A 57671-nucleotide genomic window follows, 5' to 3' on the forward strand; every position below is an offset into this window, starting at 1 on the left:
CTCGACCGCGCTGGGGTTGACGGTGTTGACGCGGATGCCGTGCGGCCCGAGCTCGGTGGCCAGGGTGCGCATGAGGCCCACGACACCGCTCTTGGACGCGTTGTAGTGGCCGATGTTCGCCGAGCCCAGGAATGCCTGCACCGAGCTGGTCATGATGATCGATCCGCCCCGGCCCCCGCGGATCATGTCCGGAACGACGGCGCGGATGGTGTGGAACACGCCGGTGAGGTTCACGTCGAGCATGTCCTGCCACTCGACGTCGCTGAGCTCCCAGGTGGGCCGGAATCCGACGATGCCGGCGTTCGCGCAGACGATGTCGATGTGGCCGAAGGCTTCCAGTGCGTCCGCGACCACCGCGTCCAGCTGCGACTGGTTCCGCACGTCGGCCACGCGGGACAGGACCCGCCGCCCGGTGGCGGCGACGAGCGCCTCGGTCTCCTTCAGGTCCGTCTCCGACGCGAGCGGGTAGGGCACGGAATCGATCTCCGTGCACGCGTCGACGATCACGATGTCCGCGCCTTCCTCGGCCAGCCGGACCGCGTGTGCGCGTCCCTGGCCCCGGGCGGCGCCGGTGACGAACGCGACCTTTCCTTCAACTCTTCCCATGGGGATGTCTCCTTAGTTGCGTGACGGGCTGCGGGTGTCCGGTGCTCACTGGTTGAACAGGCTCGCGAACCGGGCCTTGAGCTCCTCGAGCGACCCGGCGGTCATCGCCGCGGTGTCCTGGGGTGCCACCTTGTCGACGGTGGTGACGGCCGACGCGACCCCGGGCAGGACGGCGGCGTTGCGGAAGGACAGAGCTTCCTGACCGGAGGGGGTGATCATGTAGTTCGCCAGCACTTGAGCCGCGTTGGGATGGACGGCGTCGGCGAGGACGGCGGTGTACATCGGTGCCCCCCACACGAGGTCGCCGAACGCCGATGCCACGGGTGCGCCGTTCTTCTGTTCGGCGGTCTGGTCCTGGACGAACGCCGCCGCCGCGATCTCCCCGGAGGCGAGCGCTTGGGCGAGCGGCAGGGCGCCGGGGTAGATGCGGGGGCGCTGCGCGGCGAGGTCGTCGAGGAAGCCCTCTCCGGCGACCTGGTCGAGGTAGTTGCCGTAGAAGTCGACGTGCGCGGTCGAGGTGGGGACGACGATGCCGATCTTGCCGTCGGCCAGGGCCGGGTCGAGCAGGTCGGTGTAGCTGTCGAGGCCGTCGGGGTGGCGCTGGGTGTTCCATCCGAAGGTGAGCACCGAGGCGCCGCTGACGAAGTAGCCGCTCTCGTTCGCGAGTGAGGTGTCGTACTGCGTGTCCGGCGCCGTGAACGACGGTCCGACGGGTGCAGCGATGCCGCCGCGCGCCCCGAGGTCGGCGGCCCACGGTGCGGTCGCCTGGGTGACGACATCGGCGACGCGGTTCCCGGTGTCTCCTTCGGCTCCGATCTTCTGGTGCAGGTTGGCGTCGACGTCGCGGACGACGTTGAGCTTGATCCCGTAGTCGGCTTCGAAGCGCCGGCCGAGTTCGGCGATCGCGTCGGAGGCATTGGACGAGTAGAGGGTCACCTCCCCCTCTGCCTTGGCCGCGTCGACGATCTGCTGCCACGAGTCGTCGCCGGCCGGACCGGTGGCGCCGATCGAGTCGGAGGTGATGCGGTCGTCGCCCGTGGAGCCGCCGCAGGCGGCGAGGAGAACGGCGAGGGCTCCGGCGGTCAGCGTCGCGGTGATGCGGCGTGTGGCCGGGGACGCGGTGCGACGCGACGGCCGCAGTGCGCGAGTGAGGTTCATGGATGCTCCTGTTCGGAGGAGTGGACCGGGGGACGGGTCAGGGGGTGGCGGTGCGTCCACCGTCGACGGGGATGACGGCGCCGGTGGTGTAGGTGGAGGCGGGGCCGGCGAGATACAGTGCGGCGCCGACGATCTCATCGGGGTTGCCCGCCCGTTGCAGCGGCATTCCCCGAAAGAGCTCGTCGGCGGAGTCCATGTCCCATGCCTTGCTGATGTCGGTGAGGAAGGCGCCGGCCATGATCGTGTTGACCCGGACGCGCGGCCCGTAGGCCTGGGCGAATCCCTTGGTGAGGGTGTTGAGTCCGGCCTTGGCGGCCGCGTAGGGCAGGTCGGTGGTCATCGGCCGCACGGAGGCGATGGAGCTGACGTTGATGATCGATCCCCCGGAGCCGGACGCCATCCGGGGGCCGACGAGACTGGTGAGCCGGAACGCGCCCTTGAGGTTGACGCCGATCACCTTGTCGAACAGCTCTTCGGTGATCTGGTCCAGGCTCGGGTACAGCGGCGCCATCCCGGCGTTGTTGACCAAAACGTCGAGGTGCCCGAATTCGTCGTAGACGCGCTCGACGAGCGGCGCGTGCGCGTCCCAGTCGCCGACGTGGAAGGCCAGCGGAAGGGCCTTGCGCCCGGTTGTTTCGGCGACCTCCGCGGCCAGCTTCTCGCAGCTGTCGATCTTGCGGCTGACGATGACGGTGTCGGCGCCGGCGTTCGCGAACGCGAGGACCATCTCGCGGCCCAGGCCGCGGCTACCGCCGGTGACGAGCGCCACCTTTCCTTCGAGAGGCAGTGGATTGGGGGTCATGACGGCTCCTGTGGTTCGGGGCGGCGCGGGCGGGCGCGCCGGGGGCGGGGGGTACGGCGGGGTTCCGGCAGCGCCGCGGCGTTGCCGGGGTCGGCCGGGACAGGTCAGGTGGTGGGGACCAGTCAGGTGGTGGGCACCAGGGGCACGAGGGCCTTGCCGGTGGCTGCGCCGTCGAGCATTCCGACGAAGGCGTCCCAGGCTCCGGCGACGCCTCCCGGGAATTCGGTGTGCACCGGCCTGATCCGTTCGGTTCGGACCAGGTCGGCCATTTCGTCCTCGAACTGGTCCTGTGCGTCGAGGTGGTCGGCAAGAAGAAAGCCTTCCATCCGTGCTCGGCGCCAGATGAGTTTGATGAGATTGTTCGGGCCCGGAACGGGTTCGGCGGAGTTGTAGATGCTGATCATCCCGCACAGCGCGATACGGGCGTGGTCCGCCAGAACGCGGACAGCCGCCTCGAGCTGTTCGCCTCCGACGTTGTCGAAGTAGACGTCCAGGGCGGTGACCCCGAGGTCCGACATGGCGGTGCGCAGCAGATCCTTCGCCGGGCCGTCGTGGTGGTCGAACGCGGCGTCGGCTCCGAGGGCCTCCGTCAGCGCGACCTTCTCCGGGGATCCGGCGCTGGCGATCACGACGGCGCCACGCTGTTTCGCCAGCTGGACGGCGGTGGACCCCACCGCGCCGGCGGCGGAGGACACGAAGACGACGTCGCCGCTGCGGACCTGCGCGATCCGCTCGACACCGACCCAGGCCGTCATTCCCGGGATGCCCAGCACGCTCAGGTGCACGGCGGCGGGCAGGTCGTCGTGCCGCAGCCGGCGGCAGTCGGATGCATCGACGAGAGCTTCTATCCGCCAGCCGAAGTCGTGGAGCACGAGAGATCCGGGGGGAAGTGCGGCGTGGTCGGACTCGATCACGACTCCGACCGTGGGGGCGAGCATGGGCTCGCCGAGACCGTAGGGCTCGGCGTACGTGGCCTCACCGCCCATCCGTCCCCGCATGTAGGGCTCGACGGACATGACGAGGTTGCGCACCCGAACCTGCCCGGCGCCGGGCCGGCCGAGGGTCGACTCGACCAGTTCGACGTCGGTGGCCCGGGGGCGCCCACTCGGGCGCGATCGGAGCACCCACTCGAGTTGGGCTGTGCCGGAGGTGACGATGTCGGTCACGGAAAGCTGTCCTCTCTGCTGCCGGAGGTCGATGGGGGCGCGGTCATCCCGCCGTGAGGTCGGCCGTGATCCGCTCGACGAGGTCCCGGCGAACGAGCTTGCCGGTCGGGGTCCGGGGCAGTTCGTCCACGAACACGACGTCGTCCGGAGTCCGCGAGCCGCGCAGACGCTCCCGGCACCAGTTCCGGATGGACTCGGCGTCGTCGTGGTCCTTGGACGCCGGAACGATCACTGCACAGATCCGCTCGCCCCATTCGTCGTCGGGTGTACCGATCACGGCAACCTCGCGCACGTGGTGGTGATGCACCATCACGTCTTCGATCTCGGCGGGCGCGATGTTCTCGCCGCCGCGGATGATGGTGTCGTCCGCGCGCCCCCCGATGTAGAGGTATCCGTCCTCGATGCGGGCGCGGTCGCGGGTCGGGAACCAGCCGTCGGCGTCGAGAACCGACCCGTTCCCCATGTACTCGCCGCTCACCTGTGCGCCCCGCACCCACAACAGGCCGGTCTCCCCCTCGGGGAGCACCCGTCCGCCGTCTTCCGATCGGATCTGCGCGTCGACGCCGGGCACGATCTTTCCGGTCGACGCCAGCCGTCCGCGCAGCGCCGGATTCGCGAATGCCTCACGATGATCGTCGGGGCCGAAAACGGCTATCGTCGAACTGGTTTCGGTGAGCCCGTAGGCGTTGACGAAGCCGGTGTCGCCGAATGCTCCCAGCGCGCGTTCGAGGACCGGTCGCGGCATGCGGGCACCCCCATAGGCGAGCGACTCGAGGGTCGGGACGTCGGCGGGGGCGCCGCCGAGATGATCGACGATGCGGGCGAGCATGGTGGGCACGACCATCGCGCTGGTCACCCCTTCCGCGCGGACGGTGTCCAGCCATCGCTGCGGCGCGAAATCCGGCAGGTGAACCATGCGGCGGGTGGAATAGATGTTGCTCAGGACGGCACCCAAGCCCGCGATGTGGTAAGGCGGCGTGCTGAGCAGCGCGGCCTGTTCCGCACCGGCGGAACCGAATTCGACGGTGTTGATCAGGTACGACAGCAGGTGGCGGTGACGCAGCAGCACACCCTTCGGCGCCGAGGTCGTTCCGGAGGTGAACAGGACGATCGCGGTTCCGCCGTCCTCCGAGGCGTCCACCTCGACCGGGGCGGTGGTGCTCGCGAGGCGCAGGAACTCCGCGGTCGACAGGATGCGGTGCCGGCATCCGGCCAGCTTGGCGATGTACTCGTCGTCGGCCACGATCACGGGTTCGTCGAGCCGGTCGATCAATTCGAGCACCTGCGCGGCCGGGAGCCGGTAGTTCAGTGGCGCGAGCGGGATTCCGGCGCGTGCCGCGGAGAACATCAGGGTGGGAAGCACCGGGCCGTTGACACCCACGAACACCGCGTGACGAGCGTGCAGTTCGGCGAGCAGACCTGCACCGCGCGAAGCGAGTTCGTCGAGCTGCCGGTAAGTCGTGCCGCCCGCGCGCGGACCCAGCGCGATCCGATCGGGGGCGGCAGCCGACGCCATGTCGAGGACCATTGCGATGCCCATGTGACCACCTGTCTGTAGAAGCGGATGCCGTACGAACCGAGAGGTGAGCCGGTCGACGCTCGTGGCCGCGTCGAACACGGATGCACGTGCGCACCCGGCTCGAATCACCCTGTGATGCACACCATAGCAATTATGCCAATATTTGTGAAGGTATCGGTGGATCATTTTCGCCAACCGGCCTCACCTGCGGAAATACCCCGGGGGATGGCCCCCGAGCCGGGGTGACATACTTGACCACACAACTGAATAGCCACCCGAACCGCGGCGGGAGAGTCCCGCACAGCAGCGGGCGCCGAAGGAGCAACCTCCCCGGGAATCTCTCAGGCCCCCAGACCGCCGCGGCGAGGCTCCTCTGGAAAGCAACCCGTCCGGGTTCACCGAAGGTGTAAGCGGATCACGTCCGCGAAAGCTCTCAGGTCCCAATGACAGAGCGGGGAACGACATCACCCGCTGGTGCCGCACGGCGCCCTGGCCTGAGGAACATGTGTGACCGTTTCCCTCGGCGCGCCGCCGCGCGCCTCGCTTCCCGCTGCTCCGCCCCCTCCCGCGCCGCGGCCCGCACCCGCCCCCGACCGGCGCCTCGGCATCGTCGCCATCGTCCTGTCCGCCACGGCGATGGGCGCGGCGGGACTGTTCGGACGCATGGCCACGCCGGACGGCGCGGTGCTGGGCGAGGCGTTGACGCTCGGACGCATGGCGGTCGGCGCGGCGGGCATGCTCGTGCTGCTCACCCTCACCCGGCGCCTCGGGCAGCTGCGGCGGGTCCGCCTGTCGGGGTCGGTCGTCGCGGGCGGGGTCTTCCTCGGGCTGTCGCTCGCCACCTACCTGTCGGCGACCGTCCTGACCGACCTGTCCCGGGCCGTGGTGCTGCACTATCTCGGACCGGTCGTCGCGACCGTGCTCGCCCGCGTGGTCCTGAAGGAATCGATCACTCGCCTCGACGCGCTGTCGCTCGGGACCGCATTCGTCGGCATGCTGTTCGCGGCCGGTCTGGTCGGCGGTAGCTCCGCCGGCGGTGACCAGGAGACACTGGGAACCGTCCTCGGGGTCACGTCGGGTGTCTTCTACGGCGCCGCCCTGCTGTGCTATCGATACCGCAGCGACATGCCGTCCGATGTGCGGTGCTTCTGGAACTTCGCGTTCGGCGCGATTGCCACCGGGGCGATGGTCGTGGTGACACAGCCCGACCTGTCGGGGATGACCCCGGGCAATTGGACGTGGGCGGCGGGCTTCTTCGTCGTCTGCGGCCTCTTCGCCCTGGGTCTGCTGGTGGTCGCCGGGAAGCACCTGCGTGCCGCCGAACTCTCGGGCCTGTCGTATCTCGAAGTGGTGGTCGCCCTGATGATCGGCGCGCTCGCATTCGGCGAGTCCGCGTCCACGCCGGCCGTGTTCGGTTCGGGCCTGATCCTGGTGGCGATGGCGCTGCCGATGCTCGCCGGCCGGCGGCGCTGACCCCGTGCGTGGTTTCGGTAGCTGCAGCTACCGAAACCACGCACGGGCGGACGTCACTCCTGACGGTGCCGCGGTTCGTCGGAGGCGGGCGGCGCGAGATCCGGTGCGGTGGGCGGCACCCACCCCGTCGCGAGCGGCTCCGACGCCGGCAACGCACCGGGCTTGTCGAACTCCGGTCCCCCGGCCCGCTCCCCGCTCATGCGCACCGCCGGGTCGACGGGCTTGCGCGCGACGGCCTCGGCCTCGGCGACCGCTTGCGCGACCTGCGGGTCGCGGACGGTGGTGAACCAGTCGGCGACCTCGGCGGTGTCGTCCTCCGGCCGGGGAAGCTCCTCCTCGACGGGGGACGCCTCGAAGCGGAACACCCCGTCGTCTCCCGGTGCGCCCAGGGTCTTCGCGAATCCCTTGAGGGCCTCACCGAAGTCGCTGGGCACCAGCCACACCTTGTTCGCGTCACCCTGCGCCATCTGCGGCAGCGTCTGCAGGTACTGGTAAGCGAGCAGCTCGGGGGTCGGCTTGCCGGACTTGATCGCCGCGAACACCTTCTCGATGGCCTTCGCCTGCCCCTGCGACTCGAGGTACTTCGCGGCCCGATCGCCCTGCGCCCGCAGGATCCGGGACTGGCGTTCGGCCTCGGCCTCGAGGATCGCCGCCTGCTTGGAACCCTCGGCCGAGAGGATCCGCGACTGCTTGTCACCCTCGGCGGTCTTGATCGCGGCTTCGCGGTGGCCTTCGGCGGTGAGGATCATCGCGCGCTTCTCGCGATCTGCCTTCATCTGCTTCTCCATCGACTCCTGGATCGACGGCGGCGGGTCGATGCTCTTCAGTTCGACACGGGCGACCCGCAGCCCCCAACGCCCCGTCGCTTCGTCGAGCACTCCGCGCAGCTGCCCGTTGATGGAGTCGCGCGAGGTCAGGGTCTCTTCGAGGGTCATCCCGCCGACGACGTTGCGCAGCGTCGTCACCGTCAACTGCTCGACGGCGGCAATGTAGTTGCTGATCTCGTAGACCGCAGCCTGCGGGTTGGTGACCTGGAAGTACACGACGGTGTCGATGCTCAACGTGAGGTTGTCCTGGGTGATCACCGGCTGCGGCGGGAACGACACGACCCGCTCGCGCAGATCCACCTTCGCGCGGATCCGGTCGACGAACGGCACCAGGAACGTGAGCTGCCCCGACGCGGTCCGGTAGTAGCGACCCAACCGTTCGATCACCGCGGCCTCCGCCTGCGGCACCAGCGCCACCGACTTGACCACGACGAGCACCACCAGTGCCACCAGAACGGCGAGCACGATCAACGCTTCCATCGTCAGACACCCCTCCACACGACGGCCGTTGCGCCGTCGATCTGCATCACCGTCACGGTCGTTCCCGGTTCGTACACCGCGGTGTCGTCGAGCGGCCGCGCCGTCCAGATCTCACCGTTGATCTTGACCTGCCCGGAATGCTCGGCGACCTGCTCGAGCACCAGCGCATGTTTGCCCGGCAGGGCGTCAACGCCGGTGGTCAGCGCGGGCGGAGCCGCATAACGTCGCCGCAGCGCAGGTCGCACCCCGAGCAGCAACACCAGCGAGGACACCGCGAACACGACGGCATCGGCCCACACCGGCAGGTCGGTCGCGGCCGAGACACCAGCGGTCACGAGGGCGGCGCCGCCGAGCATGAGCAACACGAAGTCACCGGTGAGCGCTTCCGCGGCTGCCAGTGCCACACCCGCGATCAGCCAGATCAATGCCGTCACGTCACCATCGAACCACAAATCGGACACCGAGGCAGATGCCCTGGCAGAGCGTCCGAGGAGCGCGGAGGACACCCCCGGCCCGGCGACCGCGCGACTGCTCGCCGCCGAGGTGGCGGGCACCGACGGCGACACCTTCGTCGTGCAGGTGTTCGTCGACATGCTCTCGAAGAGCAAGCAGACCCCGGACGGCGTGGCCGCCACCGCGACCTATCGGGTCACCATGCATCGGGCGTCGGACTGGACCATCACCGACGTCGGCGGCGTGGGGGCCGGGCTGCCCGGGACGGGCGGGTCCGAGGCCGCGCCGGGCAGCGGCGGCCGCTGACCTCTTCAGCCGCAGCAGGGTTCGGGTCAGGCCTCGTCGGGTTCGGTGACGAAGTCGACGAGGCGCTCGACCGCCCCGATCAGGTGCGATTCGAGGTCCCGGAACGAGTTCACGGCGGTGTAGACGCGGCGCCAGCCGTCCTGAGGTGTGCCCCAGCCCAGTTCGCGGCACACCCCGGTCTTCCAGTCCTGACCGCGCGGGATCATCGGCCACGCGTCGATCCCGACGGCCCGCGGCTTCACGGCCTCCCAGACGTCGATGTAGGGGTGGCCGGTGACCATGACGTGGGGACCGAGGTTCGCGGTGAGTCGTTCTTCCTTGGATCCGGTCACCAGGTGATCGGCCAGGACACCGACGCGCCGCCCCGGTCCGGGGCAGAACTCGGCGAGGCGGGCGCCGAGGTTGTCGAGACCCTCGAGCTGCTCGACGACCACCCCTTCGACGCGCAGGTCGTGTCCCCATACCCGTTCGACGAGCGCGGCATCGTGCACCCCCTCGACCCAGATGCGGCTGCCGCGCGCGACGCGGGCCTTCAGTCCCTCGACCCGGGTCGAGCCGGACGCGGATCGTGTCGAAGCCTGCACGGCCGGGCGGGCCTTCGGCCGAACCAGCGTGACGGGTTTACCGTCGACGAGAAACGCGGCGGGACGCATCGCGAACAGGCGGGTGCGGCGCTGCCCGTCCTCGAGGCGCACGAAGTCGCCGTCGTAGGTGCGCTCGAAACCCACCACCGCGCCGCACCAACCGGAGGCAGCGTCCTCGACGACGAGTTCCCTCTCGGCCTCGACTTCGGGGATCACCGGCTTGCGGGTGCGGTTGTGGCCGGCGTAGATGTCGCCGCCGTACATGTCGCGTGGGCTCACGCCCGTCGACGTTAGGACACGGCGCCGCGCCGTCGCGGCTGCCACGCCGGGTGCCGTTGTGACGGATCGCCGTATGCTGTGCCGATGAGTTCCCCGAGCCTGACGCTGGCCGCCTGGGCAGGGTCGTGGCTGTCCGGTCACGCCTCCCCCGACGACGTGATCGACGCACTGCACGAGTGGGCGCCGATGCATCTGGTGAGTGCCCACGACGCGGCGGCCGCATCCGCGACCGGGCTCCCCGACCGCGGTGCCGCCGACGGCGCCGCGCTGCTGCTCACGCTGGTACGCCGCATCGACACCGCGGCCGGCGCGGGCGTGCATCTGGTTCTGCCCGCTCCGGGAGACGTGCGTGCGCTGCCGGCGGGTACCGCGTTCGCATCGGCAGCACTCGCGGCAGGCGAAGGTGTCGTCGTGGGGGCGCCCGGCACCCCGGGCGTCGGTCTGGTGCCCACCGTCGAGGGGCCGGACGTCCTGCGGTGGACCGTATTCGCAGTACCGTCGGTCCCCGAACCGGCCGTCGACGGTGGTCTCGGCGCAGCCGAGTTCGCGATCCGGGAGGCGGTGCGGGACGCAGCCTCCGCGCTGAGCGGCATCCCGACGGTCGGGACGGACGGGCGCCGGACCGATCCGCGGGCACTGATCGCCGAGGAGGTCGCCGAGCTTGCTCGGCACCGCTATCCCGCTTCGCTTCCCCCGCGTGCCGTCCGCGTCCTCGACACCGCGGACCAGGTCGCGGCGATTCTCGCCGTGGCGGGCCGCGGGGGCGGCATGCGCGCCGGCTCCGCGTCCGGCGCCGCGAGTCGTGAAGGAGCACTGCAGCCGCTGTGGACAGCTGTGCGGGAGGCCCGCGTCGGAGCGGTGGCGGCCGCACTGCGGGCCGAGTATCACCGCTGACGCGCCGACGAAATCCGGCGACCGGTCGGTGAACTGCACCTGCACCCGCGGATGACACCGAGGTGAACGGTGTGCACCCGCATCCGCATCCGCGTTCTGTGTCACTAACCTGACGATCCTGAGCTCGCCGGAGTCCGCCGGCGGAGGGACGAACAGGACCACACTCCACATGTCGCACGCATCCGACCGATCCTGGCGTTCGAACGCCACCCTCGCCCGTCTGCGCTCCGGACTTGCGACGCTCGGACCGGGAGAGCAGCGTGTCGTACGCGCCGTGCTGACCGAACCGGGGGCAGTGGTGGAATTGTCGACCGCCGAGCTCGCGGCGGCGTCGGGCACCTCTCCGGCGACCGTCGTGCGAGCGTGCCAGCGTCTGGGCTTCCGGGGTTTTCAGCATCTTCGTCTCGAACTGGCCAGGGCCGCACCGGATTCCGACCGCGTGTCCGCGACCCCGCTGGATTCGGCGTTCGCGGCCACGACGGAGGCACTCACCGCGACCCGCGCGACCGTCGACGAAACCGGGTTCGCGCAGGTGGTGGACCTGATCGTTCGGGCTCGCCGGATCCTGCTGGTGGGCAACGGTTTCTCGTCTCCGCCGATCCAGGACGCCGCGTTGCGGTTCACCACGGTCGGCCGCAGCGCCGAGGCCCCACTCGACATTCTCGGTCAGCAGTTCTCGGCGCGACTACTGACCGGAGAGGATCTGTGCCTCGCGGTGAGCTACTCGGGCGCGAACACCCACACCCTGCGTGCATGCAGGGCCGCACGTGAGCGCGGCGCGACGATCGTGTCGGTGACGAGCTACACGAGCACACCGTTGACGCGTCTGTCCGATCACGTGCTGTTGACCGGTGCGGGTGCGCACGAGAACGAAGCGGATTCGTTCGCGGCACGCGTGTCCCAGAGCACGATCCTGTATGCGCTCCAACGGGCCGTGCTCGAGCATCCCGAGCACGGGGGCACCGACACCGGAGCCCACGACGTGGTGGCAGACGCTCTGACCGACGCACTCCCCGACTGTTAACCGGCGCGACGTCGCCCGTTTCGGACAAAGGGGTCAAACGTTCGATCCGTGCATCCACGATATGGCTCGCCGGAACAGTGTTCCGGATCCAGTGGAACGGTGAACGAGAGGCGATTCGTGGAGTCCATCGAGGTCGACGGGGTGTTCAATGTGCGCTCGGTAGCCGGGCCGGGTCTCGCTCCCGGTCGTCTGTTCCGATCCGGCACCCTCGACCACCTGACCCCCCGGGGCCGGAACATGCTGGAGAAACTCGGGATCCGCACGGTTCTCGATCTGCGGGATGGCACCGAGCGCCCGGAGAGCACGGCACCGGCGTTCTGGGACGTCCTGCATCATCCGCTCTACGACCCGCTCACGGGCCCGCCCCGGACCGGCGAGATCACCGCGATCTACCGGGCATTGCTCAACGAGCGCGGCCCCGCTCTCACCGATGCCGTGCGGGCCCTCGCGGCCTCCCCCGCGCCGGTGCTCGTGCACTGCACCGCCGGAAAGGACCGCACCGGACTGGTTGTCGCCCTGGCATTGTCCGCGGTCGGAGTGCCCGACCCGGTGATCGTCGACGACTACGCATGGTCCGGACCCCGGGTGCGGCCGCACCGCGAGGAGGCGGTGCGGAATCTGCTCGCCGACCTGGCCCTCGACCCGGCCGAGCACACGCGGTCCGTCGAACTGCACCTGGATTCCCCGCCGTCGGCCCTGCAATCGGCGCTCGGTCACGTCCGGCGGCGGTACGGGTCGGTGACGGGCTATCTCGAGGCTCACGGTTTCACCGCGGACGATCTCGTCGCCCTGCGGACGCGTCTGCTCGGCGAACCGGAACTGACGGTGCTGCACCTGAGCGACGTCCATGCGAGCGATCGCCAGGATCCGTTCGTCGGGGTCGACGGCGCCGGACGGGTCCGCGCGGCCGTCGACCGGGCGTCGGCGTCGCGTCTGCGGCCCGACATCGTCGTCGTCACAGGCGATCTCGCGCATCACCGGGCGACGGCCACCTACCCGGGGCTGGTCGAGATCTTCGACGAGATCCGCAACCGCCTGGGGTGCCCGGTGCTGGCGGTGCCGGGCAACCACGACGATCCGGTGGCCTTCGCGTCGGCGTTCGGGACGCACCCGGTGGAGTACGTGCGGGGTTTCCGAGTCCTCGGTGTCGACACGAGCTCGGGAGCGCTTCCCCGGGACGAGCTCGCCCGATTGTCGCACGAGCTCGCGACCCCGGCCCCGAACGGCACCGTGCTCGTCATGCACCACCCGCCCGTGCCGTCGCCCGCCGCCACCCTGGCGGGCCGGGAGCTCGTGCGCTCCGACGAGCTCGCCGCGGTGCTGCACGGTTCCGATGTCTCGGCGATCCTCGCGGGCCATTTCCACCATCCCATGAGCGGTGTCTTCACCGGGATTCCCGTCTGGGTCGGCAGCTCCCTCGCCTACCTGCAGGACGTCGGAACACCGGGTGATTCCGTCGTCGCGTTCGACGACCCCGCCTACTCGCTCGTGCGGTGTTCCCGCGCAGGGGTCCGCGCCCTGCCGATCGCGCTGCGCACTCCCGAGGTGCTGTTCCGGTCGAGTCCCACGCTCACCGCCACCACCTCCTGACCGCCCTCCCTCCCCGCTGTCCCACCTCAGGAGAAAATGTGAAATCCCTCCCCCGTCTCGTGTCGGTCGCCGCGTTCGGCACGCTCGCCGCGTTCGGCCTCGCTGCATGCTCGGAGCCGGCCGCGTCCGACACCGACGCCTCCGCGTCGCCGTCCGCATCCGGTGGCGCGCAGACCATCACGGTCTACACCTCCGAACCGCAGGCCAAGATCGACGAGATCGCCGCAGCATTCACCGAAGAGACCGGCATCGGCGTCGAGGTCTTCCGCGCCGGCACCGGTGATCTGACCGCCCGGATCGAGGCCGAGCGCACCACCGGTGAGATCGGCGCGGACGTGCTGCTCGCCGCCGATGCACCGACGTTCGAGGGCTACAAGTCCGAAGGGCTCCTGCAGCGGTACACACCCGCAGAGTCGGATGCGCTGAATCCCGACGTCGTCGATCCGGACGGATACTACGTGGGCACCCGGATCATCCCGACCGTCATCGCCTACAACACGACGGCAGTCGATGCGCCGCCGACCTCGTGGAAGGATCTCATCGATCCGGCCTATCTCGGTCGCGTCACTCTGCCGAACCCGAACGTCTCGGGTGCCGCGGCCTTCAACACCGCAGTCTGGCTCAACACCCCGGAACTCGGTGAGCAGTGGCTCGCGGGGCTGGCCGCGAACGAACCCGTGGTCGCCGAGAGCAACGGCCCGGTCGGGCAGGCGGTCGCGGCCGGCACACAGCCGGTCGGCATCGTCGTCGACTATCTCGTCCGGGAACTCGCGGCGAAGGGTTCGCCGATCGCGTTGTCCTACCCGACCGACGGCGTCCCCTACGTCACGCAGCCGGCCGGCATCTTCACCGACTCCGACAATGCCGAGGCCGCACAGCAATTCGTCGATTTCCTCGTGAGCAAGAAGGGCCAGGAGATCGCCGTCGCCCAGCGGTACCTGCCGGTGCGCGGTGACGTGGGCACACCGGAGGGCGCTCCCGCGCTGTCCGAGCTCACGTTGCTGACACCCGACCTGCAGAAGATCACGGAAACCCAGGACGAGGCAGTCCGGAAGTTCGATGACCTCATCGGTTGATCTCGACCCTCGACCCGCCGCCCGGATGCCGTCCGGCCGGCGGGTCGACCCTGTCGTCGGTGTCCGGGTCGCGTTGTGGGTGTTCGTCGTCGCCGTGATCGTCGCGCCGCTCGCGACCGTCGTGTCGCTCGGCGCGAGCGGACGACACATCGGGCAACTCGTCGACGACGACATCGCCGGAGCCGCGGTGAACAGCATCGTCTCCGCGGGATCCTCCGCGCTGTGTGCCGTCGCTCTGGCGACCGCGATGGCACTGCTGCTCGACCGCACCGATCTCCCCGGTCGCGGCTCGCTTCGTCTGATCCTGTTGTCGCCCTTGCTCATTCCTCCGTTCGTCGGCGCGATCGCCTGGACGGGCCTGCTCGGCCCCAGCGGAATGGTCAACCGCTGGTGGACCGACCGCTTCGGGGACCCCCTGTGGAACATCTACGGCGGCGACGGCGTGGTGTTCCTGTTGACGGTGCATTCGTACCCCATGGCCTACCTCATCGTCTCGACCGCGCTGCGGAAGATCCCCGGCGATCTCGAACAGGTCGCGCGCATCGGCGGTGCGTCACCGTGGCAGGCGATGCGGACCGTGACGATCCCGCTGCTGCGACCGGCCCTGCTGGCCGCGTTCACCCTCACCGCAGTGGGGAATCTCGCCGACTTCGGAATTCCCGCACTGATCGGCCTGCCCGAGCGATACACGACCCTGTCGACGATGGTCTACCGCTACATCCAGTCGGGGACGGTCGACCGCCCGCTCGAGGTGGTGTCCACCATCGGTGTCGCCCTGCTGGTACTGGCGGTGCTCGCGGTGGTCGCCGATCGCCGGTTGTCACGGCGACGACGGCAACTCGACGGTCCCGTCACCGCACCCCAGCCGCTCTGCCTCGGGCGCGCCCGTGTGCCGGCGGGGATCGCCGCCTGGGGCGTCGGCCTCGCCCTGACCGTGCTGCCGATCCTCGCGCTCGCGACCCAAGCCCTGCTCCCCGCCCCGGGTGTGCCGTTGACCTGGGAGAACCTGACACTGGACAGCATCGTCGCAGCCGTGACCGCACCGGGAACCGTGGTCGGCGTCCAGAATTCGCTGATGCTGGCCGTGGGCGCCGGGGTGGTGTGCGCGGTGGTCGGACTGGCGGTCGGGGTGCTCACCACCCGCACCCGATCCCGCGACAACGCGGGTCTCGATCTGGCGGTGATGCTCCCCCAGGCGGTGCCCGGCCTCGTCATCGCGGTCGGATGGCTCATCCTCGGCCGGTACACCGGACTGTTCGACACGCGGTGGGTGATCCTGTGCGCCTATGTCACGGCCTTCCTCGCGATCGTCGTCCAGGCCGTGCGAGCCCCCCTGTCCACCGCGTCCGAGTCGCTCGAGGAAGCGGCGCGCACATCCGGCGCATCGCGTCTGCGGGCACTGCGGGACGTGCCGTGGGCGATGACCGTGCCGGCGGCGGTGACCGGAGGCGTGCTCGTCGCCGTGACCGCGGTGCGCGAACTGACGATGTCGGTGCTGCTGGTCGCGCCGGGCACCCAGACGCTCGGTGTGTCGATCTTCAACCTGCAGCAGGCCGGGGACTACAACGCCGCATCGGCGCTGTCCCTGCTCGTCGCCCTCGTCGGAATCGCCGGCCTCGGTGTCGCCTCAGGTTCCCGGGCGAGTCGCTGAACAACTCACAGATCGGAAAATCATCATGTCCGCGATCACCTTGACCGGTGTCGACCTGCGTTTCCCCGATGGCACCGCAGGATTGTCCGGGATCGACCTCGATGTACGAGACGGCGAGTTCGTAGCCCTCGTCGGTCCGTCCGGCTCGGGGAAAACCACCCTGTTGCGCACCGTGGCGGGCTTCCTCGATCCCACCGCCGGGACGGTCCGGCTCGGCGACGATGTCGTCGCCGACGGCACTCGCAGCGTCCCCCCGGAGAAACGCCGCCTGGGGATGGTCTTCCAGAACCACGCCATCTGGCCGCATCGGAACGTGGGCCGGAACGTCGCATATCCGCTGGAGATCGCGAAGATCCCCCGTGCACGCCGCGCATCGCGGGTCGCCGAGGTCCTCGAGTTGGTGGGGCTCCCGGGCATGGAGCAGCGCGACCCGGCGACGCTGTCCGGTGGGCAGCGGCAACGGGTCGCGCTCGCAAGAGCGCTGGCGGGCCGGCCCCGCGCGTTGCTGCTCGACGAGGCGTTGTCCGCACTCGACGAGCCGCTCCGCGACCGGTTGCGTCTCGAACTGCGCACCCTCACTCGCTCCCAGCAGCTCACCGTCGTCCACGTGACACACGATCGCGCCGAGGCGCTCGCGCTCGCCGACCGCGTCGTCGTGCTCGATCACGGCCGGATCCGGCAGGCCGGTGCGCCCGAGGACCTCGTGCTCCGCCCCCGGTCGGCCTTCGTGGCCTCGTTCCTGTCGGACGCGAACCTGCTGACCGGGCGCGTGTCGGCAGACGGTTTCGTCAGCGACGACAACACGGTCGAGGTAGGACAGGATGCCCTGCCGGACAGTGCATTCGGACCGGGCACCCTCGCGGTGCTGCCGGGCGATGTGGGATTGACGTCCCCGCAGAACGCGCTGATGCAGGGCATCGTGATGTCGTCGTTGTTCGGACGCGATGCGAGCGACGTGGTGGTCTCGTGCCGCGGAGTCGAATTCCGTTGCGCCGTGCGAGGTGTCCGCCCTGCGGTCGGCGACCGCGTGGGGGTTTCCGTCCATCGGACGCTGTTCTACCCCGCCTCCGCCGAGGTAGGAACCCGCGAAGGGGCGGACGCGCTGTCCGGGACGCGGCGATGAGCATCACCCGGCTGGCTCTGGTGCGGCACGGGCGCACCGACTGGAATCGGCGCGGCCTGTTACAGGGCAGCACGGATGTCCCGCTCGACGAGGTCGGGCGCGGACAGGCGCGCGCCGTCGCGCGTGTGCTCGAAACCGCGGTGTGGGACACCGTCGTGACCTCACCACTGTCGCGCGCCCACGACACGGGCCGCATCGTGGCAGCGCATCTGGGTATCGCAGTGGCGGGGACGATACCGGACCTGATCGAACGCACCTACGGTGCAGCCGAGGGCCTGACCCGCGCGGACGCCGAACAGCGTTGGCCCGGAGGGGATTTTCCCGGACTGGAACCGCTCGCCGCGGTGGCCGTGCGGGGCCTGCACACACTCGGCGAGATCGTCGCGGCGCACCAGGGCTGCCGGGTCGTGGTGATCGCGCACGGCGCACTGATCCGTGCCGTGCTCGACCGCCTGTCGCCGACGCCCGCGCCGCGCATCGTCAACGGTGCGGTCAGCGAGCTCGAATGGTCGGGCCGGTGGACGGTGCGGTCCGTCAACCGCACCGCCCCTCCGGCCTGACGGCGGCTTCGCCGCCGGTGATGCCTTTGTGGCGCCTCCGACGGCTGCCGCGCGGTCAACCGGCGCGCCGCGCGGTGAGCAGCAGGTATTCCCAGTCCATCGCTCCTCCGCCCAGATCGTAGCTGCGGCCCAGCTCCGCCAGCTCGCGGTCGAGGGCGGCGACGCGGTCGGGTTCTCCGGCAATCGCCCGGTAGACCGCGATCGTCGGCCCGTAGGCGGCCTTGAAGAAGTCCCGGAACTCTTCGCCGGTGGCGAATCGCTCCACCCGCAGGTTCGCCGTGCGGGCCTGGACGTCGGTGACCCGCTCACCGAGCAGCGACCGCACGTGACTCTCGTCTCCCCACAACGGTGGCGGCTGAGCTCCCGGAGGAGGCGGCGGCGCATACGGCTTCATGATCGCGAACATGCGGCCGATGAATCCGGCCGGGGTCCAGCTCAGCAGCCCGATGCGGCCGCCGGGCCGGGTGACGCGTACCAGTTCGTCCGCCGACGGCTGGTGGTGCGGCGCGAACATGATGCCGACGCACGAGAACGCCACGTCGAAGCTCGCATCGTCGAACGGTAATGCCTCGGCGTCGGCCTCCTGCCAGGTCAGGGTCGTGCCTGCGGCGTCGGCGTCGCGGCGCCCCGCGTCGAACAGTTCGGGTGTCAGATCCGACGCGACCACTGTGGCTCCGGTGAGCGCGGCGGGGATCGCAGCGTTGCCCGACCCGGCTCCGACGTCGAGGACCCGGTCCCCCGGGCCGACCTCGCACGCGGACACCAGAATCGGGCCGAGCTCCGGAATCACCTCGGTGGCGACAGCCGGGTAGTCGCCGAGGGCCCACATCGCCCGATGCTTGACCTTGAGGGCGTGGTCGCCGGTCGGTGCTGTCGTTGATTCGCTCATCGTGTGGTCCGGCGCGAGTGCTCCGACGATCACGCGGGAGCGCGGATGCGCCGGCCTCCTTTCTCCTACTCGGGGGATGCGTCCCGATTCGTGATCCGAGGAGGTGATCGGGCCGTACGTCGACTGTAGGAACCGGCGCCGCGGCGCTTCCAGTACAGGATCTGTACCGCGAGCCGCTGTGCCGCCGCGCGTCGCGTTCACCACGTGTCACCGGGCGCGGCGGCCTAGCATTCGACCATGGGCTCGTCCTATCACCAATTCTGTCCCGTCGCGAAGGCGATGGAACTGTTCGACGAACGGTGGACGATGCTCCTTGTCCGCGAACTGGTGCTGGGCAGCGAACGATTCAACGACCTGCGGCGGGGACTCCCGCGGATGTCGCCGTCGCTGCTGTCCACCCGGTTGCATCAGCTGACGACCGCGGGCATCGTCCGCCGGGTCACCGACGGTCGCGACGTCCGTTACGTGCTCACGCCCGCCGGACGGGACCTCGAATCGGTGGTGGACGCGCTCGGTGACTGGGGGTCGCGATGGACCGGCCGGCTGGGCGACGAGGACCTGGATCCGAAGCTGCTGATGTGGGACATGCACCGCCATGTCGACCGCTCCGCGATCCCGCAGGAACGGGTGGTCGTGCACTTCGCGTTCACCGATGCACCGCTCGGGTCGCGCCGGTGGTGGCTGGTCGTCACCGCGGACGACGTCGACGTGTGCGACGTGGACCCCGGATTCGAGGTGTCGGTGGCGGTCACCGCGGAACTGCGGGCGCTCACCGAGATCTGGCGAGGCGAGCGGTGCTGGTCGGACGTGTTGCGTTCGGGTGCCGCGGTGATCGATGGTCCGGTCACGCTGCGCCGGACCCTGCCGGACTGGTTCGTCTCCCCGCTCGTCGCGAAGAGCGGCAGGTGACCCGGGCTCAGCGGGCGGTGGGTCCCGACGGCCGGGTGGCCGGCCGGCAACACCCGGCCGCACACAACACGCCGTTGCGACCGGCGCCGAAGAGCGGTTCCGAACCGAGACGCTCCGGCTCCCGACCGGCGGCGACTTCCTCGACGAGGACGCGCACGAGCTGCGGGAAGCGGGCGTCGGCACCGGCGGTCGCGGCCCGCACGAACGCCATGCCGAGATCGGCGGCCTTCTGCTGCGCTTCGGTGTCGAGGTCCCACACGACCTCGAGGTGGTCGGACACGAAGCCGACCGGAACCACGATCACGGCGGTCACGCCGCGCGCGTGCAGGGCGTCGAGGTGATCGACGATGTCCGGTTCCAGCCACGGCACCTGCGGCGGCCCGGACCGGGACTGCCACACCAGATCGTGGTCGTCGACGCCGACGGCGTCGGCGACGAGCCGGGCCGCCTCGGCGACCTGCCGACTGTAGAGGTGACCGTCACCGTCGGCGGGCCCGCCGGTGCGGTCCGCGGACAGCGGAATCGAGTGTGCGGTGAACACCACCCGCGCATCCGCGCGCACATCGGCAGGCAGTTCGGCGCGCGCGGCCCGGACGGCATCGGCGACCGCCCCGACGACCAGCGGATGATCGTAGAACTGGCGCAGCTTCGTCAGCGCCGGAGCGTCCGGGACGGCGGCGCGGGCCCGCGCGATGTCCTCGTGGTATTGGCGGCAACCGGAGTACCCGCCCCACGCCGAGGTCGGGAACACCAGGGCATTGCGGACGCCGGCGTCGCGCATCGCGGCGACGGTGTCCTCGATCATCGGATGCCAGTTGCGGTTGCCGAAATACACCGGCAACGTGATCCCGGCCGCGGCGAACTCCGCTTCGACGCGAGTGATCAGGTCCCGGTTCAGGGCGTTGATCGGCGACACTCCCCCGAAGTGCAGATAGTGCTGCACGACCTCCTCGAGCCGTTCCGGCGGCACGCCGCGTCCTCGGGTGACGTTCTCGAGGAACGGGCGCACGTCCTCGGGACGTTCGGGACCACCGAACGACAGCAGCAGCAGCGCGTCGTACGGTGCGGGGGTGTCGGCCATGATCGCTACCTCGATCTCAGGCGCCGAAGGCGACCTGGGAGTGGAAACCGCCGTCGACGTACACGATGGAGCCGGTGGTGCCCGGCAGCCAGTCCGACAGCACGGTGCACACGGTCTTGGCGACGGGCGTCGGGTCGTCGACATCCCAGCCGATCGGCGAGGCCGCCGACCAGCCCTCGTTGAGCCGGTTCATCTCGGCACCCGGCCCGGTGGCGTCACCGGCGATGGCCTTGGCGGCGAGCGTCTTGATGGGTCCCGCAGAGACCAGGTTGGAGCGGATACCGCGGCTTCCGACTTCCTTGGCGACGTATCGGTTGACCGCCTCGAGGGTCGCCTTGGACACGCCCATCCAGTTGTAGAACGGCACGGCCCGCGCCGGGTCGAAGTCCATCCCCACGATCGACGCGTTGTCCTTGAGCACCGGCAGCACGGCCTTGGCGAGCGCCGCGTACGAGTACGCCGACACCTCGACGGCCACGGCGACGTCGGACCACGGCGCGTCCAGGAAGGGGTTGCCCAGGCACGAGCGCGGCGCGAATCCGATGGAGTGCACGACACCGTCGATGCCGTCCGGCGCGAGTTCACGCACCTTGCCGGCGAGCCCGGCGAGGTGTTCGGGATCCTGCACGTTCAGCTCGATCGCCGGCGGCACCGGCTGCGGGAGCCGCTGCGCGATCCGGTCGATCAGCCGTAACCGGTCGAAGCCGGTGATGATCACCTTCGCGCCCTGTTCCTGCGCGACCTTCGCGGTGTGGAACGCGATCGACGAGTCGGTGATGATCCCGGTGACGAGAATGGTCTTGCCCTCGAGCAGTCCGCCCATGAGTGTGTCGGTCCTCCAGTGAGTGTCGGATAGGGTCGCGGCGTCGGTGCCGGTGACATCGCGGCGCTCGGCGCCGGTGACATCGCGGCGCTCGGCGCCGGTGACATCGCGGCGCTCGGCGCCGAGCGGTGACTCGGTCAGGTCAGTGCCCCATGCCCATGCCGCCGTCGACGGGGATGACCGCGCCGGAAACGTAGGCGGAGTCCTCGGATGCGAGGAAGCTGACGACGGCCGCGACGTCCTCCGGGCTGCCCAGGCGCTGCAGCGGGATGAACTTCTTCGCGGTGTCGCGCAGATCGTCGGACAGCTCGGCGGTCATGTCGGTTTCGATGAAGCCGGGTGCGACGACGTTCGCGGTGATCGAACGCGAACCGAGTTCCCGGGTCACCGACCGGGCCAGGCCGATGACGCCGGCCTTGGACGCGGCGTAGTTGATCTGGCCGGCCTGCCCGCCCATGCCGACGACGGAACCGAGGAAGATCATCCGACCCCAGCGACCGCGCAGCATCGCCCGGTTGGCGCGCTTGGCGCAGCGGAACGCGCCGGTGAGGTTGGCGTCGAGAACCTTCGTGAACTGGTCCTCGCTCATGCGCATGAGCAGCGTGTCGTCCGTGATGCCTGCGTTGGCGACGAGCACCTCGACCGGCCCCTGATGCTCTTCGACCTGCGTGAACGCGGCATCGACGGAATCGCTGTCGGTGACATCGCAGACGACTCCGAACAACCCGTCCGGCGCACCCGAGCCGCGGTGGGTCACGGCGACCTTGTGGCCGTCGGCCTGCAGGCGCCGGGCGACGGCCAGGCCGATGCCGCGGTTGCCTCCGGTGACGAGAACCGAACGTGGGGTCTCGGCGGGGCGGGACGGGCCGGCGGGAGCGGAAACGTCTGTCGGTGCGTCGGTCATGGTGTCGAACCCTATCTGGTGGTCGATCGAGATCCACCGGGACCTCGAGGGGAAGGGGAACTGTCAGGGCAGCCGCTGACGCAGCAGCAACGACGCACCGAGACCCACCGCGGCGGCGAGCACACCGAGCACCAGCCAGGGCCGGCTGGCGTCGCCGCGGGTGGTTTCGAACCCGATCTGCTCCTCGAGCGTGTCGTAGGCGTCCTCGAGTTCCTCGAGGCTGGACGCGGTGAAGAAGGCGCCGCCGGACAGGTTCGCGATTTCCTTGAGCGACGGGTCGTCGACGGGCACCGGGATCCGTTCGTCCTCGATGGTCACGGTGCCGTATTCGGTGCCGAAGGAGATCGTCGACACGGGGACGCCCTTGTCGGCTGCCTGCCGCGCCGCGGTGAAGCCGCCGCGCGGATCGTCGGGACTCTCGGGCACGGTCTGTTTGCCGTCGGAGAGCAGCACGATCCGCGCCGGAGGCGCCTGATCCCCGCCGCCGAGGACCGCGGCGAGCGTGTCGATGGACTGCATCGCCGTGAAGATCGCCTCGCCGGTCGCGGTGCGTTCACTGAGGGTGAGCTGATCGATCGCCGACTTGGTGGCCTCGCGGTTCGTCGTCGGCGACACCAGCACCGACGCGGTGCCGGAGAACGCGACCAGACCGAGATTGATACCGGGGGTCAGGTCGTCCGCGAACTGCTTGGCCGCTTGCTGCGCGGCGGCGAGCCGGTTCGGCGCGACGTCGGTGGCCTCCATCGACAGCGACACGTCGATGACCAGCACCACCGTCGCCCGGTTGCGCGGGACGCGTTGTTCGGCGGTCGGGCCGGCCAACGCCACGGTGAGCAGCGCCAGCGCGCTCAGCAGCGCGATGATCGGGATGTGCCGGGCCGGGCCGGGCCGGTTCGGCGCGACCTTCTCGAGCATCTCGAGATTGCTGAAGCGCAGCGCGTGCTTCTGTTTGCGTCGCTGCAGCACGACATAGCCGACGGCCAGCGCCGCGACGACGACGAGGAACAGCAGCCACCACGGGGACGCGAAGTCGGAGAAGCTCATCGCCCCCCCTTGGCCGGCGCACCGAAGCTGTGCCGGCGGGCGGCGACGAACCGGACGACGTCTTCGATCCAGTCCCGGTCGGTGCGCAATGTCATCTGCGGGGCGCCGCACCGGCGCAGGGCCTGCTGCACCGAGGCGCGATGCTCGGCGGCGGCCGCAGCGTAGTCGGCGCGCAGCCGTTCGGTGGTGGTGAACTCGCGGGTGCGTCCGGTTTCCGGGTCGTGCAGCACCACATCTCCCAGGTCCGGCAGTTCGAGGTCGCGGGGGTCGAGCACCTCGACGGCCAGCAGGTCGTGCCGGCCGGACAGCGCCCGCAGAGACCGTTCCCAGTCGACCGGGCCGAGGAAGTCGCTGATGACGACGACGAGGCCGCGCCGCCTCTGCGGCCGGCGCAGTGCCTCGATCGCCCCGCGCAGGTCGCCCCGGGTGCCGTCGGGGGCGTGCGGGGTGGTCGCGACCGCCCTCAGCATCGCCTGAGCGTGCAACCGGCCCCCGCGCGCCGGGAAGCGCGTGGTCTCGTGGCCGGTGCTCACGACCGCGCCGATCCGGTTGCCGCCCCCACTGGTCAGGTGCGCGACGGCAGCGGCCGCCGCGACCGCCAGGTCGCGCTTCTCGCAGACGCCGGTGCCGAAATCGAGGCTGGCCGACAGGTCGACGGCCAGCCAGGTCTCGAGCTCGCGATCGGCGACGGACTGTCGCACGTGCGGATGCGTGGTCCGGGCGGTCACCGACCAGTCCATCTGCCGCACGTCGTCGCCGGGCTGGTATTCGCGGGCGTCACCCGGCTCGGAACCGGGCCCCGGGATCAGCCCGAGGTGGTCACCGTGCAGCACGCCGTCGAGCCGCCGCCGCACGGTGAGCTCGAGGGTGCGCAACGCAGCGGTCAGTGCGGGATCTCGCAGTTCGCCGGACCGGAAGGTCGGCGGCGACCCGTGGGCGCGTGGGCTCACCGCTGCCCCGCACCTGCCTCGGGTCCGGCCGGGACACCCGCGGCCGGTGCCGCCGGCGCGGGAGCCGGCGGAATGGGCGCGTTGACCTGCGGGGCGACATGCGGCAGTCCGACGGTCTGCAGGATGCGGTTGATGATCTGGTCGGCGGTGACCTCGTCGGCGAGGGCGTCGTAGGAGAGCACCAGGCGGTGACGCAGCACGTCCGGGATCACATCGAGGACGTCCTGCGGGACGACGTAGTCGCGGCCGCGGACCAACGCCAGCGCCCGCGCAGCCGAGATGATGCCGAGGGTCGCGCGCGGCGAGGCCCCGTAGGCGATCCAGCCGGCGACGTCGACGAGGCCGAGTTCGGCGGGGGCGCGGGTCGCGAAGATCACCCGCACCACGTAGTCGACGAGCGCGTGGTGCACGAACACGCGGCTGGCGACGTCCTGCAGGCGCAGCAGTTCGGCATTGTCGAGGATCTGCTTCGGTTCGGGCGCGGACACACCCATGCGGTAGACGATCTCGCGTTCCTCTTCGACGGTCGGATAGTCGACGAGGACCTTGAACAGGAAGCGGTCGCGCTGCGCCTCGGGCAGCGGGTACACACCTTCGTTCTCGATCGGGTTCTGGGTGGCCATCACCAGGAACGGATCGGGCATCGGGAATGTCCGGCCGCCGATGGTGACGTGCCGTTCGGCCATCACCTCGAGCAGCGCGGATTGCACCTTGGCGGGCGCACGGTTGATCTCGTCGGCGAGCACGAAGTTCGCGACCACCGGTCCGAGTTCGGTATCGAACTCCTCGCGGCCCTGCCGGTAGATGCGGGTACCGACGAGGTCGGTGGGCACCAGGTCCGGGGTGAACTGGACGCGGGAGAACGACCCGCCCACCACCTTCGCGAACGTCTCCACGGCGAGAGTCTTGGCGACGCCCGGAACGCCTTCCAGGAGCACGTGCCCCTTGGCGAGGACACCGACGAGCATCCGTTCGACGAGTCGGTCCTGACCGACGATGACGCGCTTGACCTCGTAGATCGCCTTCTCGAGGACACGGACATCCGACGCCTGATCGGTCGTGGCGGGCGGCTTCGTCCCGTCTTTCGACAGGACCGGGGTCGTCGTCCCCGCAGCCTGAGTGGCCGGGCCCTGTGTGGTCGCGCCCCGAGTGTTCGTGCCCGACGTCCCACCCTCACGTGAGGTCACCAAGAATCCACCGCTTTCGCCTAGGTCGTTCCGCTGGAGATCACATTCGGGCACCACTATTCCAGGTGTGGCTGCCCGGCGCCGCCACCGTGCCGCGCGCGTGGTGCGCGGACCGGACCACGGATCACGAAACGCGAGGTCACACGGCTGTCACGACACCATCCGCACGACGTACGGTGTCATGCCGGCCCAGCGCACCGGCGAGATCTTCACGTGCGAACCCGACTGCGGGGCCTCGAGCATCTGACCGTCACCGAGATACAACCCGACATGCTGGCTCGCATTGGGGCCGTAGAAGATCATGTCGCCGCGTTTCATCTCCGCGGACGGCACCTGGGTGCCGGCGGTGTACTGATAGCCGGTGTAGTGCGGCAGGGAGATTCCGATGCCGGCGAACGCGTAGATCATCAGGCCCGAACAGTCGAAACCGACCTTGTTGTAGTCGCCGTAGCTGTCGGCGACTCCACCGTCGCGGATCCCGCGGGTGGGGCCGTTCTCGTCACCGCCACCCCACGCGTAGGGCACACCGATCTGAGACATGGCGCGATCGATGACGGTTTCGACGGCGGCGGGACCGATGACCGTGGTTCGGGGAGTGCTGCGCGGCTTGGACTTCGGCGTCGACTGGGTCCCGGAACTTTCGCCGGTCGGGTCGCCGGGGTCCGGGTTGCCCCAGTCGCGGCCGCTGCTGCTCCGACCTCCGGTGTCGTCCGCGGTGCCGCCGGTATCCCCGGTCGAGGTGTCCCCGGTCGAGGAGTCGTCCTCGTCCGTGACCTCCGGCAGCGGGGTTTCGGCTCCGGCCCAGTCGCCGGGGTCGACCCGGTAGCCGTCGATCTGGGTGTGCGGGCGCTGGCCGTTGGCGAGTTCGGCGGCGCGGGCACGCGCCGCTGCGTCCGCAGCGACACGCTGGGCCGCTTCCGCCGCCGCCTGTTGCGCCGCCGCCTCGGCAGCGGCCCTGGCTGCCTCCTCGGCTTGCCGCTGCCGGTCCCATGCCGCGTAGTCGGCGCGCTGGTTCTCGAGCCCGGCGACGTTCTGCCGGGCCGCATCCAGCTCGGTCTGCGCCGCTGCGCGTTCGATCTCGATCCGCTGCTTGTCCGCTGCCTGCTGGTCCAGTGCGGAGCGAGCCTGCGCGATCGCGGATTCGGCGTCCGCCTTGCGCTGTTCGGCCGCCTCGGAGGCAGCATCGGCTTCCTGCTTGGCCGCCCGCGCGCTGGAGTTCTTGTTGGCTTCCTCGGTGCGAGCGCGCTCGAGGGCGTCGAGCACCGCGTTGCGTCCCGACGAGAGCAGCCGCATCACCTGGGCCCGATCGAGGAGATCGTCCGGGCCGGTCGAGCCGAGGAACGACGCGAGCGACGCGGCGTTGGTGCCGCGGGTGTAACTGCTGCGAGCGAACGCGTCGAAGTCGCTCTGGGCCTGTTCGATGCGGACGCCGGCGTCGCGGAGCGCCTGCTGCGACTGCGTAACGGCGTACGCGGCCGCGTCGGCGGCGTCGCGGGCGTTCTGCAGGTCCACCAGCGCCCGGTTGACGTTCTCACGTTTGATCGCGACCTGGTTCTCCAACTCGGCGAGCTGCTGATCCGCGGACGCGATGCGGACGATCAGCTCACCGACGCGGCCGATGCCGGTCTCGACGGCCGCACCGGCAGCGGCGAGCGCATCGTCGCTCGGATTCGTGGGCGGTTCCGGTACCGCGCCCACCGACGCCGCGGTCCCCACCAGGAGGGTCGCAACGAGCCCGAGCCCGACCACCAGTCGTGGCCCCGTCGACAGTCCGCGCCCGACCGAGCTCCATCTGCGGGTTCCCCCTCCGCTGCGATGTCGCCGCAACCCGGATCGTCGCGAATTCCCCCCGTGGAAACCGAAGTGCCTCACATCATTTCTCCCTCGGTGGTGTCGCGAACGAAACCGGTCCGCCGCGCCGAGGGAAGGACTGCACGCCGCACCCGATCGCGCGCCGCGCGATCGGTCCGCAGAACCGTTGCGCCGTCGTGAACTGCGGTCCCACGACGACAAGTGCGACACTCCTTCCCCAAGAGCGCCAACTGCACCGTACGACACATTGCGCTCGTTTCGCGCGACTGTCACAGATAAAGGTGCAAAAATTTGTCCGTGTCGACGAATCGACCGTGCCCGAGGTCGGCGCGGGACGGGGGTCGCGATCGTGGAGATGCAGCCGGAACCGCCCCGAACCCAGGGCGTGAGGCGAGCGTCAGCCCACGCGGATTCCGTTGTCTGCGAGGAACTCCCGGGCGCGACCGAGTCGACGGTCGGCGCAGAAGGCGTACCACGGCTCGGCGAGACCTTCCCGGTGGACGGGATCGCGGAACCGGTGGAACGCACCTTTGCCCTCGATCGCGCGCTGCAGTCGCTCCCGCAACGACTCAGGTTGCCGCTCGGCGAAAGCCGCAATGTCCCGCGAGCCGTCCGGCGAGCAACTCCACCGTCACCGACAACCAGGTTCGCGCCGTCCACCGATGGTTGGCACGCGGGTCGCGGCACCGTCCGGCTTCAGCCGCTCCGACGCGGAGAGCGAAGGCCGGTGTTCCGGGTAGCGCTACCGGCCGCCGGCGACCGGAGTCGACGGTCGGAGATCGGTCTTGCGGCGTCGCGCGGCCTTGGCGAGCGCGGTGGCGCCGGCGACGGCGGCCACGACGAGAATCAGCAGGATCGTCCACGCGGTCCACGCGGGACCCGGTTCGGTGACCGAGTCGACGAAGTTGCGCGTGGAAACGACCGGGTCGCCCGTGTAGGTGCGGTCCTGCGCGGCCTCGAGGGTCACCCGGTCGAGGCTGTCGCTGTAGGCGCCCACCCAGCCGGGGCTCAGTACCAGCACGGTGCCACCGTCTTCGGTGCCCACCTCGGTCGCGAGGTCGCGCAGCTGCGAGTCGATACGCGGGTCCCGGTCGACGACGACGACACGCAGGTCGATGCCGTGATCCTGGGCGCGTTGAACCTGCTCGACCAGGTCGGCGACGCGGTCGGAGGGAGCGGAGACCTGATCGTCGGCGAGATCTGCCAGCACCTGCTCGAGCGTGATGCCCGGCGGGAGGTCGGTGGCCGATGGCACTGGAATTCGTGGCAGTGGCGCAGACATCTCTCTCCGGTAGTGCTGGGACGGGACCGGCGGCGGGTCGCGCCGAGTCCGACGACTCGGGCACCGGCGCACGGCGACATCCGCACCCTACGCGATGAGGGCCGACGACCGGCCCGCACCGGAGCAGGAGAGGCGGCGGGGGACGCGTGCGGCTGTTGCGCCGCGCGCATTGCAGGACAAGCGTACTGTTAGTCTTACTGCGAGATGCCGCGACACCGCCACCCTTCCCGGGACCCGGTTCGGTTTCGCGTGCCTCGCTTCGGCCGTCGACACAGCCCCGTCGGCGGCGAGCCTCATCGACGAGTGGAGCTGACGTGAGCACCAGTACTGATTCGTTCGGAGCCAAGGGAACGCTGGAGGTCGGAGATAACTCGTACGAGATCTTCCGCCTCTCGGCCGTGCCCGGCACCGAGAAGCTGCCCTACGCCTTGAAGGTTCTCGCCGAGAACCTGCTGCGCACCGAAGACGGTGCAAACATCACCGCCGACCACATCCGCGCCATCGCGAACTGGGATCCGTCGGCCGACCCGAGCGTCGAGATCCAGTTCACGCCGGCCCGCGTGATCATGCAGGACTTCACCGGTGTGCCGTGTGTGGTCGACCTCGCCACCATGCGTGAAGCCGTCACCGCCCTCGGCGGCGACCCGAACAAGGTCAACCCGCTGTCGCCGGCCGACATGGTCATCGACCACTCCGTCATCCTCGACTTCTTCGGCACCGCCGACGCGCTCGAGCGCAACGTCGACCTCGAGTACGAGCGCAACGGCGAGCGCTACCAGTTCCTGCGCTGGGGCCAGGGCGCGTTCGACGACTTCAAGGTCGTCCCCCCGGGCATGGGCATCGTCCACCAGGTCAACATCGAGTACCTCGCGCCGACCGTCATGGTCCGCAACGGGCAGGCCTACCCCGACACCTGCGTCGGCACCGATTCGCACACCACGATGGTCAACGGCCTCGGCGTGCTGGGCTGGGGCGTCGGCGGCATCGAGGCCGAGGCCGCGATGCTCGGCCAGCCGGTCTCCATGCTCATCCCGCGGGTCGTCGGCTTCAAGCTCACCGGTGAGATCCAGCCGGGCGTGACCGCCACCGACGTCGTGCTCACCGTCACCGACATGCTCCGCAAGCACGGTGTGGTCGGCAAGTTCGTCGAGTTCTACGGCGCCGGTGTCGCCGAGGTTCCGCTCGCGAACCGCGCGACCCTGGGCAACATGAGCCCCGAGTTCGGTTCCACCGCAGCGATCTTCCCGATCGACGGCGAGACCATCAACTACCTGCGCCTGACCGGCCGCAGCGACGAGCAGCTCGCGCTCGTCGAGGCGTACGCCAAGGAGCAGGGCATGTGGCACGACGCCGCGCACGAGCCTGCCTACTCCGAGTACCTGGAGCTGGACCTGAGCACGGTCGTGCCGTCCATCGCCGGCCCGAAGCGCCCGCAGGACCGCATCCTGCTGTCGGAGTCGAAGATCGCCTTCCGCAAGGACATCCACAACTACGTCGAGGAGCAGCTCCCCGTCGAGCACAGCAAGCTCGACGAGGCCGTCGAGGAGTCCTTCCCGGCGTCCGATCCCGCCGTCCTCTCCTTCGCCGACGACGGCGCTGTCGACGTGCAGTCGGCCGCCAACGGCGCCGAGGGCCGTCCCACCAAGCCGGTCAAGGTGAGCTCCGCCGAGCGCGGCGACTTCGTCCTCGATCACGGCGCCGTCGTGGTCGCGGGTATCACCTCCTGCACCAACACCTCGAACCCGTCGGTCATGTTGGGCGCCGCGCTCCTGGCTCGCAACGCGGTCGAGAAGGGCCTGTCCACCAAGCCGTGGGTCAAGACCAACATGGCTCCGGGTTCGCAGGTCGTCAACGACTACTACGAGAAGGCCGGTCTGTGGCCGTACCTCGAGAAGCTCGGCTTCTACCTCGGTGGTTTCGGCTGCACCACGTGCATCGGTAACACCGGTCCGCTGCCGGAGGAAATCTCCAAGGCCGTCAACGACAACGACCTGTCGGTGACCGCGGTGCTCTCGGGCAACCGCAACTTCGAGGGTCGCATCTCCCCCGACGTCAAGATGAACTACCTGGCGTCCCCGCCGCTGGTCATCGCGTACGCGCTCGCGGGCACGATGGACTTCGACTTCGACCACGACGCGCTGGGCCAGGACCAGGACGGCAACGACGTGTTCCTGAAGGACATCTGGCCGTCCGCGCAGGAGATCGACGACACCATCAAGTCGGCGATCAGCCAGGACATGTTCCGCAAGTCCTACGCCGACGTGTTCAAGGGTGACAGCCGCTGGCAGAACCTCGACACCCCCGAGGGTGACACGTTCGCGTGGAACCAGGACTCCACCTACGTGCGCAAGGCGCCGTACTTCGACGGCATGCCGCTCGAGCCGCAGCCCGTCTCCGACATCAAGGGCGCCCGCGTGCTCGCGCTGCTCGGCGATTCGGTCACCACCGACCACATCAGCCCGGCCGGCCCGATCAAGCCCGGCACCCCGGCCGCGCAGTACCTGGATTCGCACGGCGTCGAGCGCAAGGACTACAACTCGCTCGGTTCGCGTCGCGGCAACCACGAGGTGATGGTCCGCGGCACGTTCGCGAACATCCGCCTGCAGAACCAGCTCCTGGACGGCGTCTCGGGTGGCTACACCCGCGACTTCACCCAGGACGGCGCTCCGCAGTCGTTCATCTACGACGCGTCGCAGAACTACCAGAGCGCCGGCATCCCGCTGGTCGTCCTGGGCGGCAAGGAGTACGGCTCGGGCTCGTCGCGCGACTGGGCCGCCAAGGGCACCCGCCTGCTCGGCGTGAAGGCCGTCATCACCGAGTCGTTCGAGCGCATCCACCGCTCGAACCTCATCGGCATGGGCGTCGTCCCGCTGCAGTTCCCGGCCGGCGAGTCCGCGAAGTCGCTGGGACTGACGGGCACCGAGGTCTTCGACATCGAGGGCATCGAGAAGCTCAACGAGGGTGTCACCCCGGAGACGGTGAAGGTCACGGCGACCAAAGAGAACGGCGAGAAGGTCGTTTTCGACGCGGTCGTGCGCATCGACACCCCCGGCGAGGCGGACTACTACCGCAACGACGGCATCCTGCAGTACGTCCTGCGCAACATGATCCGGGGCTAGAGGCGGCCACGCGGCCGTGTCGCCTCCGGCGACCCGGCCGCGCGCCGACCTGTGCGCGTTTTCGGCTCACAGGCGCTACGCGCCGGTGAGCACTTCCTGCCCGGACAGGCGCAAAGCGCTCACGACCACGTTTCGCGGCATCCCCGACGATTCGTCAGTGGTCGTGAGCGCTTTGCGCACCCGGCGGCCTCTCACCCGGACGGCCGGGAGAGCTCACCGAACACACGACGAAGGAGGTGCCCGTGCCCAAGGTCAGTGAGGACCATCTCGCCGCGCGGCGGAGCCAGATACTCGACGGCGCGCGGCGCTGCTTCGCCGAGCACGGCTACGAGGGCGCGACGGTTCGGCTTCTCGAGGAGGCCACCGGGCTGTCCCGCGGTGCGATCTTCCATCACTTCAAGGACAAGGACGGCCTCTTCCTGGCGCTCGCGCAGGAGGATGCCCGGCGGATGGCGGAGGTCGCGGCCGACGAAGGTCTCGTCCAGGTGATGCGGGACATGCTCGCCTCGCCGGAGCAGTTCGACTGGCTCGGGACGCGACTCGAGATCACCCGCAGGTTGCGTACCGATCCCGAGTTCGCGCGGGCGTGGACGGCGCATTCGGCGCAGCTCACCGAGGCGACCGAAGGCCGGCTCGCACGGCAGCGGGAAGCCGGCCGGCTGCGCGACGACGTGCCCACCGACGTGCTCCTGGGCTATCTGGATCTGGTGCTGGACGGTCTCGTCGCGCGCCTCGCGTCCGGGCACGCGGAGAAGGACCTCTCCCAGGTCCTGGACCTGGTGGAGGAATCGGTGCGGCGCCGCGACTGACCGGGCACCGGAGGGTCAGGCGGTGCTACCCGACGTCGCTGCGCGCCGACGGTTGGGACCGCCGCGGCCGCGGAGCGCGACGTGGGATTCGACGAGCACGTTGTGCACGAACCCGTAGGACCGGCCCGTCTCCTGCGCGAGCGTGCGGATGCTGGCCCCGGCCTCGTAGCGGCGCTTGAGTTCCTGTTGGAGGCGGTCCCGGGACTCCCCCGTGACCCGCGTCCCCTTGCTGAACGTGGACTGGTCGTCTTCGGATCTGCGTGCCATCGGATCCCTCCCGTCGGCTCGACAAGGCTCCGAGTACCAGGCTAGTTCACGCCGACGAAACCCGAGGCGGATCGATGCGCACCGCCCCTGTATGTTCCCGCACCACGCGTCACCGGGGTTACGCGAGCTGGATCAACTCGAGGTACTCCTGCGACCAGTGATCCTCGGTGCCGTCGGGCAGCAGGATCACCCGTTCCGGGTTCAGGGCCTCGGCGGCACCCGGGTCGTGGGTGACGAGCACCACCGCGCCCTCGTAGCTGCGCAGCGCGTCGAGCACCTGTTCCCGCGAGACCGGGTCGAGGTTGTTGGTGGGCTCGTCGAGCAGCAGCACGTTCGCCGCCGACGACACCAGCCCGGCAAGCGCCAGACGAGTCTTCTCACCACCGGACAGGGTGCCGGCAGGCTGATCGAGTTGCGGCCCGGTGAACATGAACGCGCCCAGCAGCCCGCGCAGATCCTGCTCGCCCGCATCGGGCGCGGCGTGCCGGATATTCTCCCACACGCTGGCGGCGTCGTCGATCGTGTCGTGCTCCTGCGCGAAGTAGCCGATCTTCAGGCCGTGGCCGGGCACGAGCTCGCCCAGATCGGGCTTCTCGACGCCGGCGAGCAGCCGCAGCAGCGTGGTCTTGCCGGCGCCGTTGAGACCGAGGATCACGACGCGGCTGCCGCGATCGATCGCCAGGTCGACGCCGGTGAAGATCTCGAGCGACCCGTAGACCTTGGTGAGCGCCGTCGCCATGAGCGGGGTCTTGCCGCACGCGGCGGGCGTCGGGAACCGGATCTTGGCGACCTTGTCGGCGACCCGCACGTCGTCGAGGTCGTTGAGGAGCTTCTCGGCGCGCTTGGCCATGTTCTGGGCCGCGGTGGCCTTGGTGGCCTTGGCACCCAGCTTCGCGGCCTGTTTCTGCAGCGCCGAGGCCTTCTTCTCGGCGTTGGCGCGTTCCCGGCGGCGGCGCTGCTCGTCGGTGGCGCGGGCGTCGAGGTACTTCTTCCAGCCCATGTTGTAGACGTCGGCCTCACCACGCACCGCATCGAGGAACCACACCTTGTTGACGACGTCGGCGAGCAGGTCCACGTCGTGGCTGATCACGATGAGCCCGCCGTCGTGGTTCTGCAGGAAGCCGCGCAGCCACGTGATGGAGTCCGCGTCGAGGTGGTTGGTCGGCTCGTCGAGCAGCAACGTCGTGTCGGACTTGCCGCCGGAACCGTCGGAGGCGGCGAACAGGATGCGGGCGAGTTCGACCCGGCGGCGCTGACCACCGGACAGGGTGTGCAGCGGCTGGCCGAGGATCCGGTCGGGCAGACCCAGGCTGTGGCAGATACTCGCGGCCTCGGATTCGGCGACGTACCCGCCGAGCGTCGAGAAACGTTCCTCGAGCGACCCGTACTTGCGGACCGCGCGGTCGCGGATCTTCTCGTCGACCGCCTCGGCCATCAACGCCTGCTGCTTCTCCATGCTGCGCATAATCTCGTCGAGGCCGCGCGCGGAGAGCACCCGGTCCTTCGCGAGGACGTCGAGGTTACCTTCCTTCGGATCCTGCGGCAGGTAGCCGAGGTCTCCCGATCGCACGACCGTGCCCGCATAGGGTTCGCCCTCCCCGGCGAGGATGCGCAGCGTGGTGGTTTTGCCGGCACCGTTGCGGCCGACGAGCCCGATCCGGTCGCCCGCCTGCACCCGCAACGCCGACCCGGGCGCGGAGAGCAGCGTCCGCACACCGGCGCGGACTTCCAGGTCGGTGGCGGTGATCACGCGTAGGACTCCTCGGGGAAGATCGGGGGTTGGGCGTCATGATGCCGGACGAGCGGGCACACGAACCACTCATTTTACCGTGGCCCCGGCCCGCCCCCGAGGTGAGATGCGCTACGTTCCGGGACATGACGAGTTCCTCTGCAGCCCCCGCCACCCGCGATTTCGACGGGCGCGTCGCGCTGATCACGGGCGCGAGCCGCGGTATCGGCAAGGCCATCGCCGCCGAACTGCTCACCCGGGGCGCGCACGTCGCGATCACCGCCCGCAAACCCGCACCGCTCGCCGAGGCCGCTGCCGACCTGCGAGCGCTCGGTCACGGCGGCACGGTTCTCGAGCTGCCCGGCAACGCCGGTGACCCGGACGCGCGCGCCGAGGCGGTGCGGCGCGCCGTCGACGAACTGGGTGGTCTGCACGTGCTGGTCAACAACACCGGCATCAACCCGACGTTCGGGTCGCTGATGGACGCCGACCTCGACGCGGTACGCAAGATCTTCGACGTCAACGTCGTCGCGGCCCTCGGGTACGTGCAGCAGGCGCACCGGGCGTGGATGGCCGAGCACGGTGGCACGATCGTCAACGTCGCGAGCGTGGCCGGGCTCCGCTCGACCGGGGTGATCGGCGCGTACGGCGCGTCGAAGGCCGCGCTGATCCGGCTGACCGAGGAGCTCGCGTGGGAACTCGGTCCGACGGTCCGTGTCAACGCGATCGCACCGGGCATCGTCAAGACGCAGTTCGCGGCGGCGCTCGTCGCGGCCGGTGAGGATGCGGCGGCGGCCGGATACCCGATGAAGCGGCTCGGCACCCCCGAGGACGTCGCGCAACTGGTGGCGTTCCTCGCCTCGGACGCGGCGCAGTGGATCACCGGCGAGACGGTGCGGGTGGACGGTGGTCTGCTCGCGACCGGTTCCATGTGATCGCGTGACGGACTCGCCCGGTGGCAGCACCGGTCCCGCAGGTTCGGGTCCCGCAGGGGCCGATCTCGTGATCGCCGGGCTCGGGCCGGCCGGGCGGGCGCTCGCGTTCCGAGCCGCGGCGGCCGGACTCGACGTCACGGCCGTCGACCCGCATCCGGAGCGGGTGTGGACGGCGACGTACGCGGCGTGGGCGGACGAGCTGCCCGGCTGGCTGCCCGCGATCGCAGTCGCCGCGCACGTCGACACGCCCTGCGCGTGGACGCTGCGTGAGCACCGCATTCCCCGCCCGTACCGGGTATTGGACACCGCCGCGCTGCAGCGCGCCCTGCCGTTGGACCGGGTGCGAGTGGTGGCGGCCCGGGCGGTCGCGGTGACCCGCGACGCCGTCGTGACGGCCGACGGCCGGCGCCTCGGAGGCCGCTGCGTCGTGGACGCGCGCGGACTGCCCGCCACCTCGGGCAGGGCCCAGCAGACCGCGTTCGGGCTCGTCATGGACGCCCGGGCGGCGGCGGGCGCACTCGACGGTCGCGATGCCTGGTTCATGGACTGGCGGCGCGACAACGGCACCGACCGCACGGATGCCCCGTCGTTCCTGTACGCGGTGCCGGTCGGTCCGGGTCAGGTGCTGCTCGAGGAGACCTGCCTCGTCGGCCGCCCCGCGTTGGCCCTTCCGGAACTGGAACGACGCCTGCGGGCGCGGCTCGAGGCACGCGGCGTGTCCCTGTCCGGCGCCGAACCGGCCGAGCACGTCCGTTTCGCCGTCGAAGGCGCCCGGCGGCTCCGCGGCGGGCCGGTCGGTTTCGGGGCGCGCGGCGGCCTGATGCACCCGGCCACCGGATATGCGGTGGCCACCGCGCTGTCGGCTGCCGACCCGGTGGTCGCGGCACTTCAGGCGGGACACGCGCCGGATCGGGTGCTGTGGACCCCGGCGGCGCGGACGGTCGCGGCCCTGCGCGCGCAGGGCCTGCGGGTGCTGCTGGGACTCGGCGACGAGTCCGCGGCGGAGTTCTTCGCCGCTTTCTTCGCGCTGCCCGTCGCCCGGCAGCGCGCGTATCTGTCGGGGCGTGCCGACCCGCTCGGTGTCGCGGCGGCGATGTGGGCGCTGTTCGGGTCCGTCTCCCCCGCGCTACGACGGGCGATCCTGCGCGCGCTGTTCTGACCACGGGCAGCGAATTCGGGCGGTCCACTGCACAGCGGCGGGTCGTCCCGCATGATGGACCCATGCGGTCGATCTGGAAGGGTTCCCTCGCGTTCGGCCTGGTGAATGTGCCGGTGAAGGTGTACTCCGCCACGGAGAGCCACGACATCCGGTTCCATCAGGTGCACGCGAAGGACGGCGGGCGGATCAAGTACGACCGGGTGTGCACCGAGTGCGGCGAGTCGGTTCCATACCCGGAGATCGACAAGGCGTACGACGACGACGGTACCCGGGTGGTGCTCACCGACGAGGACTTCGAGAAGCTACCGGCGGCGGAGAAACACGAGATTCCGGTGTTGCAGTTCGTGCCGACGGAGCAGATCGACCCGATGCTGTTCGAGAAGTCGTACTATCTCGAACCGGATTCGTCGTCCCCGAAGGCCTACGCATTGCTCGCGGCGACCCTCGAACACAGCGACCGCACCGCGCTGGTGCATTTCACGTTGCGGCAGCGCACCCGGCTGGCGGCGCTGCGCAACCGTGACGGACTGCTGGTGCTGCAGACACTGTTGTGGCCGGACGAGGTGCGGGCCGCGGAGTTCCCGGTGCTCGACGACGTGCAGGCGCCGACGTCGAAGGAACTGGCGATGGCCGAGACACTCGTCGAGTCGATGTCCGAGGATTTCGATCCGGACGAGTTCACCGACGAGTACCAGGTCGAGCTGCGCGCGTTGATCGACGACGCGTTGGCGCGCGGCGGCGAGAAGGTGTTCCAGGCGCCCGAGACCACGGCCGAGGGCGAGGATGCCGAGGTGCTCGATCTGGTCGCGGCGTTGCAGCGCAGCGTGGACGCCGCCGGCGCCACACGCGCCACCGGGGACGACGACGGTTCCGCCGAGCGACGGGCGCCGGCGGCGAAGGCATCCGGCCGCAAGTCTCCGGCGAAGAAGACCCCCGCGAAGAAGAGCGCGTCGAAGTCGACGTCCGCGCGGAAGGCCCAGGCGGACAAGCCCGCAGCGAAGAAGTCCGCCGTCCGCAAGCGCGCCTGAGGGCCTCCGGTCACCGGTTGGTGGCGGCTTCCGTCGCGGCGGTCGCCTCCCTCTGCGCGTCGCGGAGCTGTTCGATCCCGGTGCGGGTGCCCAGCGCGACCTCCCGGATGAACACGATCGCGACGAACGCCAGGGCCCCGAGGATTGCGGCGATGAGGAAGATCCGCGCGGTGGCATCGCCGTACGCGGCGCGCACGACCTCGGCGATCTCCGGCGGCAGCTCGTTGAGGTTGGACAGTCCGGCGCCGCCGGATCCGTCCGGAAGCGTGATGCCGAGCGCCGCGAGGCCCGTCGTGATCAGATCGACGATGCGGCTGGACAGGACCGCACCGAGCACGGACACTCCGGCAGCACCGCCGAGGGATCGGAAGAACGTCACCGTGGAACTGGCCGCGCCCAGATTCTGCGGGGCGACCGAGTTCTGCACCGCGAGCACGAGGTTCTGCATCGTCATGCCCATGCCGAGGCCGAGCACGAAGAGGTATCCCGAGATCAGGGCGATGCCGGTGGTGTGGTCGATCGTCGCCAGCAGGCCGAAACCGACGGTCATCGCGACCGCGCCGATCACGAGGTAGATCTTCCAGCGGCCGAAACGGGTGATGAGCGCTCCCGAGACCGCCCCGGAAACCGTGGATCCGAGCACCATCGGCACGGTGAGCAGACCGGCGGCGGTCGGGCTGTAGCCGCGGGCGATCTGGAAGTACTGGCCGAGGAACACGGCGCCGCCGAACAGCGCGACACCGACGGCGATGCTCGCGAGGGTGGCCAGGGTGGTGGTGCGGTCCCGGAACAGGTGCAGCGGGATGATCGGATCCGTCACGCGACTCTCGACGAACACCGCCCCCGCCAGCAGCACGACGCCGAATGCGACCAGCCCGTACGACATGCCCGACGCCCACGCGAAGTTCTTGCCGGCCAGGGTGACCCAGATCAGCAGCACGCTCACACCGGCGGCGATGAGAGCGGCGCCGAGGTAGTCGATGGTCACGTCCTTGCGCACGGTCGGCAGGTTCAGGGTGCGCTGCACGACACCGAAGGCGACGACGGCGAGGGGCACGCCGATGAAGAAGGTCCATCGCCAGCTGAGCCAGCTGGTGTCGACGATGACGCCGCCGATCAGCGGGCCGGCGACCGTGGCGACCGCCATGACCGCGGCGATCGGGCCCTGGTAGCGGCCGCGTTCGCGCGGGCTGAACATCGAGGCGATGACGATGACGACGAGCGCCTGCAGTCCGCCCAGGCCCAGCCCCTGGATGACGCGGCAGCCGATGAGCATGCCGACGGACTGGGACAGGCCGGCCAGCACCGATCCGACGGTGAACAGGATCAGCGACAACTGGACCAGCAGCTTCTTGCTGACCAGGTCGGCGAACTTGCCCCAGATCGGGGTGGTCGCGGTGGACGCGAGCAGGGTCGCGGTCACCACCCAGGTGTACTGGTCCTGCGTGCCGTGCAGATCGATGATGATCGTCGGCAGCGCGTTGGACACGATCGTCGACGACAGGAACGCCACGAACATGCCCAGCAGCAGCCCGACGAGGGCGTTGATGCGCTGGCGGTGGGTCATGCCCGGCTGGGTGCCGTCAGGCGGCGTGGCCTCGGCGCCCGGTGTCGGCGGCACGGATGAGGTCATGGCGCTCCTCGTCGGATTCGATGTCGAAGTCTGGGACGGCGATTGCCGGACGGTCAGGGACGGGTGTCGCGGAAGCGGTCGACGGCGGCGCCGAGCCGGTTGATCCGGTCGACGAGATCGCGTCCTTCCTCGTCGGTCCAGTCGGGCACGGCCTCCTGCAGTAACCGCACGAACCGGGCGCGATAGCTGCGCAGCGCCTCGGCGCCGTCCTCGGTGAGTGTCAGGCAGGCGGCGCGACGATCGCCGGGATCGGCTGCGCGGCGCGCATATCCGAGGGATTCGGCGTAGGTGACCTGCCGGCTCAGGGTGGAGGCGGTGACCCCCAGCCGCTCCGCGAGGTCGCCGAGCCTGCTCCCCTCCCCGTGCTCGAGATTGGCGAGCAGGGCGGCCAGCCAGGTGGGCATGACGTCGGGGTCGGCCTCCCGGGCGCGGACGTTGAGGGTGCGGGTACGCCTGATCAACCCGCGTAGTGCCGCGGTCAGGTCTTCTGCGGTCTCCGGAGTCAGCATCCCGTCCTCCCTTCGGTCGATTCCGCAACCATAGAAAACTTGGTTGCTCGATACAACTAACAGGGCGGCGAGCGGGGACCGATCGGTTCTTCCCGGACCGGCTGGACCTGGTACCTCCCACTAGTCGAGAATGTCACCCAGGCGGTGCATCAGCGTCGCCAGCTGCCGGACATCGTCCGGGTCCCACAACGCCAGGCGATCACGCCACCGCCGGAACGTCTCCACCCGCTGTTCCTCCAGGCGGCGACGGCCCTCGGGTGTCAACGCGACGAGCCGGGCCCGCGCGTCGTACGGATCCGGGATGCGTTCGACCAGGCCGAGCCGTCCGGCACTGTCGATGCGCCGGGTCAGGGTCGACTTCTCGATGCCGAGCACGCCGATCAGGTCCGCCATCGCGATCGCGTCGGCGTCGCGCAGCAGCACCAGCAGCGGATAGCACACCGGATCCAGCTTGGGATCGACCGCGCGGGCGCTTGCGGCCATGTGCGAACGGCCGCGACGCCACAACGCGAGCACCTCCCGTTCGAGCGCAGCGGCCGCCACGCCCGGCGCGGCCTCACCGACGGAATCCGGCAGTCGGCTCCCGGACGAGAGCACCGGGTCGGTCACACGGTGAAACCGAGCGCGCGCAACTGCTCCCGCCCGTCGTCGGTGATCTTGTCCGGACCCCACGGCGGCATCCACACCCAGTTGATGCGCAGTTCCTCGCACAGTCCGCTCCGCACCAGCGCGTTGCGGGACTGGTCCTCGATCACGTCGGTCAGCGGGCACGCCGCCGAGGTGAGGGTCATGTCGATGGTGACCGCGTCGTCGTCCTCGCTGATGCCGTAGACCAGGCCCAGGTCGACGACGTTGATGCCCAGTTCGGGGTCGACGACATCGCGCATCGCCTCCTCGAGGTCGTCGAGACGCTGCGGATCCATCGGCGGCGCCTCGGCAGTCGTGCTCGCAGCCTCGGGAGCGACGGCCTCGGGAGTCGCTGCTTCGGGGGCCGACGCTGCGGCAGCGTCGGGGGTGCCGGTCTCGGTAGCCGGTTCGGTCATCAGTTCTGTCCTCCGCTCGGAACGGGTGCGCCGTCGACGATCTGCACCACGGCATCCTTGAACGCCATCCACCCCAGCAGCGCGCACTTCACGCGTGCCGGGTACTTCGACACGCCGGCGAACGCGGTGCCGTCGCCGATCACGTCCTCGTCACCTTCGACGGTGCCGCGGCTACCGACCATCTCGGCGAAGCTGTCGACCGTCGCGAGTGCCTGCTCGACCGACAGCCCGATCACCTGATCGGTCAGCACCGAGGTGGCGGCCTGGCTGATCGAGCAGCCCTGCCCGTCGTAGGAGACGTCGCCGACGAGCCCGTCGTCGGTCACATGCACCCTCAGGGTCACCTCGTCACCGCAGGTCGGGTTCACGTGGTGCACCTCGGCACCGAACGGTTCCCGCAGCCCCCTGTGGTGCGGGTGCTTGTAGTGATCCAGGATCACTTCCTGGTACATCTGTTCCATCCGCATGTCAGGACGCCCCGTCGATCGTGATGCCGTCGTCCCGGGGATGGTCCAGCGGCGGGTGGGTTCCGAAAAATTCCTGGGCGCGCCGGATCGCGGCTGCCAGGGCACGCACCTCGTCGGTGGTGTTGTAGACCGCGAACGACGCACGCGCGGTCGCGGCGACACCGAAACGCCGGTGCAGCGGCCACGCGCAATGGTGTCCGACGCGGATCGCGACACCTTCGTCGTCGAGGATCTGCCCGAGGTCGTGGGCGTGGATGCCGTCGACGACGAAGGACACCGCTCCCCCGCGATGCTCGGTGGTGGCCGGTCCGATGATGCGAACGCCGTCCATGCCCCCGAGAAGTTCGAGCGCCAGAGCGGTCAGTTCGTGTTCGTGCGCGGCGACCGCGTCCATCCCGATCTCGTTCAGATACCGCACGGCCGCGCCGAGCCCGACGACCTGCGAGGTCATCGGCACACCGGCCTCGAACCGCTGCGGCGGCGGCGCATAGGTGCTGGCCTCCATCGTCACGGTCTCGATCATCGAGCCGCCGGTGACGAACGGCGGCATCGCGGTGAGCATCGCCCGCTTGCCGTAGAGCACGCCGACACCGGACGGGCCGAGCATCTTGTGACCCGAGAACGCCGCGAAGTCCACGTCCAGCGCATGGAAGTCCACCGGCATGTGCGGCACCGACTGGCATGCGTCGAGCACGACCAGCGCGCCGACGGCGCGGGCGCGGCGCACCAGTTCCTCGACCGGCGCGACCGCACCGGTCACGTTGGACTGGTGGGTGAACGCGACGACCTTGACCGCGTCGGACAACTCGAGCGAATCCAGGTCGATGCGGCCGTCGTCGGTGACGCCGTACCAGCGCAACGTCGCGCCGGTGCGGCGGGCCAGTTCCTGCCACGGCACCAGGTTGGCGTGGTGCTCGAGTTCGGTGACGACGATCTCGTCGCCCGGTCCGACCCGGCGATCGAAACGGTCGTCGCCGAGCACGTAGGTGACCAGGTTCAGCGACTCGGTGGCGTTCTTGGTGAACACCAGCTCGTCGGCGTCGGCCCCCACGAATTCGGCGATCGCCGCGCGGGCCCCCTCGTACGCGTCGGTGGCTTCCTCCGCGAGCTGATGGGCGCCGCGGTGCACGGCCGCGTTGCACGTGGTGAGGAACTCGCGCTCGGCGTCGAGTACCTGGACCGGCCGCTGGGAGGTCGCGCCCGAATCGAGGTACACCAACGGTCTTCCGTCACGCACCGTGCGGGCCAGGATCGGGAAGTCCTTCCGGATCCTGGTCACGTCGAACCGGGTGATGTCGAGTTCCCGCACCGGGATGGTCATGGGTCTAGGCTCCTGCCGCCGCGGCCTGGGTGAAGCGGACGTACCCGTTGGTCTCGAGCTCGTCGGCGAGCTCGGGGCCACCGGACTCGACGACCCGGCCACCGACGAACACGTGCACGAACTGCGGCTTGATGTAGCGCAGGATGCGGGTGTAGTGGGTGATGAGGAGGACCCCGCCGTGCTCGCGTTCCTGGTAGCGGTTGACGCCCTCGGACACCACGCGCAGCGCGTCGACGTCGAGGCCGGAGTCCGTCTCGTCGAGGATGGCGATCTGGGGCTTGAGCAGGCCGAGCTGCAGGATCTCGTGGCGCTTCTTCTCGCCGCCGGAGAACCCTTCGTTGACGCTGCGCTCACCGAACGCCGGATCGATGTCCAGCTCGGTCATCGCCGCCTTGACCTCCTTGACCCAGGTGCGGAGCTTGGGAGCCTCGCCGCGAGCGGCGGTGACGGCGGTGCGCAGGAAGTTCGACATCGACACACCGGGCACCTCGACCGGGTACTGCATGGCCAGGAACAGACCGGCGCGGGCACGCTCGTCGACGCTCATCTCCAGCACGTTCTCACCGTTGAGGGTGATGCTGCCGGAGGTCACCTCGTACTTGGGGTGGCCGGCGATTGCGTACGACAGGGTCGACTTGCCGGAGCCGTTGGGGCCCATGATGGCGTGCGTCTCGCCGGAGCGGACCGTCAGGTTCACGCCCTTGAGGATGTTGATCGGCTCGGCGTTCTCGTCGGTCTGGGCGACGCGAACGTGCAGGTCCTTGATCTCGAGGACGTTCTGGGGGGTGGACATCGGTGAATCGGTTCCTTACGAAAGTGTGGGGGTCGGCACTCAGGCGCCGACGGCGGCGAGTTCGGCTTCGACGGCGGCCTCGAGCCGATCCCGGACCTCGGGGACGGTGATCTTCTCGATCAGTTCGTGGAAGAAGCCACGGACCACGAGCCGGCGAGCCTGGTCCTCGGGGATCCCGCGGGCGCGCAGGTAGAACAGCTGCTCGTCGTCGAAGCGGCCGGTCGCGGACGCGTGACCGGCACCGACGATCTCGCCGGTCTCGATCTCGAGGTTCGGCACCGAGTCGGCGCGGGCACCGTCGGTCAGCACGAGGTTGCGATTGAGTTCGAAGGTGTCGGTGCCTTCGGCCTCGGCACGGATGAGCACGTCGCCGATCCACACGGTGTGCGCGTCGGGCTTACCGGAGGCCGGATCACCCTGCAGCGCACCCTTGTAGACGACGTTGGACTTGCAGTGCGGCTGCGAATGGTCGACGAGCAGACGCTGCTCGAGGTGCTGACCGGCGTCGGCGAAGTACAGACCGAGCAACTCGGCGTCGCCGCCGGGCGCGTCGTACTTGACGGTCGGCGAGATCCGCACAAGGTCGCCGCCGAGACCGACGGTGAAGTGGCGCAGCACCGCGTCGCGATGCAGGCGCGCGTGGTGCGCCGCGACGTGCACGGCGTCGTCGGCCCAGTCCTGGACGGCGACCACATTCAGGTGCGCGCTGTCGCCGACGACGAACTCGACGTTCTCCGCGTACGTGCCGCTCCCCCGCTGATCCAGGATCACGGTGACCTTCGCGAACGGTTCGAGGCGCAGCTGCAGATGCCCGTAGGCGACCTTGCCTTCACCGGGACCGGTGAGTGTGATCGTGACCGGATCGGCGACCTCGACCTCGCGGCCGACGGTGACGACCGTCGCCGACTCGAACGACGAGTACGCCTGCGCGGCGATGCGGTCGAACGGGACACCGCCCTGTCCGAGGCGCTGGTCGTCGCGGCCGACGGTCTCGACCTGCACGCCCGCGGCGTCGGAGACCTCGACGGTCGCGGCGCCCGAAGCGACGGCGGTGCCGTCGTGCAGCCCCCGCAGGCGGCGCAGCGGAGTGAATCGCCACGCCTCGTCGCGGCCGCCGGGGATCTCGAACGCGTTCACGTCGAACGACGTGAACACCTCACCCTTGTTTGCGGCCGGTACGCGAGTGTTCTCGCCGCGCACGGCGTCCTGCACCCCGGTGGGGGTGTGAGCGGTATTCGCAGCCATTTAGCCGACTGCCCCTTCCATCTGCAATTCGATCAGTCGGTTCAACTCGAGGGCGTACTCCATGGGGAGTTCCTTGGCGATCGGCTCGACGAAGCCACGCACGACCATCGCCATCGCCTCGTCCTCGGTCAGGCCGCGACTCATGAGGTAGAACAGCTGGTCGTCGCTCACCTTCGACACGGTCGCTTCGTGCCCCATCGTGACGTCGTCCTCCCGGATGTCGACGTACGGGTAGGTGTCCGAGCGGCTGATCTGGTCCACGAGCAGCGCATCACACTTGACCGTCGACTTCGAGCCGTGGGCGCCCTTGTTGACCTGCACCAGACCGCGGTAGGAGGCCCGGCCGCCGCCACGGGCGACCGACTTGGACACGATCGTCGAGGAGGTGTGCGGCGCGAGATGCAGCATCTTCGCGCCGGTGTCCTGATGCTGGCCCTCGCCGGCGAAGGCGATGGACAGGACCTCACCGCGAGCGTGCTCGCCCATCATCCACACGGCGGGATACTTCATCGTCACCTTGGAACCGATGTTGCCGTCGATCCATTCCATGGATCCGCCGGCCTCGACCTTGGTGCGCTTGGTGACGAGGTTGTAGACGTTGTTCGACCAGTTCTGGATGGTCGTGTAGCGGCAGTGGCCGCCCTTCTTGACGATGATCTCGACGACCGCCGAGTGCAGCGAGTCCGACTTGTAGATCGGCGCGGTGCAGCCTTCGACGTAGTGCACGGACGCGCCCTCGTCGACGATGATCAGGGTCCGCTCGAACTGGCCCATGTTCTCGGTGTTGATCCGGAAGTAGGCCTGCAGGGGGATGTCGACGTGCACGCCCGGCGGCACGTAGATGAACGAGCCACCCGACCACACGGCGGTGTTCAACGCGGAGAACTTGTTGTCCCCGGCCGGGATGACGGTGCCGAAGTATTCCTTGAAGATCTCCGGGTGCTCGCGCAGCCCCGAGTCGGTGTCGAGGAAGATCACGCCCTGGGACTCGAGGTCCTCGCGGATCTGGTGGTAGACCACCTCGGATTCGTACTGGGCGGCGACGCCGGCAACGAGACGCTGCTTCTCCGCCTCCGGGATGCCCAGCTTGTCGTAGGTGTTCTTGATGTCCTCGGGCAGTTCCTCCCAGGACGTGGCCTGCTTCTCCGTCGAACGGACGAAGTACTTGATGTTCTCGAAGTCGATGCCCTCGAGATTCGAACCCCACCCCGGCATCGGCTTCTTGTCGAACGTGCGCAGCGCCTTGAGGCGGATATCGAGCATCCACTCGGGCTCGTTCTTCTTGGCGGAGATGTCGCGCACGACAGCCTCGGACAGGCCGCGCTGCGCGACAGCGCCGGCCGCGTCCGGGTCCGACCAGCCGTAGTCGTAGTGGCCGAGGGACGCGATGGTCTCCTCCTGCGTCAGCGGCGCACCCGCGCCGGACGCCTGGTCCGATGTGAGGGTCATGCGAGCTCCTTCCGGAGTCTGTTCGTTGTCGGCGCGGACTGGAGTGCCGACGGGCTGGCTGCTGGTGGTTGCCGTCGCGGCGCTCAGGGATCGCTGTCGGAGCGGGCGTGAGCCGCCGGATCCGGAAGCGGCACATGGGTGGTGCAGAAGCTGTCGCCGTTGGCGATGGTCGCCAGCCGTTGGACGTGCGTGCCGAGAATCTCCACGAACGCTTCCTGTTCCGCCTCGCACAGCTCCGGGAACTGTTCGGCGACGTGCGAGACCGGGCAGTGGTGCTGGCAGACCTGCATTCCGGTGCCGACCCGCCGGGTGGACGCCGCGAACCCGGCCGCGGTGAATGCATCGGCGATGTCCTCGATGGTCGCTTCGATCTCGTCGGGTCCGGCGGCCGGTTCGACGCCTGCGAGGATCGACCGAACCCGACGGCGCGCGAAGTCCTCGATCGCGGCTTCGCCGCCGAGTTCGCGCAGGTGACGCATCGCGGCGCCGGCGAGGTCGTCGTAGGTGTGACCGAGCCGGGCGCGGCCGATCGCGGTGAGCTGGAATCGACGAGCCGGACGTCCGCGACCCCGGCCCTGCCGGCGCGGCGGGGCCGCGGCCCGGGCTTCACCGGTGTCGATGAGTGCATCGAGGTGCCTGCGCACACCGGCTGCGCTCAGCCCGAGGCGCTTGCCGATCTCCGGCGCAGTGATCGGTCCCTCTTCGAGCAGCAACTGCACGACCGCCGCGCGTGTCTGACCTTCGTGCTGCGGCGAGGAATCGCGTACCGAGCGCGTGGAAGCGAGCGCTGCGTCAGGCCCGTGGCCTGCGCATTTCTCGTCCACGGCGGGATCGGTCGCTGATTTCACAACACCAGTGTGACGGAATTCGGATACTCGGTCCACCAAGGGTGCCCTTCCCCACAACCCGGACCGGACCGGGAATAGGCCCGCGGACCGCCCGATAGGCTGCTCGGGTGCCGCCGACCATCGACGAACCCAGCACGGCCGGTCCGGCCCCCGAACCGAGCCGATTCGTCGCCCTCGGCACCCGCGCGATCACGCTGGGCAAGCGCGCGTTCGGACTCGACGGTCGCGGTCACCACACCGACGTCGTGACCGTCCTGCACGGCGACGAACGCGAGGGACGCGGCCTCGACGCGACCGAAACCGTCCAACTGCATCGGATCCGGCTGTTCGGCGCGACCGGCGCGGTACTCCTGTGCGTCGGCGCCCTGGGCGCGGGCGCCCAGCCGGTGCTGCAGAACCCGGTCCAGGGTGTTCGCCTGCTGGGATTGCCGGCACGGATGTCGAGCGCCGCCCTGACCCTCGCGATGACCGGCACCGTCCTGATCGTGCTGGCCTGGCTGCTGCTCGGCCGCTTCGCCGTCGGCCGACGCGACCCCGACGGACAGCCGCGCCGCCTGTCGCGTTCGCAACTCGACCGCACGCTGCTGCTGTGGATCCTGCCGCTGACGGTCGCGCCGCCGATGTTCAGCAAAGACGTCTACTCCTATCTGGCGCAGAGCGAGATCGCGGCGCGCGGGCTGGACCCCTATGCGATCGGGCCGGCCGGGGCGCTCGGCGTCGACCACGTGCTCACCCGGACGGTGCCCAACATCTGGCGCGAGACCTCCGCTCCGTACGGGCCGGCGTTCCTGTGGCTCGGTGAACGCATCACATTCCTGACCGGCGAGAACATCGTGTCCGGGATCTTCCTGCACCGGCTGCTCGCGCTCGGCGGTGTCGCAATGATCGTGTGGGCGCTGCCGCGGCTGGCCCGACGCTGCGGTGTGGCGTCGGTGACCGCCCTGTGGCTCGGCGCCGCGAATCCGCTGCTGCTGTTCCACCTGGTCGCGGGCATCCACAACGAGGCACTCATGCTCGGGCTGATGCTCGCCGGACTCGAACTGGCGTTGCGCGGAATCCAGGCAGACGGCCCCGGCTCGCCGCTGCGCGGCCGCTACCTCGCGTGGCTCGTCGCCGGCACCGCGCTGATCGCGCTGTCGTCGATGATCAAGGTGCCATCGCTGCTCGCGCTCGGTTTCGTGGGCATGGCACTGGCGCGCCGCTGGGGTGCCACGATCCGGGCGGTACCGGCCGCGGCGGCCCTGTTGGCCGCGGTGTCGCTGACGGTGATCGTGGCGGTCAGCTGGGGCAGCGGACTCGGGCTCGGCTGGACGAACACCCTGGGTACCGCCACCGAGGTGCGGAGCTGGATGTCGATTCCCACCCTGCTGGGTGTCGGCACCGGCCTGGCGGGTGTGCTGCTCGGTCTGGGCGACCACACCACCGCGGTCCTGTCGATCACCCGGCCGATCGCCGCCCTGATTGCGGCATTCATCACAATTCGGATGCTGTTGGCGGTGCTCGTCGGCCGGATCCACCCGGTCGGGGGCCTCGGTGTCTCGCTCGGCGCGATCGTTCTGCTGTTCCCGGTGGTGCAACCCTGGTACCTGCTGTGGGCGGTGATTCCGCTGGCCGCGTGGGCCACCCGGCCGATCTTCCGCATCCCCACGGTGGCGTTCTCGTCGCTGGTCAGCGTCATCTTGATGCCCAACGGCGGCGAATACCAGCCGTTCATCATCGTGCAGGCCGCGATCGCGACGGTCGTCGTCGTCGGGTTGCTCATCGTCGCCACCCGCAACCGGCTGCCGTGGCGCGACGAGGACCGCACACCACCGCGCCCGGCCGAATCCTCCGACGCCTACGCTGGAAACCCGTGACCTCGAGATCCCCCGCCGGTGCGGCGTCTGCTGTGCGCCTGGACGGCGTCGTCAAGAAGTTCGGCGACACCACCGCCGTGAACGAGCTCGACCTCACGGTCGAGCGTGCTCAGGTGCTCGCCCTGCTAGGGCCCAACGGCGCCGGCAAGACCACCACGGTGGAGATGTGCGAGGGCTTCGTGGCGCCCGACGCGGGCACCGTGCGGGTGCTCGGACTCGATCCGGTCGAGGACTCGGATGCATTGCGGCCCCGGATCGGGGTGATGCTGCAGGGCGGCGGCGCGTATCCCGGTTCCAAGGCCGGCGAGATGCTCGACCTGGTCGCTTCGTACTCGGCGGATCCGATCGACCCGGCGTGGCTGTTGAGTTGTCTCGGGCTCGACGAGGCCCGCCGCACCCCCTACCGGCGGCTCTCCGGTGGTCAGCAGCAGCGACTGGCGCTGGCGTGTGCGCTGGTCGGGCGTCCGGAACTGGTGTTCCTGGACGAGCCGACCGCGGGCCTCGATGCCCAGGCCCGGTTGCTGGTATGGGAGCTGATCGACGCGCTGCGCCGGGACGGAGTCTCGGTACTCCTGACGACACACCTGATGGACGAGGCCGAGGAACTGGCCGACGAGGTCGTGATCATCGACCACGGCCGCGTCGTCGCCGCCGGCACGCCCGCGGAGGTGGCCCGGACCGGGTCCGAAGGCCAGCTGTGGCTGTCCACGTCCGCGGGCCTCGACATCACGCCGCTGCGGACCACTCTTCCGGACGGGTTCCGCGTGGGAGAGGCACAACCCGGCCGGTACCTCGTCGAGGGCGCGATCGATCCCGCCGTGGTCACCGCGGCCGCGGCATGGTGCGCAGATCAGGGGGCGCTGGTGAGCGAGATCCGCGTCGACCAGCGCAGCCTCGAGGATGTCTTCCTCGACCTGACCGGACGGGAGTTGAGGGGATGAGCGTGACGCATCACGATCGGCTGGCGAGCAACCGGTTCGAGGCCGGCACCTTCGCCCCCGCCCCGCGACCGAACACACCGGCGGCGATGCTCTCGGCGCAGACGCGCATGGAACTCAAGCTGCTGCTGCGCAACGGTGAGCAGTTGCTGCTGACGATGTTCATCCCGATCACCCTGCTGATCGGATTGACCCTGCTGCCGATCGGCGATCTCGGCGATCCCCGGGTGCAACGGGTCCTGCCGGCGGTGATGATGGTCGCGGTGATGTCCACCGCATTCACCGGCCAGGCCATCGCGGTCGGATTCGACCGCAGATACGGTGCATTGAAACGGATCGGCGCGACCGCCCTCCCGAAATGGGGCATCATCGCAGGTAAGAGCTGTGCGGTCGCGGTCGTAGTGGCGATGCAGTCGATTCTGCTCGGTGCGATCGGGGTCGCACTCGGATGGCGCCCGAGCCTGCTCGGCCTGGCGCTCGGCGCCGTCGTCGTCGCGCTCGGCACCGTCATGTTCGCAACGCTCGGGCTGCTGCTCGGCGGTACCCTGCGCGCCGAGATCGTGCTCGCCCTGGCGAACATCGTCTGGTTCGTACTGCTCGGCATCGGCAGCGTCGTCCTCGCCGGGGACGGCCTGCCCGACGCGCTCGTGCACCTGGCGCGGGTGACGCCCTCGGGGGCTCTCGCTCTGAGTCTCGAGGAGGCGGTGCGCGGCGGCGTGGACTGGCTCGCCGTGACGATCCTCGCGGCGTGGGCCGTCGTCGGTGGCGTGCTGGCCCGCCGCTTCTTCCGATTCACGTGACCGCCACCGTTCCGCCGGCCCGACTGCACCGCGTAGCCCAACTACACCGCGTAGTGGACGGACCCGTACCATCGTGAACGTGCTGTATCGCGGCTACCTCAACCTCGTCGACCGACTTCCGCTGCCGTCGCTGCGGACCCAGCGGATCATCGCCTTCCTCACCATCGTCGTGCAGGGCGGCATCGCCGTCACCGGCTCGGTCGTGCGGGTCACCGCGTCGGGCCTCGGGTGCCCCACGTGGCCGCAGTGCTTCCCCGGTTCGATGGTGCCGGTCGGCGTGTCCAGCAACGTCCACACCCTGCACCAGGTCGTCGAGTTCGGCAATCGGCTCCTGACGTTCGTCGTCGTCGTGGTCTCCGCCGCCATCGTCCTCGCCGTCACCCGCGCGCGCCGCAGGCGTGAGGTGATCGCGTGGGCCTGGCTGATGCCGGCCGGGACCGTGCTGCAGGCCGTCATCGGCGGCATCACGGTGCTGACGGGACTGCTGTGGTGGACCGTCGCGATCCACATGCTCGCGTCGATGCTGATGGTGTGGTTGGCGGTCGTGTTGTTCGAGAAGGTCGGCGAACCCGACGACGGCGTCGTCGACCAGGTCCTCCCCCAGCCGCTGCGATGGCTCACCGCGCTGTCCGGGGTCGTGCTCGCCGCGGTGCTGATCGCCGGGACCATGGTCACCGGCGCCGGCCCGCACGCCGGCGACAAGGGCATCGAGCGCCCGGTGCCGCGTCTCGACCTCGACATCACCAACCTCGTGCACCTGCATGCCGAGCTGCTTGTCGGCTATCTGGCGCTGCTGGTGGGCCTGGCGTTCGCGCTGTACGCGGTCGCCGCGCCGGAACCGGTGAAGCTGCGCCTGAAGGTGCTGCTCGGGCTGGTTCTGGCCCAGTCGCTCATCGGCCTCGTCCAATTCTGGACGGACGTGCCCGCGGTGCTCGTGGTGATGCACGTCGCCGGTGCGGGACTGTGCACCGCCGCGACCGCCGCGGTCTGGTGTGCGGGCCGGGTCCGTACCGCCGCCCCGCAACCGGTAGCCGTCACCGCCGCCTGACACGGACCCTCGACGCCCCGGGTCCACCCTCTCGATGTGGAGGGTGGGCCCGGGGCGTTTCGCTTCTCGGCTGTGTCAGCGCTCGTTACGTGCCTTCGGGAACCGGGTCTGGTTGGCGACCCAGCCCGCCATCTTCTTCCAGTGGCCCTGCTGCGGCGTGGCGATGCTGGTGACCTCTCGGTCCCAGTCCGAGACCGTCACGTTCGACAGCGCCTCGACGACGGCGTGCGCGGTCGGGAGGTCGGCGACGACACGGTCGCCCAGGGTGCCGTCGGCGGCGACGACCGTCACGCGCACCCCGACTCCCCCGATGGGCTGGAGGACCGCCTTGGCGGAGTCGCCGTGCGCGGCGACGAAGGAACGGAGGGAGGAGACGACATCGGCGGGCGCGGGTGCGGCCGCGACCTGAGTTTCAGCGCTCATACCTGCAGAATACTGTGGGCGTATGCGCGCAATCGAAGTGACACGGTTCGGTGGTCCCGAGGTCCTCGTTCCGGCCGAACTTCCCACTCCGACCCCCGGCGCCGGCGAGCTGCTGGTCCGAACGGACGCGATCGGCGTCAACTACATCGACACCTACTTCCGCACCGGCCTGTACGCGACGGAGCTTCCGTACGTACCCGGTTCCGAAGGCACCGGCCGGGTCGAGGCCGTCGGACCCGGAACCACCGAGTTCGCCGTCGGTGACCGCGTGTGCTGGGCGGCGGCGCCCGGCTCGTACGCCGAACTCGTCGTCGTACCCGAGGCGGTCGCGGTGCCGGTCCCGGACGAGGTGCCCGCCGAGCAGGCCGCCTCCGCGCTACTGCAGGGCATGACCGCGCACTACCTGCTCGAGTCGACGTACCCGGCGCAGCCCGGCGAGACGGTGCTCGTGCACGCGGGCGCCGGCGGTGTCGGCCTGGCGCTGACCCAACTCGCGACCGCGAAGGGGGTGCGGGTGATCACCACCGTGTCCTCGGACGAGAAGGAGGCCCTGTCGCGTGAGGCAGGTGCCGCGGAGGTGCTCCGTTACGGCGGCGACCTCGCCGAGCGGGTGCGGAAGCTCACCGGCGGCGAGGGTGTGGCCGCGGTGTACGACGGGGTCGGCGCGGACACCTTCGAGGCATCGCTGGCGTCGTTGCGGATCCGCGGCACGCTCGCGCTGTTCGGTGCGGCGAGCGGCCCGGTTCCGCCGTTCGATCCGCAGCGCCTGAACGCCGCGGGATCGCTGTTCCTGACCCGCCCCACCCTGGCGCACCACACGCGGGACCGCCAGGAACTGCTGTGGCGATCCGGCGACGTGTTCGCGGCCGTCGCCGCGGGTGACCTCACGATCCGGGTGGGGGCGCGTTATCCGCTCACGGTCGCGGCGCAGGCCCACCGCGACCTCGAGTCCCGCAGGACCACCGGGTCGATCGTGCTGGCGCCGTAGGCGCCCGTGTGCCTTATCGGCCCGCCCGGGCGCCGACATGGCACACCGTCACAGGTAGGACGCGATCGTGGGCAGATCGAGCACGGAGTCGACGGCCAGGCCCAGGCACACCACCGCGAGGTAGTTGTTCGACTGCAGGAACAGTTTGAGGGGCTTGACCGAGGCGCCGCCGCGGACGCTGTTGTAGAGCTGGTGGGCGATGAACACGAACCACGCGCCGGCGAGCAGCGCCACCGCCGCGTACACGACGCCCGCGGCCGGGACGAGCACCAGCGTCGCCAGCACCGTCGCCCACGTGTAGATGAGGATCTGCTTGGTGACGTGCTGCTCGGTGGCGATCACCGGAAGCATCGGCACCCCGGCCGCCTTGTAGTCCTCCTTGTAACGCATCGCCAGCGCCCAGGTGTGCGGCGGAGTCCAGAAGAAGATCACCAGGAACAGCACGAGCGGCTCCCAGCTCAGCGACCCGGTGACCGCGGCCCACCCGACCATCACGGGCATGCAGCCGGCAGCGCCGCCCCACACCACGTTCTGCCAGGTACGACGCTTGAGGACCATCGTGTAGACCAGCACGTAGAACGCGATGGTCGCGACGACGAGCGCACCGGCGAGCAGATTCGCGCGCCACCACAACCAGGCGAACGACGCGATGCCGAGCAGCATGCCGAACACGAACGCATTGCGCGTCGGCACAGCCTGCCGCGCCAGCGGGCGAAGCGCGGTGCGCTTCATCACCTTGTCGATGTCGGCGTCGACGACGCAGTTGAGCGAGTTCGCGCTCGCCGCACCCATCCAGCCGCCGAACAGGGTGCTCAGGATCAGGGCGAGATCGACGCTGCCGCGGTCCGCGAACAGCATCGCCGGGATGGTCGCCACGAGCAGCAACTCGATGACGCGCGGCTTGGTCAAAGCAATGTAGGCGAGCACGGTGCCGGAAATCCGACCCCACAAGGTGTCCGGCCGCGTGGTGCTGGGTGCTTCCGGGGCACCGAAGCCGTGTCCTCCCGGCCGTCGCCCTGCCCGCACACTGTCTCCTTGCACCACGCGAATACACACCTTCGCTCGCCCGCTCATCGCCGCCCGATCACGGACGCGCCACTACTACGGTCGATGGTAGACCGCGGACAGGCCTCGACCGAATCGACCCGTAATCCGCACCGCACCACCGCGGCCATTAGGCTGGGAGGGCGCGCGACGCATTCGCGGCCGCAGGCATCCCGTACCCCATGTCAGGAGACTTGAAGCTCGTGTCGATCACCGACGAGATCCGCACCCTCACCGCGGCGGTCCACCCCGCCGACTGGACCGATCTGGACACCAAGGCCGTCGACACCGCCCGCGTGCTTGCTGCGGACGCCGTGCAGAAGGTCGGCAACGGGCATCCCGGTACCGCGATGAGCCTGGCGCCGCTCGCATACACGCTGTACCAGCGAGTGCTGCGCCACGACCCCACCGATCCGCAGTGGGTCGGCCGCGACCGGTTCATCCTGTCCTGTGGCCACTCGAGCCTGACCCTCTACATCCAGCTCTACCTGTCCGGGTACGGCCTGGAGCTGGCCGACCTCGAGGCGTTGCGCACGTGGGGCTCGCTGACGCCGGGGCACCCCGAGTTCGGGCACACCGCCGGTGTCGAGATGACCACCGGACCGCTCGGGCAGGGTCTGGCCTCCGCGGTGGGCATGGCGATGGCCGCTCGCCGTGAGCGCGGCCTGTTCGACCCCGAGGCCGCCGCAGGCACCAGCCCGTTCGACCACCACATTTATGTCGTCGCGTCCGACGGCGACATCGAGGAGGGCGTCACCTCCGAAGCGTCGTCGATCGCCGGTGTCCAGGAACTGGGCAACCTGGTCGTCTTCTACGACGACAACAAGATCTCCATCGAGCACGACACCGCGATCGCGCTCGGCGAGGACGTCGCCGGGCGCTACGCGGCATACGGCTGGCACGTGCAGACCGTCGAGGGCGGCGAGAACGTCACCGCGATCCTCGAGGCCGTCGAGGCAGCGAAGGCCGTCACCGACAAGCCGTCGCTGATCGTGCTGCGCACCGTCATCGGCTACCCGGCCCCGACGAAGATGAACACCGGCGACGTGCACGGTTCGGCGCTCGGCGCCGACGAGGTCGCCGCGGTCAAGAAGTTCCTCGGTTTCGATCCGGAGAAGAACTTCGACGTGGACGCGGCGGTGATCGACCACTCGCGTCGCGTCGTCGACCGCGGTGTGAAGGCCCGCGCCGACTGGGAAGCCGGGTTCGCCGCCTGGGCCGAGCGTGAGCCACAGCGCAAGGAACTGTTCGACCGCCTGCAGTCCGGCGAGTTCCCTGCCGGCTGGACCGACGCGCTCCCGACCTACGAGCCGGCCGAGAAGGGCCCGGCTACCCGCAAGGCGTCCGGCAACGCGCTCGCCGCGCTCGGCCCGATCCTGCCGGAACTGTGGGGCGGCTCCGCCGACCTGGCCGGTTCGAACAACACCACCATCCCCGGTTCCGAGTCGTTCGGTCCCGAGGCGATCTCGACGAAGGACTGGACGGCCACCCCCTACGGCCGCACCCTGCACTTCGGTATCCGTGAGCACGCCATGGGCTCGATCCTCAACGGCATCGCGCTGCACGGACCGACCCGCCCGTACGGCGGCACGTTCCTCGTGTTCGCCGACTACATGCGTCCCGCCGTGCGCCTGGCCGCGCTCATGCAGACCCCGGCGATCTATGTGTGGACGCACGACTCGATCGGTCTCGGCGAGGACGGCCCGACGCATCAGCCGATCGAGCACCTGACCGCGCTCCGTGCGATCCCGAACCTCGCGGTGATCCGCCCCGCCGACGGCAACGAGACGTCGTTCGCGTGGCAGGCCGCGCTGGAGAACAAGACCGGCCCGACCGCGCTGGCCCTGACCCGTCAGGACGTGCCGGTGCTCGAGGGCACCCGCGAGAAGGCCGCCGAGGGTGTGACCCGCGGCGCCTACGTGCTCGCCGAGGCGTCGACCGGCACCCCGGAGGTGCTGCTGCTCGCCACCGGCTCCGAGGTGCAGCTCGCCGTCGCCGCGCGCGAGGTCCTCGAGGCCGAGGGCGTGCCGACCCGTGTCGTGTCGGTGCCGGTTCTCGACTGGTTCCTCGAGCAGGACCAGGCGTACCGGGACGAGGTTCTGCCGCCGTCGGTGAAGGCCCGCGTGTCCGTCGAAGCCGGACTGGCGCTGCCCTGGTACCGCTTGATCGGCGACGCCGGCGAAGCCGTGTCGCTCGAGCACTTCGGTGCCTCCGCCGACTACAAGACCCTGTACCGCGAGTTCGGCATCACCGCCGAGGCCGTCGTCGACGCCGCGCGCCGCTCGCTGACGCGATTGAAGGGATAGATCCTATGACGCAGGAGACCACCACCCAGAACGCGAACCTCGCGGCGCTGTCCGCCGCGGGCGTATCGGTGTGGCTCGACGACCTGTCCCGTGAGCGAATCGAGTCCGGCAATCTCGCGAAGCTCGTCGCGACCCGCTCCGTCGTCGGTGTCACCACCAACCCGTCGATCTTCCAGGCGGCGCTGTCGAAGGGCCACGCGTACGACGCGCAGGTCACCGAGCTGGCCGCTGCCGGTGCGGACGTCGACACCACGATCCGCACCGTCACCACCGACGACGTCCGCGCCGCCTGCGACGTGCTCGCCCCCGTTTTCGAAGCGTCCGGCGGTGTGGACGGCCGCGTCTCGATCGAGGTCGATCCTCGGCTTGCGCACGAGACCAACGCCACCGTCTCGCAGGCGATCGAGCTGTGGAAGATCGTCGACCGGCCGAACCTGTTCATCAAGATTCCCGCGACGGTCGCCGGCCTGCCCGCGATCGCCCGGGTGATCGGCGAGGGCATCAGCGTGAATGTGACGCTGATCTTCTCGGTGGGCCGGTACGAGCGGGTCATCGAGTCGTACCTCGACGGTCTGACCGCGGCGAAGGCCGCCGGACACGACCTGTCGAAGATCCACTCGGTGGCGTCGTTCTTCGTGTCCCGCGTCGACACCGAGATCGATGCCCGGCTCGAGGAGATCGGCACCGCCGAGGCGCTGGCGCTGCGCGGCAAGGCCGGTGTCGCCAACGCTCGCCTGGCGTACGCGGCGTACCGGAAGGCCTTCGATTCCGGTGCGCGTTTCGAGCAGCTCGCCGCGGCCGGCGCCCTCGCGCAGCGCGCGCTGTGGGCCTCGACCGGGGTGAAGAACCCCGATTACTCGGACACGTTGTACGTGACCGAGCTGGTGGCGCCGAACACCGTCAACACCATGCCGGAGAAGACCCTCGAAGCGGTCGCCGACCACGGTGAGATCACCGGCGACACGGTCACCGGCACCGCCGGCGCCGCCGAGCACGTGTTCTCTGCGCTGAAGGCGGCCGGGATCGATCTGAACGACGTGTTCCGCAAGCTCGAGGACGAGGGCGTCGAGAAGTTCGAGGTTTCCTGGAACGAGCTGATCGCGGCCACGGCCGAGCAGCTCTCGGCACACGCTGCCGGCACGGAGCGCTGACCGTGCGCGAACCCGCGGCGACGGAGTGGGTCAATCCGCTCCGCGACGAGAGGGATCGGCGGCTTCCCCGCATCGCAGGCCCGTGCGCGCTGGTGATCTTCGGGGTCACCGGCGACCTGGCCCGGCGCAAGCTGATGCCGGCGGTCTACGACCTCGCCAATCGCGGCCTGCTGCCGCCCGGGTTCGCGCTGATCGGTTTCGCCCGCCGGGATTGGGCCGACGAGGATTTCGGCCGGATCGTGCATGACGCGGTGCGGGAGAACTCCCGCACCCCGTTCCGCGAGGAGGTGTGGCAACGCCTCGCCGAAGGC

General features: G+C 69.7%; 55 protein-coding genes and 1 riboswitch (2 of these 56 cut by a window edge). Of the genes, 23 read left to right on the top strand and 32 right to left on the bottom strand.

Annotation, left to right across the window (positions count from 1 at the left end; translation table 11 throughout):
* From RZ1_RS01255 to RZ1_RS01275, 5 genes are all read right to left on the bottom strand, one after another.
* Positions 1-606: the 5' portion of a mycofactocin-coupled SDR family oxidoreductase gene (locus RZ1_RS01255; RefSeq protein WP_072808457.1), read on the bottom strand. 222 nt of this gene lie to the left of the window's left edge; only the first 606 of its 828 coding nucleotides appear in the window; the start codon lies at positions 604-606; its stop codon lies off the left edge, out of view.
* Positions 607-651: 45 nt separating this feature from the next.
* A complete protein-coding gene (locus RZ1_RS01260; protein WP_083583451.1) occupies positions 652-1764 on the bottom strand; it encodes an ABC transporter substrate-binding protein in 1113 nt (370 codons plus the stop codon).
* A 37-nt stretch (positions 1765-1801) separates the two neighbouring features.
* Positions 1802-2566 carry an SDR family NAD(P)-dependent oxidoreductase gene (locus RZ1_RS01265; protein WP_072808459.1) on the bottom strand — a complete coding sequence of 255 codons (765 nt, stop codon included), beginning with the start codon at positions 2564-2566 and terminating at the stop codon, positions 1802-1804.
* A 122-nt stretch (positions 2567-2688) separates the two neighbouring features.
* Complete coding sequence (locus RZ1_RS01270) at positions 2689-3732, bottom strand: NADP-dependent oxidoreductase (RefSeq protein ID WP_238072419.1); 1044 nt, start codon at positions 3730-3732, stop codon at positions 2689-2691.
* Between the two features lie 43 nt (positions 3733-3775).
* Complete coding sequence (locus RZ1_RS01275) at positions 3776-5272, bottom strand: class I adenylate-forming enzyme family protein (protein WP_072808756.1); 1497 nt, start codon at positions 5270-5272, stop codon at positions 3776-3778.
* Between the two features lie 255 nt (positions 5273-5527).
* Positions 5528-5618, top strand: a riboswitch (glycine riboswitch).
* Between the two features lie 140 nt (positions 5619-5758).
* Between RZ1_RS01275 and RZ1_RS01280 the strand changes: the two genes are divergently transcribed.
* On the top strand, positions 5759-6724 hold the full coding sequence (locus tag RZ1_RS01280) for a DMT family transporter (protein WP_072808460.1): 966 nt from the start codon (positions 5759-5761) through the stop codon (positions 6722-6724).
* 53 nt (positions 6725-6777) lie between these two features.
* Here RZ1_RS01280 and RZ1_RS01285 read toward each other — a convergent pair whose 3' ends face one another.
* Complete coding sequence (locus RZ1_RS01285; protein WP_072808461.1) at positions 6778-8031, bottom strand: SPFH domain-containing protein; 1254 nt, start codon at positions 8029-8031, stop codon at positions 6778-6780.
* Between the two features lie 2 nt (positions 8032-8033).
* The gene (locus RZ1_RS01290; RefSeq protein WP_072808758.1) at positions 8034-8465 is read right to left on the bottom strand and encodes an NfeD family protein; all 432 of its coding nucleotides are present in this window, start codon (positions 8463-8465) and stop codon (positions 8034-8036) included.
* Here RZ1_RS01290 and RZ1_RS30820 point away from each other — a divergent pair.
* Positions 8407-8790, top strand: a complete 384-nt coding sequence (locus RZ1_RS30820) for a hypothetical protein (RefSeq protein WP_174565138.1) — start codon at positions 8407-8409, stop codon at positions 8788-8790. The two genes, RZ1_RS01290 and RZ1_RS30820, sit on opposite strands and share 59 nt — an antisense overlap.
* A gap of 26 nt (positions 8791-8816) precedes the next feature.
* On the opposite strand, the gene RZ1_RS01300 is transcribed toward RZ1_RS30820, so the two are convergent.
* On the bottom strand, positions 8817-9653 hold the full coding sequence (locus RZ1_RS01300) for a DUF3097 domain-containing protein (protein ID WP_174565146.1): 837 nt from the start codon (positions 9651-9653) through the stop codon (positions 8817-8819).
* An 84-nt stretch (positions 9654-9737) separates the two neighbouring features.
* Here RZ1_RS01300 and RZ1_RS01305 point away from each other — a divergent pair, with 84 nt between their 5' ends.
* The 7 genes from RZ1_RS01305 (at position 9738) to RZ1_RS01335 (ending at position 17571) form a co-directional block, all read left to right on the top strand.
* Complete coding sequence (locus RZ1_RS01305; RefSeq protein ID WP_072808465.1) at positions 9738-10547, top strand: Rv1486c family protein; 810 nt, start codon at positions 9738-9740, stop codon at positions 10545-10547.
* 169 nt (positions 10548-10716) lie between these two features.
* Positions 10717-11571, top strand: coding sequence for a MurR/RpiR family transcriptional regulator (locus tag RZ1_RS01310; RefSeq protein WP_072808467.1), 855 nt, complete (start codon positions 10717-10719; stop codon positions 11569-11571).
* Between the two features lie 99 nt (positions 11572-11670).
* A complete protein-coding gene (locus RZ1_RS01315; protein ID WP_169917822.1) occupies positions 11671-13161 on the top strand; it encodes a tyrosine-protein phosphatase in 1491 nt (496 codons plus the stop codon).
* A 38-nt stretch (positions 13162-13199) separates the two neighbouring features.
* Entirely contained in the window at positions 13200-14237 is a 1038-nt protein-coding gene (locus RZ1_RS01320; protein WP_072808471.1) for an ABC transporter substrate-binding protein, read from the top strand.
* Between the two features lie 25 nt (positions 14238-14262).
* Entirely contained in the window at positions 14263-15888 is a 1626-nt protein-coding gene (locus tag RZ1_RS01325; protein ID WP_072808473.1) for an ABC transporter permease, read from the top strand.
* Positions 15889-15913: 25 nt separating this feature from the next.
* On the top strand, positions 15914-17011 hold the full coding sequence (locus tag RZ1_RS01330) for an ABC transporter ATP-binding protein (RefSeq protein WP_072808475.1): 1098 nt from the start codon (positions 15914-15916) through the stop codon (positions 17009-17011).
* Positions 17008-17571: a histidine phosphatase family protein gene (locus tag RZ1_RS01335; protein ID WP_238072034.1), complete on the top strand. Its 564-nt coding sequence runs from the start codon at positions 17008-17010 to the stop codon at positions 17569-17571. The genes RZ1_RS01330 and RZ1_RS01335 overlap by 4 nt, the downstream gene beginning before the upstream one ends.
* A 55-nt stretch (positions 17572-17626) precedes the next feature.
* Here the strand turns inward: RZ1_RS01335 and RZ1_RS01340 are convergent, their stop codons facing one another.
* Positions 17627-18460: a class I SAM-dependent methyltransferase gene (locus RZ1_RS01340; RefSeq protein ID WP_072808762.1), complete on the bottom strand. Its 834-nt coding sequence runs from the start codon at positions 18458-18460 to the stop codon at positions 17627-17629.
* A 237-nt stretch (positions 18461-18697) separates the two neighbouring features.
* Between RZ1_RS01340 and RZ1_RS01345 the strand changes: the two genes are divergently transcribed.
* A complete protein-coding gene (locus RZ1_RS01345; RefSeq protein ID WP_072808477.1) occupies positions 18698-19369 on the top strand; it encodes a winged helix-turn-helix transcriptional regulator in 672 nt (223 codons plus the stop codon).
* 7 nt (positions 19370-19376) lie between these two features.
* Here the strand turns inward: RZ1_RS01345 and RZ1_RS01350 are convergent, their stop codons facing one another.
* The 9 genes from RZ1_RS01350 to RZ1_RS01390 all read right to left on the bottom strand — a co-directional run bounded on the left by RZ1_RS01350 (position 19377) and on the right by RZ1_RS01390 (position 28452).
* Positions 19377-20450 carry a ferrochelatase gene (locus RZ1_RS01350; RefSeq protein ID WP_072808479.1) on the bottom strand — a complete coding sequence of 358 codons (1074 nt, stop codon included), beginning with the start codon at positions 20448-20450 and terminating at the stop codon, positions 19377-19379.
* A gap of 16 nt (positions 20451-20466) precedes the next feature.
* On the bottom strand, positions 20467-21273 hold the full coding sequence (inhA, locus tag RZ1_RS01355) for an NADH-dependent enoyl-ACP reductase InhA (RefSeq protein ID WP_072808480.1): 807 nt from the start codon (positions 21271-21273) through the stop codon (positions 20467-20469).
* 142 nt (positions 21274-21415) lie between these two features.
* Complete coding sequence (gene fabG1, locus RZ1_RS01360) at positions 21416-22177, bottom strand: 3-oxoacyl-ACP reductase FabG1 (protein WP_072808483.1); 762 nt, start codon at positions 22175-22177, stop codon at positions 21416-21418.
* A gap of 63 nt (positions 22178-22240) precedes the next feature.
* Positions 22241-23221: a VWA domain-containing protein gene (locus RZ1_RS01365; RefSeq protein ID WP_072808484.1), complete on the bottom strand. Its 981-nt coding sequence runs from the start codon at positions 23219-23221 to the stop codon at positions 22241-22243.
* Positions 23218-24171, bottom strand: a complete 954-nt coding sequence (locus RZ1_RS01370) for a DUF58 domain-containing protein (RefSeq protein ID WP_072808486.1) — start codon at positions 24169-24171, stop codon at positions 23218-23220. Before RZ1_RS01370 ends, RZ1_RS01365 begins: the two co-directional genes overlap by 4 nt.
* Positions 24168-25358 (bottom strand): AAA family ATPase, encoded by a 1191-nt coding sequence (locus RZ1_RS01375; RefSeq protein WP_072808488.1) that lies wholly within the window; start codon positions 25356-25358, stop codon positions 24168-24170. Before RZ1_RS01375 ends, RZ1_RS01370 begins: the two co-directional genes overlap by 4 nt.
* Before the next feature lie 150 nt (positions 25359-25508).
* Positions 25509-27128 carry an NlpC/P60 family protein gene (locus tag RZ1_RS01380; protein ID WP_072808764.1) on the bottom strand — a complete coding sequence of 540 codons (1620 nt, stop codon included), beginning with the start codon at positions 27126-27128 and terminating at the stop codon, positions 25509-25511.
* 439 nt (positions 27129-27567) lie between these two features.
* Positions 27568-27735, bottom strand: a complete 168-nt coding sequence (locus RZ1_RS01385) for a hypothetical protein (protein ID WP_244899309.1) — start codon at positions 27733-27735, stop codon at positions 27568-27570.
* Positions 27736-27912: 177 nt separating this feature from the next.
* Positions 27913-28452 carry an Rv1476 family membrane protein gene (locus tag RZ1_RS01390; protein WP_072808490.1) on the bottom strand — a complete coding sequence of 180 codons (540 nt, stop codon included), beginning with the start codon at positions 28450-28452 and terminating at the stop codon, positions 27913-27915.
* Between the two features lie 314 nt (positions 28453-28766).
* Here RZ1_RS01390 and acnA point away from each other — a divergent pair, with 314 nt between their 5' ends.
* Both acnA and RZ1_RS01400 read left to right on the top strand, forming a co-directional pair.
* On the top strand, positions 28767-31571 hold the full coding sequence (gene acnA, locus RZ1_RS01395) for an aconitate hydratase AcnA (RefSeq protein ID WP_072808492.1): 2805 nt from the start codon (positions 28767-28769) through the stop codon (positions 31569-31571).
* A gap of 242 nt (positions 31572-31813) precedes the next feature.
* Positions 31814-32380 carry a TetR/AcrR family transcriptional regulator gene (locus RZ1_RS01400; protein WP_072808766.1) on the top strand — a complete coding sequence of 189 codons (567 nt, stop codon included), beginning with the start codon at positions 31814-31816 and terminating at the stop codon, positions 32378-32380.
* A gap of 15 nt (positions 32381-32395) precedes the next feature.
* Here the strand turns inward: RZ1_RS01400 and RZ1_RS30380 are convergent, their stop codons facing one another.
* Positions 32396-32647 (bottom strand): helix-turn-helix domain-containing protein, encoded by a 252-nt coding sequence (locus RZ1_RS30380; protein ID WP_072808494.1) that lies wholly within the window; start codon positions 32645-32647, stop codon positions 32396-32398.
* Positions 32648-32765: 118 nt separating this feature from the next.
* On the bottom strand, positions 32766-34397 hold the full coding sequence (locus tag RZ1_RS01410) for an ABC-F family ATP-binding cassette domain-containing protein (protein WP_072808496.1): 1632 nt from the start codon (positions 34395-34397) through the stop codon (positions 32766-32768).
* A gap of 125 nt (positions 34398-34522) precedes the next feature.
* Between RZ1_RS01410 and RZ1_RS01415 the strand changes: the two genes are divergently transcribed.
* The 3 genes from RZ1_RS01415 (at position 34523) to ku (ending at position 37498) form a co-directional block, all read left to right on the top strand.
* Complete coding sequence (locus RZ1_RS01415) at positions 34523-35311, top strand: SDR family oxidoreductase (RefSeq protein ID WP_072808498.1); 789 nt, start codon at positions 34523-34525, stop codon at positions 35309-35311.
* 4 nt (positions 35312-35315) lie between these two features.
* The gene (locus tag RZ1_RS01420; protein WP_072808500.1) at positions 35316-36470 is read left to right on the top strand and encodes a lycopene cyclase family protein; all 1155 of its coding nucleotides are present in this window, start codon (positions 35316-35318) and stop codon (positions 36468-36470) included.
* A 62-nt stretch (positions 36471-36532) separates the two neighbouring features.
* Positions 36533-37498, top strand: a complete 966-nt coding sequence (gene ku / locus RZ1_RS01425) for a non-homologous end joining protein Ku (protein ID WP_072808502.1) — start codon at positions 36533-36535, stop codon at positions 37496-37498.
* Positions 37499-37508: 10 nt separating this feature from the next.
* On the opposite strand, the gene RZ1_RS01430 is transcribed toward ku, so the two are convergent.
* The 10 genes from RZ1_RS01430 to RZ1_RS01475 all read right to left on the bottom strand — a co-directional run bounded on the left by RZ1_RS01430 (position 37509) and on the right by RZ1_RS01475 (position 46806).
* A complete protein-coding gene (locus RZ1_RS01430; RefSeq protein ID WP_072808768.1) occupies positions 37509-39065 on the bottom strand; it encodes an MFS transporter in 1557 nt (518 codons plus the stop codon).
* A gap of 119 nt (positions 39066-39184) precedes the next feature.
* Positions 39185-39640 (bottom strand): MarR family winged helix-turn-helix transcriptional regulator, encoded by a 456-nt coding sequence (locus RZ1_RS01435; RefSeq protein ID WP_072808504.1) that lies wholly within the window; start codon positions 39638-39640, stop codon positions 39185-39187.
* Between the two features lie 120 nt (positions 39641-39760).
* Positions 39761-40216, bottom strand: coding sequence for a MarR family winged helix-turn-helix transcriptional regulator (locus RZ1_RS01440; RefSeq protein ID WP_283236011.1), 456 nt, complete (start codon positions 40214-40216; stop codon positions 39761-39763).
* A gap of 29 nt (positions 40217-40245) precedes the next feature.
* Positions 40246-40683 (bottom strand): metal-sulfur cluster assembly factor, encoded by a 438-nt coding sequence (locus tag RZ1_RS01445; RefSeq protein WP_072808506.1) that lies wholly within the window; start codon positions 40681-40683, stop codon positions 40246-40248.
* Positions 40683-41150 carry a Fe-S cluster assembly sulfur transfer protein SufU gene (gene sufU / locus RZ1_RS01450; protein ID WP_072808507.1) on the bottom strand — a complete coding sequence of 156 codons (468 nt, stop codon included), beginning with the start codon at positions 41148-41150 and terminating at the stop codon, positions 40683-40685. Before sufU ends, RZ1_RS01445 begins: the two co-directional genes overlap by 1 nt.
* 1 nt (position 41151) lies before the next feature.
* Positions 41152-42471 carry a cysteine desulfurase gene (locus RZ1_RS01455; protein WP_072808511.1) on the bottom strand — a complete coding sequence of 440 codons (1320 nt, stop codon included), beginning with the start codon at positions 42469-42471 and terminating at the stop codon, positions 41152-41154.
* Positions 42472-42475: 4 nt separating this feature from the next.
* Entirely contained in the window at positions 42476-43264 is a 789-nt protein-coding gene (gene sufC / locus RZ1_RS01460; RefSeq protein ID WP_072808513.1) for a Fe-S cluster assembly ATPase SufC, read from the bottom strand.
* 39 nt (positions 43265-43303) lie between these two features.
* The gene (sufD, locus tag RZ1_RS01465; protein WP_072808514.1) at positions 43304-44509 is read right to left on the bottom strand and encodes a Fe-S cluster assembly protein SufD; all 1206 of its coding nucleotides are present in this window, start codon (positions 44507-44509) and stop codon (positions 43304-43306) included.
* A complete protein-coding gene (sufB, locus tag RZ1_RS01470) occupies positions 44510-45958 on the bottom strand; it encodes a Fe-S cluster assembly protein SufB (RefSeq protein ID WP_072808516.1) in 1449 nt (482 codons plus the stop codon).
* 83 nt (positions 45959-46041) lie between these two features.
* Positions 46042-46806 (bottom strand): helix-turn-helix transcriptional regulator, encoded by a 765-nt coding sequence (locus RZ1_RS01475; protein WP_371305001.1) that lies wholly within the window; start codon positions 46804-46806, stop codon positions 46042-46044.
* 107 nt (positions 46807-46913) lie between these two features.
* On the opposite strand from RZ1_RS01475, the gene mptB reads away from it, so the two are divergent.
* The 4 genes from mptB to RZ1_RS01495 all read left to right on the top strand — a co-directional run bounded on the left by mptB (position 46914) and on the right by RZ1_RS01495 (position 51448).
* Positions 46914-48662, top strand: coding sequence for a polyprenol phosphomannose-dependent alpha 1,6 mannosyltransferase MptB (gene mptB, locus RZ1_RS01480; RefSeq protein WP_072808520.1), 1749 nt, complete (start codon positions 46914-46916; stop codon positions 48660-48662).
* Positions 48659-49603 (top strand): ABC transporter ATP-binding protein, encoded by a 945-nt coding sequence (locus tag RZ1_RS01485; RefSeq protein ID WP_072808522.1) that lies wholly within the window; start codon positions 48659-48661, stop codon positions 49601-49603. The genes mptB and RZ1_RS01485 overlap by 4 nt, the downstream gene beginning before the upstream one ends.
* Positions 49600-50400 carry an ABC transporter permease gene (locus tag RZ1_RS01490; protein ID WP_072808524.1) on the top strand — a complete coding sequence of 267 codons (801 nt, stop codon included), beginning with the start codon at positions 49600-49602 and terminating at the stop codon, positions 50398-50400. Before RZ1_RS01485 ends, RZ1_RS01490 begins: the two co-directional genes overlap by 4 nt.
* Positions 50401-50479: 79 nt before the next feature.
* Positions 50480-51448 carry a COX15/CtaA family protein gene (locus tag RZ1_RS01495; protein WP_072808771.1) on the top strand — a complete coding sequence of 323 codons (969 nt, stop codon included), beginning with the start codon at positions 50480-50482 and terminating at the stop codon, positions 51446-51448.
* Positions 51449-51523: 75 nt separating this feature from the next.
* On the opposite strand, the gene RZ1_RS01500 is transcribed toward RZ1_RS01495, so the two are convergent.
* The gene (locus RZ1_RS01500) at positions 51524-51871 is read right to left on the bottom strand and encodes a hypothetical protein (RefSeq protein WP_072808526.1); all 348 of its coding nucleotides are present in this window, start codon (positions 51869-51871) and stop codon (positions 51524-51526) included.
* 22 nt (positions 51872-51893) lie between these two features.
* On the opposite strand from RZ1_RS01500, the gene RZ1_RS01505 reads away from it, so the two are divergent.
* Entirely contained in the window at positions 51894-52859 is a 966-nt protein-coding gene (locus tag RZ1_RS01505; protein WP_072808528.1) for a quinone oxidoreductase family protein, read from the top strand.
* Positions 52860-52907: 48 nt separating this feature from the next.
* Here RZ1_RS01505 and RZ1_RS01510 read toward each other — a convergent pair whose 3' ends face one another.
* Complete coding sequence (locus RZ1_RS01510) at positions 52908-53885, bottom strand: heme o synthase (RefSeq protein ID WP_072808530.1); 978 nt, start codon at positions 53883-53885, stop codon at positions 52908-52910.
* 221 nt (positions 53886-54106) lie between these two features.
* Between RZ1_RS01510 and tkt the strand changes: the two genes are divergently transcribed.
* The 3 genes in view from tkt to zwf are tightly spaced (at most 5 nt apart) and all read left to right on the top strand, a layout consistent with a single transcriptional unit that may run on beyond the window.
* Entirely contained in the window at positions 54107-56209 is a 2103-nt protein-coding gene (gene tkt / locus RZ1_RS01515) for a transketolase (protein ID WP_072808773.1), read from the top strand.
* A 5-nt stretch (positions 56210-56214) separates the two neighbouring features.
* Positions 56215-57360, top strand: coding sequence for a transaldolase (gene tal / locus RZ1_RS01520; protein WP_072808532.1), 1146 nt, complete (start codon positions 56215-56217; stop codon positions 57358-57360).
* 2 nt (positions 57361-57362) lie between these two features.
* Positions 57363-57671: the start of a glucose-6-phosphate dehydrogenase gene (gene zwf, locus RZ1_RS01525; RefSeq protein WP_072808534.1), read on the top strand. The gene runs 1233 nt beyond the window's last position; the window shows 309 of its 1542 coding nt (coding positions 1-309); it begins with the start codon at positions 57363-57365; its stop codon lies off the right edge, out of view.

It is taken from the genome of Rhodococcus zopfii NBRC 100606 = JCM 9919, assembly GCF_001895025.1.
Taxonomy (GTDB): domain Bacteria; phylum Actinomycetota; class Actinomycetes; order Mycobacteriales; family Mycobacteriaceae; genus Rhodococcus; species Rhodococcus zopfii.

Bases quoted from the DNA above. Each gene is read 5' to 3' on its own strand.
- RZ1_RS01260 (WP_083583451.1), bottom strand. From the start codon at position 1,764: ATGAACCTCACTCGCGCACTGCGGCCGTCGCGTCGCACCGCGTCCCCG.
- RZ1_RS01265 (WP_072808459.1), bottom strand. From the start codon at position 2,566: ATGACCCCCAATCCACTGCCTCTCGAAGGAAAGGTGGCGCTCGTCACC.
- RZ1_RS01275 (WP_072808756.1), bottom strand. From the start codon at position 5,272: ATGGGCATCGCAATGGTCCTCGACATGGCGTCGGCTGCCGCCCCCGAT.
- RZ1_RS01285 (WP_072808461.1), bottom strand. From the start codon at position 8,031: ATGGAAGCGTTGATCGTGCTCGCCGTTCTGGTGGCACTGGTGGTGCTC.
- RZ1_RS01305 (WP_072808465.1), top strand. From the start codon at position 9,738: ATGAGTTCCCCGAGCCTGACGCTGGCCGCCTGGGCAGGGTCGTGGCTG.
- RZ1_RS01310 (WP_072808467.1), top strand. From the start codon at position 10,717: ATGTCGCACGCATCCGACCGATCCTGGCGTTCGAACGCCACCCTCGCC.
- RZ1_RS01325 (WP_072808473.1), top strand. From the start codon at position 14,263: ATGCCGTCCGGCCGGCGGGTCGACCCTGTCGTCGGTGTCCGGGTCGCG.
- RZ1_RS01330 (WP_072808475.1), top strand. From the start codon at position 15,914: ATGTCCGCGATCACCTTGACCGGTGTCGACCTGCGTTTCCCCGATGGC.
- RZ1_RS01335 (WP_238072034.1), top strand. From the start codon at position 17,008: ATGAGCATCACCCGGCTGGCTCTGGTGCGGCACGGGCGCACCGACTGG.
- RZ1_RS01340 (WP_072808762.1), bottom strand. From the start codon at position 18,460: ATGAGCGAATCAACGACAGCACCGACCGGCGACCACGCCCTCAAGGTC.
- RZ1_RS01345 (WP_072808477.1), top strand. From the start codon at position 18,698: ATGGGCTCGTCCTATCACCAATTCTGTCCCGTCGCGAAGGCGATGGAA.
- RZ1_RS01350 (WP_072808479.1), bottom strand. From the start codon at position 20,450: ATGGCCGACACCCCCGCACCGTACGACGCGCTGCTGCTGCTGTCGTTC.
- inhA (WP_072808480.1), bottom strand. From the start codon at position 21,273: ATGGGCGGACTGCTCGAGGGCAAGACCATTCTCGTCACCGGGATCATC.
- fabG1 (WP_072808483.1), bottom strand. From the start codon at position 22,177: ATGACCGACGCACCGACAGACGTTTCCGCTCCCGCCGGCCCGTCCCGC.
- RZ1_RS01365 (WP_072808484.1), bottom strand. From the start codon at position 23,221: ATGAGCTTCTCCGACTTCGCGTCCCCGTGGTGGCTGCTGTTCCTCGTC.
- RZ1_RS01390 (WP_072808490.1), bottom strand. From the start codon at position 28,452: ATGTCTGCGCCACTGCCACGAATTCCAGTGCCATCGGCCACCGACCTC.
- RZ1_RS30380 (WP_072808494.1), bottom strand. From the start codon at position 32,647: ATGGCACGCAGATCCGAAGACGACCAGTCCACGTTCAGCAAGGGGACG.
- RZ1_RS01415 (WP_072808498.1), top strand. From the start codon at position 34,523: ATGACGAGTTCCTCTGCAGCCCCCGCCACCCGCGATTTCGACGGGCGC.
- ku (WP_072808502.1), top strand. From the start codon at position 36,533: ATGCGGTCGATCTGGAAGGGTTCCCTCGCGTTCGGCCTGGTGAATGTG.
- RZ1_RS01430 (WP_072808768.1), bottom strand. From the start codon at position 39,065: ATGACCCACCGCCAGCGCATCAACGCCCTCGTCGGGCTGCTGCTGGGC.
- RZ1_RS01435 (WP_072808504.1), bottom strand. From the start codon at position 39,640: ATGCTGACTCCGGAGACCGCAGAAGACCTGACCGCGGCACTACGCGGG.
- RZ1_RS01445 (WP_072808506.1), bottom strand. From the start codon at position 40,683: ATGACCGAACCGGCTACCGAGACCGGCACCCCCGACGCTGCCGCAGCG.
- sufU (WP_072808507.1), bottom strand. From the start codon at position 41,150: ATGCGGATGGAACAGATGTACCAGGAAGTGATCCTGGATCACTACAAG.
- RZ1_RS01455 (WP_072808511.1), bottom strand. From the start codon at position 42,471: ATGACCATCCCGGTGCGGGAACTCGACATCACCCGGTTCGACGTGACC.
- sufC (WP_072808513.1), bottom strand. From the start codon at position 43,264: ATGTCCACCCCCCAGAACGTCCTCGAGATCAAGGACCTGCACGTTCGC.
- sufD (WP_072808514.1), bottom strand. From the start codon at position 44,509: ATGGCTGCGAATACCGCTCACACCCCCACCGGGGTGCAGGACGCCGTG.
- sufB (WP_072808516.1), bottom strand. From the start codon at position 45,958: ATGACCCTCACATCGGACCAGGCGTCCGGCGCGGGTGCGCCGCTGACG.
- RZ1_RS01490 (WP_072808524.1), top strand. From the start codon at position 49,600: ATGAGCGTGACGCATCACGATCGGCTGGCGAGCAACCGGTTCGAGGCC.
- RZ1_RS01500 (WP_072808526.1), bottom strand. From the start codon at position 51,871: ATGAGCGCTGAAACTCAGGTCGCGGCCGCACCCGCGCCCGCCGATGTC.
- RZ1_RS01505 (WP_072808528.1), top strand. From the start codon at position 51,894: ATGCGCGCAATCGAAGTGACACGGTTCGGTGGTCCCGAGGTCCTCGTT.
- tal (WP_072808532.1), top strand. From the start codon at position 56,215: ATGACGCAGGAGACCACCACCCAGAACGCGAACCTCGCGGCGCTGTCC.